This window comes from Luteococcus sp. H91, from assembly GCF_038433135.1.
GTDB lineage: Bacteria > Actinomycetota > Actinomycetes > Propionibacteriales > Propionibacteriaceae > Luteococcus.
In genome coordinates this window covers 1-56,289 of sequence record NZ_JBCDMV010000015.1, presented here as the reverse complement: position 1 = coordinate 56,289, position 56,289 = coordinate 1, and the positions used below count along the sequence as shown (strand labels likewise).

Below are 56,289 nucleotides of genomic sequence, written 5' to 3'. Positions count from 1 at the left end.
GATAGCCGTCCAGCAACCAGCCATTGCTGGCGTCCGGCTCCAGCAGCCGCTTGGCCACGACAGCGGTGGTGATCACGTCGGGCACGAATTCACCAGCGCCGATCAACTGGTCCACCCGCTGGCCCAGTGGCGTCCTGGCCGCGATGTTGGCGCGGAAGATCGCCCCAGTGGAGATGGCCGGAATGCGGTAGTGATTGGCAATCAGCTTGGCCTGGGTGCCCTTGCCGGCGCCGGGGGCGCCCATGATCAGCATTCTCACTTCAGGAATCCTTCGTAGTTGCGTTGCTGGAGCTGGCTCTCGATCTGCTTCACCGTGTCAAGAGCCACACCCACGATGATGAGGATGGAGGTTCCGCCGAAGGGGAAGTTCTGCGCCGCCCCGAGCGTCATGAACGCGATGGTGGGGATCAGCGAAATCAGGGCCAGGTACAGCGAGCCCGGCGCGGTCAGGCGCGAGAGCACGTAGGCCAGGTAGTCCTCCGTCGGCTTGCCCGCGCGGATGCCCGGGATGAAACCGCCGTACTTCTTCATGTTGTCACTGATCTCGACTGGGTCGAAGGTGATCGCGACGTAGAAATAGGTGAAGCCGATGATCAACAGGAAGAAGACCGCGTTGTAGATCGGCTGGTGGTTGCCGCCGCTGCCGGTGAAATTGGCATTGATCCAGCGCGCCGCCGGGGTGTCCTTCTGGAAGGTGGCGTACAACACCGGAAGGTAGAGCATGGAGGAGGCGAAGATCACCGGGATGACGCCGGCCTGGTTCACCTTCAGCGGGATGTAGGTGGTGGTGCCACCGAACAGTCGCTTGCCGACCATCCGCTTGGCGTACTGCACCGGAATGCGACGCTGGGCCTGCTCGACGAAGATGATGCCGGCCATCACCAGCAGGCCGATGGCGATCACCAGGCCGAAGACCAGCCAGGCGTTCGCGCCGGTGCGGGAAGTCTTGATGGACCACAGCGAGGCCGGGAACTGGGCGGCGATCTGGGTGAAGATCATGATCGACATGCCATTGCCGATGCCCCGGTCGGTGACCAGCTCGCCCATCCACATGATGATCGAGGTGCCGGCGGTCATCACCAGGATCATCACCACGATCGGGAAGATCCCCTCGTCGTAGATGATCCCCTCGCAACCGGGGAAGAGCTGCCCGTTGCGGGCCATGGTGACGAAGGCGGTGGCATTGAGCACCGCCAGCACCAGCGTCAGGTAGCGGGTGTACTGGGTGATCTTCTGCTGTCCGGAGGCGCCCTCCTTCTTCAGCGACTCCAAGCGCGGGATCACCACCGTCAACAGCTGCAGGATGATCGAGCTGGTGATGTAGGGCATGATGCCCAGCGCGAAGATCGACAATTGCAGCAGGGCGCCGCCGGAGAACAGGTTGATGATCGAGTACAGGCCGCCGCTGGCACCGGACTCGGCCAAGGTGCGGCACTCGTCGATCCGTACCACGTTCACATTCGGCGTCGGCACCGTGGAGCCCAACCGGAACACGGCCAGGATGAACAGGGTGAACAGGATCTTCTTGCGAAGGTCCGGCGACCTGAACGCGTTACCAAAGGCTGAAAGCATGAAGGAGAACTCTCTTTGATCGTTCTTCGTGGGGCACGGGTACCGTCACGAGCTCGGGGCGCCGCCCACGCACGGAGGGCAGCCGCGCCAGCCTATCAAGCAGACGTTCATTCCCAACATTCGACGGACTCCCCGGCGTGCAAAGGGCGTCCCCCAGGCACGACACGGCTTGATAACGGTTTTGTGACAGCCAGTGAACCACCATTCCCATCAGCCGCCCGGGCGTGTACTTTTTGGGCCACCTGCTCGTCCGGCTCCCATCCACCGGCAACGGCGCCACGGAATCGGCGGGCAACACTTCCACCTTCGGGGTAATCCCCTCAAACCAGGAGGCACAGATGCGAGTCTCTCGCTCCCTCGCCCTCGCCGTGACGTCCGTCGCTCTCGTGGCCAGCGGCTGCGGCGGCAATTCGGCGGGCGACAAGTCCACCGGCACCGACGCCCCCAAGGATGGCGGTTCCATCATCGTGCGTGGATGCACGCCCGAGAATCCTCTGATCGGTTCCAACACCACCGAGGTCTGCGGCGGCAATGTGCTGGACGCCGTCACCGCCAAGCTGGTTCGCTACAACAGCGACACGGCTGCCCCGGAAATGGATCTGGCCGAATCGATCGAAACCACGGACAACAAGGTTTTCACCGTGAAGTTGAAGCCGGGACGAAAGTTCAGTGACGGTAGCGCGGTCAAGGCGTCCAACTTCGTCGATGCCTGGAACTACGCCGCCTATGCCCCCAATGGCCAGCAGAATGGCTACTTCTTGGAGCCGGTGGCCGGCTTCGCCGATCTGCAGTGCCCCGACGAGCAGTGCAAGACCAAGCCCAAGACCGACAAGCTGAGCGGGTTGAAGGTGGTGGATGAGACCAGCTTCACCATCACCACCACGGAGCCGGTCTCCAACCTGCCGGTCCGGCTGGGCTATACGGCCTTCGTGCCCCAGCCCGACGCCTTCTTCACCGACCCGAAGTCTGCTGAGTTCGGCAAGATGCCGGTGGGCGCCGGTGCTTTCAAGATCACCAGCAACACCGCCACCGAGATCGTCCTGGAGAAGAATCCGGAATACACCGGTGACTACAAGGCCCACGTGGACAAGGTGACCTACCGGATCTACAACGACGCGGCCGCGGCCTACACCGAGCTCCAGGCCGATCAGCTGGACTTCACCGACATCATCCCGTCCGACCAGCTGGCCGGCGACCAGTGGAAGACCCAGCTGGGCGAGGATCGCACCACCGTTCGTGAGTCGGGTGTGCACCAGACCCTCACCTTCACCCCCGGCGACGAACAGCTCAAGAACGTCGAGATGCGCAAGGCCATCAGCCAGGCAATCGACCGCAAGACCATCACCGAAAAGGTCTTCAACGGTACCCGCCAGCCTGCGACCGGCTGGGTCTCCCCCGTCGTCGACGGCTTCAAGGACGGCGCCTGCGGCGATGTCTGCACCTTTGACAAGGACGCCGCCAAGAAGGCCTATGACGCTGCGGGTGGCTACAAGGGGGTCTTCCAGATCTCGGTGAACGGCGATGGCGGCCACAAGCTGTGGGCCGATGCCGTCTGCAACCAGCTCAAGGAGAACCTGGGCCTCAACTGCCAGGTCAACACCACTCCGGACTTCAAGACCCTGCGCACCCAGATCAAGGCGGGCGAGCTGAAGGGCACCCACCGCAGTGGCTGGAAGATGGACTACCCGTCGATCGAGAACTTCCTGACCCCGCTGTACACCAAGAACGCGGCCTCGAACGACGCGAAGTACGACAACCCGGACTTCGACAAGAAGCTGGTGGAAGCGGCCGCGGCCAAGACGCCGGAGGAGGCCAACAAGCTCTACCAGGAGGCCGAGGCGATGCTCGCCAAGGATCTGCCGGTGATCCCGCTGTGGAGCGCAGCCACCCCGGCCGCGTGGTCGACCAAGGTGACGAATGTGAAGGTGACCCCCTTCGGCACGCTGGACATGAGCGCCATCAGCGTCAAGTGACCCCAGTCGTCCTGTGATTCGCTGACCCCCACTGCAATGCGGTGGTGCCCGGGACCATCCGGGGCACCACCGCATCGCGTGGGACCAAAGGAGTTCCATGATCAAGTACGTCCTGCGGCGCCTGATCCAGATGATCCCGGTGATCCTGGGCGCCACCTTCCTGCTCTACCTCCTGGTCTTCGCGCTTCCCGGGGAGCCCTGGGAAGGACGCTGTGGTGAGCGTGACTGCACCCCCGCCTACATCGAGGCCTTCAAGTCCGAATACAACCTGGACAAGCCGCTGCTGATGCAGTACCTGCTCTACCTGGGCAAGTTGGTGCAGGGCGATCTGGGCGTGAACTTCTACCACAACACCGTTGCCTCGGAACTGGCGGTCCGCTACCCCACCACCGTGAAACTGGCCCTGATCGCGCTCGCCTTCGAGGCCGTCGTCGGGATTGCCGCCGGTGTGCTGGCGGGCATTCGCAAGGGCCGCTTCATCGACAACCTGGTCACCGTCTCCACCCTGGTGGTCATCTCCATCCCCGTCTTCGTGATCGGTGGCATGTCCCAGTTCGCCGTGCTCAAGGCCGGGTTGAACAAGACCATCCCCGTCACCGCGAGCCAGGGCACGCTACAACAGCTGATCCTGCCCGGTCTGGTCCTGGGCTCCCTGTCGGTGGCCTACGTGGCCCGGCTGACCCGCACCAATCTGGTGGAGAACCTGCGGGCGGACTACGTCCGCACCGCCAAGGCCAAGGGACTGAGCGTCTCGCGCACCATTCGCGTGCACGCCCTGCGCAACTCCCTGATTCCGGTGATCACCTTCATGGGCTACGACTTCGGGGCGCTGATGGGTGGGGCGATCGTCACGGAACGGATCTTCAACATCAACGGAATTGGCGGCTTCATCTTTCGTTCCATCAACCAGCGCGACGGCATCTCCGTCGTCGGCGCGGTCACCTGTCTGGTACTGGTCTACCTGCTGATGAACCTGATCGTGGACGTCCTGTACAGCGTGCTCGACCCGAGGATCTCCCATGACTGACCCGATGAATGTCCCCAATCCCGGCTCGGTTGGCACGGACGTCGACCTGTCCGCCCAGCCCAGCGCCGATGCGGGTCAGGAGAAGCCGCATTCCCTGTGGACCGACGCCTGGTTGGAGATGAAGCACAATCCGCTCTTCTGGGTCTCGGTGGTGCTGATCGTCCTGCTGGTCACGATGGCCCTGGTGCCCCAGCTGTTCACCCGGATAGACCCGTACAAGTGCCAGCTGCAGATCTCCCGGGAGGCCCCCAGCGCGGCCCACTGGTTCGGCACCGACCTGCAGGGCTGCGATGTCTACTCGCGCACCATCTACGGTGCCCGCTCCTCCATCCTGGTGGGTCTGTTCACCACCATTGGAACCACCCTGCTTGGCGGGCTGGTGGGCATCATCGCCGGCTATGCCGGGGGCTGGGTTGACACGCTGCTCTCCCGCATCGGCGAGGTCTTCTTCGCCATTCCGCTGCTGCTGGGCGGCATCGTGATCCTGTACTCCTTCCCGTCCACCTCCGAAACCCCCTATCTGGTGGTGGTGGCCAAGGTGGTCGCCGCGCTGGTCGTGCTCGGCTGGCCCAGCATCGCTCGGCTGATGCGCTCGTCGGTACTGCAGGTCAAACCGAACGAATATGTCCAGGCGGCCCGGGCACTGGGCGCCAGCCCCTGGCGGATCATCACCTCCCACATCCTGCCCAATGCCATGGCCGCCGTGATGGTGGTCGCCACCATCAACCTGGGCAGCTACATCGCCGTCGAGGCCACCCTGAGCTTCCTGGGCATCGGGTTGCGCCCCCCGGTGATCAGCTGGGGCATCGCGATCAGCGAGGCTTCCGGCCTGGGCTACATCCAGTCCGCGCCCTGGATGTTGGCCTTCCCGTCCATCTTCCTGTCGCTGACCGTGCTGGCATTCATCATGCTTGGTGAGGTCATCCGCGACGCCCTCGACCCGAAGCTGCGGTGACCCGTGACCTCCACAACGAAGAAGCAGACCAGCATCGGCGTCGACCGGATCGGTTTCGACTGGGATGCCCCCCTCCTGCGGGTCAACGACCTGCAGGTCGAATTCCGGATGCGTCAGGGTGTGGCGCACGCCATCAATGGCGTCACCTTCAACCTCGACCAGGGGGAGACGCTCGCCATCCTGGGGGAATCCGGTTCCGGCAAGTCCGTCACGGCCCAGGCCGTGCTGGGCATCATCGACAGCCCGCCCGGCTACGTGACCGGCGGCGAGGTGGTCTACCGCGGGGTGGACCTGCTGCAGCTGCCCGAGAAGCAGCGCCAGTGCACCCGCGGCCCGTTGTTGTCGATGATCTTCCAGGATGCGCTCAGCTCCCTCAACCCGGTCTTCCCGGTGGGCTGGCAGATTGCCGAGATGTTCCGGATCCATCGGGGCCTCAACAAGTCCGACGCCCAGGACAAGGCCATCCAGCTGATGGAAAGGGTGCAGATCCCGGCCGCCCGGGAACGAGTCAAGGCCTATCCGCACCAGTTCAGTGGTGGCATGCGCCAGCGGATCATGATCGCAATGGCCATCGCCCTGGAACCCGAGGTGCTGATCGCCGACGAGCCCACCACAGCCCTGGACGTCACGGTACAGGCCCAGATCATGGACCTGTTGAAGGAGTTGCAGGACGAGTCCGGCATGGGGCTGATCCTGATCACCCATGACCTCGGTGTGGTGGCCGACGTCGCCGACCGAATCAATGTGATGTATGCCGGTCGGATGGTGGAGACCGCTGACGTGGCTGACACCTATGCCCGCCCGGCCCACCCCTACACCCGTGGCCTGATCGACTCGATCCCCCGGCTGGACCAGAAGGGACAGACCCTGCGCGCCATTGGCGGCCTGCCGCCCAATCTGCTGGCGATCCCGGCTGGTTGTGCCTTCCACCCGAGGTGCCCGCGCGCCACGGATCGGTGCCGCACCGGCCAGGCGCCGGCCCTGCTGCCCGTGGCCGATCCCGCCGCCTCCCCCGATCGCGCCAGCGCCTGCCACTACGCCCAGGAGGTCTTCCATGGCTGACCCGGTCAGCTCCCCCATCCTGTCCGCTCGCGGCTTGAAGAAGCACTACCCGATCAAGGGCGGCATCATCCGGCACACCGTCGGGAGCGTCAAGGCCGTCGACGGCGTCGACCTCGATCTGTACCCCGGCGAGACGCTGGGCATCGTCGGTGAATCCGGCTGCGGCAAGTCCACCTTGGGCCGCCTGCTGATGCGGCTGGAGGAACCCACCGAGGGCACCCTCACCTTCCAGGGTGAGAATGTGCACGCCAAGTCCGGATCGGCGATGCGTCGGCTGCGCCGCGACATCCAGATCGTCTTCCAGGATCCCTACACGTCGCTCAACCCGCGGATGACCGTCGGCGACATCATCGGCGAACCCTTCGAGATCCACCCCGACGCCGTCGGCAAGAAGGGCCGACGCCAGCGGGTGCAGGAATTGTTGGAGCAGGTGGGTCTCAACCCGGAGCACATCAACCGCTACCCGCACCAGTTCAGCGGCGGCCAGCGCCAGCGGATCGGGATTGCGCGCGGCATTGCGCTGAACCCCAAGGTGCTGATCTGCGACGAGCCGGTCAGTGCCCTGGACGTATCCGTGCAGGCCCAGGTGGTCAACCTGCTGGAGAAGCTGCAGAGCGAACTCGGCCTGGCCTATGTCTTCATCGCGCATGACCTCGCGGTGGTACGGCACATCTCCGACCGGGTGGGCGTGATGTACCTGGGCAAGATGGTGGAGATCGGCGACGACCAGCAGATCTACGAACGCCCGACCCATCCCTACACCCAGGCGTTGCTGTCGGCCGTGCCGCTACCCGACCCGACGCTGCGCGGCAAGCGCGACCAGATCGTGCTCACCGGTGACGTGCCCAGTCCCGCCAATCCCCCGTCTGGTTGCCGCTTCCACACCCGCTGCTGGAAGGCGACGGAGAAGTGCTGCGCCGAGGAACCGCAGCTCGTGCCCGCTTCCGAGGGCGCTGGTGAACACCCGTCGGCCTGCCACTACCCGGAGCTGCGCAAGGTGGTGCCGGCCTGACGGTTGTCTGGAGGCCTCGACAGGCTCGGCCATCGCGGTCACGTCAGTGCCCGACCCAACCACGATCCCCGAGCCTGTCGAGGGGCCCTTTCGTGGCGCCACCCTACTCCACCAACGGCCACCATCCGCCCTCAAGCCCGAACACGCAGAAACGGGGCGGCACCACCGAAGTGGTACCGCCCCGCTTGTGTCAGGCGTGGATCACAGCTCCGTAGCGGAGCCACCAGCCTTCTCGATCTTCTCCTTGGCCGAGCCGGTGAACGCGTCGGCGCTCACCTGCACGGCAACCTGGATGTCGCCATTGCCCAGCACCTTCACCAGGCGGCCCTTGCGGACGGCGCCCTTGGCCACCAGGTCGTCGACGCTCACGGCGCCGCCTTCCGGGAACAGCTCGGCGATGGTGCCAACGTTGACAACCTGGTACTCGGTGCGGAACGGGTTCTTGAAGCCCTTGACCTTCGGCAGACGCATGTGCATCGGCATCTGGCCACCCTCGAAGTTCTCGGGGACGTTCTTCCGCGCGCCGGTACCCTTGGTACCGCGACCAGCAGTCTTGCCCTTGGAGCCCTCACCACGACCAACGCGGGTCTTGGCGGTCTTGGCGCCGGGGGCAGGACGCAGGTGATGAACCTTCAACGCCATGTCACTCAACCTCTTCCACAGCAACCAGGTGCTGCACGGTCTTGACCATTCCACGAATCTCGGGACGGTCCTCCTTCACGACGACATCGCCGATCCGCTTGAGGCCCAGCGTACGCAGGGTCTCGCGCTGGTTCTGCTTGCCACCGATGCTGGACTTCTTCTGGGTCACCTTCAGGCGTGCCATCAGTTGGTCACCCCTTCCTTGCGAGCCTTCAGCAGCGCGGCCGGGGCAACGTCCTCGACGGACTTGCCGCGACGCTTCGCGATCTGCTCCGGCTCCTCAAGCATCTGCAGCGCCTCAACGGTGGCGTGCACCACGTTGATGGCGTTGGGCGAGCCCAGGGACTTGGCGAGCACATCGTGCACACCGGCGCACTCCAGCACGGCGCGAGCCGAACCACCGGCGATGACACCGGTACCGGGCGAAGCCGGACGCAGCATCACGACGCCAGCGGCCTTCTCGCCCTGGACGGGGTGCGGAATGGTCCGCTGGATCAGCGGCACCTTGAAGAAATGCTTCTTGGCCTCCTCGACACCCTTGGCGATCGCCGCGGGCACCTCCTTGGCCTTTCCGTAGCCGACGCCCACGGTGCCCTCGCCGTCGCCCACCACAACCAGTGCGGTGAAGCTGAACCGGCGGCCACCCTGGACCACCTTGGCGACGCGGTTGATCGCAACCACGCGCTCCAGGTACTGCGACTTCTCTTCGGTCTGCTTGGCGTTGCCTCGACGGTCCTCACGACCCCGACGCTCGCCGCCTCCGGCACCGCCACCGCGGCGCTGAGTTTCACTCATCGTCTTTTGCCTTTCAGTCGTGATCAGAACCCGAGGCCAGCCTCGCGCGCGGCGTCAGCCAGCGCAGCGATGCGACCGTGGTACTTGTTTCCGGCGCGGTCAAAGACCACGTTCTCGACGCCAGCGGCCTTCGCGCGCTCGGCGATCAGCTCGCCGACCTTCGCAGCCTTGGCAGACTTGTCGCCGCTGGCACCACGAACGGCAGCCTCCATGGTCGAGGCCGACGCCAGGGTGTGACCCTGCACGTCGTCGATGACCTGGACGCCGATGTGGCGGGCGGAACGGGTGACGACCATGCGCGGACGCTCGGCCGAACCGTGGATCTTCTTGCGGCCACGAGCCTGACGACGCAGACGCGACGCAGTCTTCGGAGCCAGTCCCTTGCGGACTCCCAGAGAGATACCCATGGTCACTTACCAGCCTTTCCGACCTTGCGGCGAACCTGCTCGCCGGCGTAACGCACACCCTTGCCCTTGTAGGGCTCGGGCTTGCGGAGCTTGCGGATGTTGGCCGCAACCTCGCCCACAACCTGCTTGTCGATGCCCTGGACGCTGAACGCGGTGGGCTTCTCGACGGCGAAGGTGATGCCCTCGGGGGCGTCAATGATCACCGGGTGGGAGAAGCCGAGCGCGAACTCGAGCTGCTTGGGACCCTTGGCCATGACGCGGTAGCCGACGCCAACGATCTCCAGCTTCTTCTCGTAGCCCTCGGTGACACCGATGACCATGTTGTTCACCAGGGTCCGGGTCAGGCCGTGCAGGGACCGGCTCTCGCGCTCGTCGTCAGGACGAACCACCTCGAGCTGGCCTTCTTCATTCTTCGAAATCTTGATGGGCTCAGGAACGACGTGGGTCAGGGTGCCCTTGGGACCCTTCACCTCGACATTCTGGCCGTCGAGCTTGACCTCAACACCGGACGGGACGGTGATCGGGAGCTTGCCAATGCGTGACATTCAAATTCTCCTTATCAGTCTCGTCGGGTCACCAGACGTAGGCGAGCACTTCGCCGCCCACGGACTTCTCGTGTGCCTGGCTGTCAGTCAGCAGGCCCTGCGAGGTGGAGATGATGGCGATGCCCATCCCACCCAGCACCTTCGGCAGCGCAGTCGACTTGGCGTAGACGCGCAGGCCGGGCTTGCTGATGCGGCGCAGGCCAGCGATGGAACGCTTGCGGTCGTCGCCGTACTTCAGGGTGATCTTCAGGGTCTTGCCGACCTCGCCCTCGGCGGGCTCGGCAACCTCGAAGTCGGTGATGTAGCCCTCCTGCTTGAGGATCTCGGCGATGCCCACCTTGATCTTCGAATGCGGCATGGAGGTCGAGTCGTGGAACGCCTGATTGGCGTTGCGCAGACGAGTCAGCATGTCTGCGATCGGATCAGTCATTGTCATGGCTGTTTGCACTTCTTTCTCGCGACGGTTTCAGGCCCGGGTACACCCAGACATGACCTTTCGCGCTTTGTCCTGACCGGCGGCCAGGAAGTTTGTGGTGCCGGCGCCCACCACAGCGGTGAGCGCCTGCATGGTGCGCCGACGGCGGGGTCTCCCCCGCCGCCGGCGACAGGCTCAGTGAGTCCGTGAGCTCACCAGGACGACTTGGTCACGCCGGGCAGCTCGCCCTTGTGAGCCATCTCGCGCAGGCACACGCGGCACAGACCGAACTTGCGGTAGACCGACTTCGGCCGGCCGCACTTCTGGCAGCGGGTGTAGGCGCGGACGCCGAACTTGGGGGTACGCGACTGCTTGACCTTCAGGGCTGTCTTGGCCATGGTTCAGCGCCTCACTTCTTCTTCTTGTAGTACGCCGGGCCGCGACGCACCTTCTTGGCCTTGGGATCGTCAACTTCCTTGAACGGGAAGCCGAGGTGCTTCAGCAGCGCCTTGCCCTCCTCGTTGTTGGAGGCCGACGTCACGAAGGTGATGTCCATACCGCGGACGCGATCGATCTTGTCCTGGTCGATCTCCAGGAACATGACCTGCTCGTTCAGACCGAAGGTGTAGTTGCCCAGGCCGTCGAACTGGTTGCCGTTGAGGCCGCGGAAGTCGCGGATTCGGGGCAGGGCCAGGGTCAGCAGCCGGTCGGCGAATTCCCACATCCGGTCACCACGCAGCGTGACGTGGCAGCCGATGGGCTGGCCCTCACGCAGCTTGAACTGGGCGATGGACTTGCGGGCCTTGGTCACCTGCGGCTTCTGGCCGGTGATGGCGGTCAGGTCCTTGATGGCGCCATCCATGACCTTGGAGTCATTGGCGGCGTCACCGACACCCATGTTCACCACGATCTTGACCAGACCGGGGATCTGCATGGGGTTGGCGAAGCTGAACTCGCTCTGCAGCGCGGGGACGATCTCCTCGCGGTACCTCTGCTTCAGGCGAGGCAGTTCGCGGGCCACGTTCTTGTTCTCGGCGGTCTCGGTCACGACCTGCTCGGTGCTCTCGACGCTCATCAGATCTCCTCCCCGGTCTTACGGGCGATGCGCACGCTGCGCTGGGCGGCGTACTCAGAGCCGTCGGGACGACGCTTCATCACGTCGACGCGCTTGTGGCCCACGCGGGTCACCTGAGCGTCCTTGCCCGAGCCGATGACCAGCTGGACGTTGGAGACGTGGATCGGCGCCTCGGAGGCGATGATGCCGCCCTTGGTCTGCTGACCGGACTGGGTGGCCTGGTCGCGACGGTGGCGCTTGATGATGTTGACACCTTCGACGGTCACGCGCTGGCGCTCGACGTCGACGGCGATGATCTCGCCGATGGTGCCCTTGTCCTTGCCGGCGATGACCTTGACGCGGTCACCCTTCTTGACGTTCAGGGACTTCATGTCAGATCACCTCCGGGGCGAGCGAGACGATGCGCATGAACTTCTTCTCGCGCAGCTCGCGGGCAACCGGGCCGAAGATGCGGGTGCCGCGGGGCTCCCCGTCGTTCTTCAGGATGACGGCCGCATTCTCATCGAACTTAATGTAGGAGCCGTCGGCGCGACGGTTCTCCTTCACGGTGCGGACGATGACGGCCTTGACGACCTCGCCCTTCTTCACGTTGCCACCGGGGATGGCGTCCTTGACGCTGCACACGATGGTGTCGCCGAGACCGGCGTAACGGCGCTTGGATCCACCGAGAACACGGATGCACAAGAGTTCCTTGGCACCAGTGTTGTCGGCGACCTTCAGCCGCGACTCCTGCTGGATCATTTGTTCTCCTCTGCCCCACCGGTTCCCGCGAAAGGGCCTTGAGAGGCTTGAATGTGTAACCCACCTGGATTTGGCCAGCTGGGGTGGACAACCCCGAACCCGAAGGTCCGCAGGCATTGGGCCGTGAAGGGCACGCGAGAGCGCGACCCAGCTCAGGCCAACTTGTCAAGCATAAGGGAAACACGCCCCCGGGAGCCAATCGGCCCCGGAGGCGTGCTGGTGGTGCTCCTACCCGCTTGCTTCAGCGCTCGGGAACAGGTGCCGGGCCGGGCTTGCTGGCTGAGATCTCACTCGCGGTCATCCAGCGGGAACCGTCCCAGATCGACGTGCCACGCAACAGCAGGTACCGCCCAGTTGCGTTCACCGGTACCTGCTGACTGGACAGCTGGGCGGCGAAGGTGCCAGCAGCGGTGGGCTTGGCGGGTAGGTTGGCAGGGTCGATCGGCTGGTCGGACAGATAGATCTCATAGTCCTTGACCCAGCCCTGACCGGTCGTCTGGTCCTGGCGGCCCTGATAGGACAGCTGACAGACCGGTTGGCTGCTCCCCAGATCCAGCTGGATCCAGTGTGGCAACGCGGGCGAGGTGGTGGACCAGTCGCTGTGCCACTTGGTCTCCGGCTTGCCATCGGTGGCATTGATCGCTCGGCCATCCTCCCGGCCGGTCTCCTCCGAGGATGCACCCACCACGGTCGGCTGGATCCGTTCCGTGGAGCAGGGGGTCCCCGTCAGCGTTGCCGTCAGCTCCCGGCTGAAGTCCTGACCCGCAACCGTCACCGTCAGGGGCGTCGGCCCGGCGGCCCGCAGGTTGCGCGCCTCCAGCGTGAAGGTGTGGGAGGCACCAGGCGCCAGGGTCACCGTCTGCTCCGGCAGGCCAACCTGCCAGCCCTCGGCCTCGGCCCGGCTGACCCGCACCCCGGCGACGGGACGGGGCAGCGGGTTGGTCACGGTGACCGTGACCTTCGTCGACGCGGTGTAGGGAACCGCCTCTGCCGGGGCCGTCATCTCGGTCTGCAGCATTGCCTCGCGCCAGAACATCAGGGCGGCCTGTCCGCCGCCCAGGCGCAGGGTCACCTTGCCGTCGCGGACGGGCACCCGGCTGATCTTGCCGGTCTCGGGGTCAACGCGCATCAGGTCGCCGGCCTGCGGATCCACGTCCAGGGTGATCTCTTGGGCGGTCTGCCAGAACTGCCCGTCGTCGATCCGCGGGAAGTAGCTGGTATTGGGCCGCTTGGCATGGCTGGTCAGGCCGTTGACCACCATGAAGGGCCGCGGCGAACGGCTGCCGAAACGCTGCTGCAGCACCTTCTGGTCCAGACCGGGCAGCGGCTTGAAGTAGCCCAGCACCACGTCACCCGGCAGCCCATTGTTCTGGGTGCCCACATTGCGTGCGCTCACCCCCTTGATCCCATGGTTGCCATTGGCAGCGGAGGAGGCCTTGAAGCTGTCCATCCGCCAGCCCTTGGGGGTCCGATGGGTCAGCGGCGCGCCGGCCGCCCCGGACTGACCCGGCTGCACCGCTACCCAGTCGTTGACCATCGGGGTGAGGTACTGCCCATAGGTGCGGATCTGACGGAAGAGCGCGGCATATTCATGCCATTCACGCAGCGGTTCGCCGTCGGGCCCGACCATGTTGGAGCCGTCATAGCGGTTGAGGTCCAGCCTGAAGAGTCCGAACCACTTGGCGCCGGAGGCGAGGGAGAGGTTGGTGACGATGGCGCGCTGCGACTGGGAGTAGTCCGAGTCGAAGGCGTCCAGGTACTGGCCCCACAGGATCGGCTGGGAACCGTCACCGGTCAGACCCTTGGTGGCGGCCTCCCGGTAGGACTGCCACATCAGGCCGCCCAGCAGGTCGTTGACGGTGTTGGCGGCATTCGGGCCGTGCGAACCGAAGGTCTTGCCGCCACCCCAGTAGTAGTTGTCCCAGCTCAGCAGGTCCGGCTTGGCCTGCTGCACATAGCTCTGGGCATTCTTCGCCCAGCTCGCCGTGGTGAACTGGTTGGAGTGCACCAGGGCCGTCGGGTATTGCTTCTTGGAGAACTCGAACCACTTGGTGAAGGCCGCCACCTCGGACTCGCTGTAGCCACCCTCGTCGCCCAGCTGCACCTCCACCAGGCGCTGCAGGTAGGGCTTCATCGACGGGTGGATGAAGTCGGCGGGCTCCCCCGCCTCGGCCAGCTTGCTCCAGTTGTCCCCCCGCGGGGCGCGGGCAATGCCCCACTGCGCCTGCGGGTTGCGACGCATGAACTCGGTCGCATTGTGCAGACCATCGGGATCCGGGCCGACGTCGAGGCCGTAGAAGATCGCCGCCGGGCGGGCCAGGGAGTCATACTCGGCATTGTTCGGGGTCATCGCGGCGCGCTGGTCATTCGGCGTCCAGGTCGAGACCGTGATGTTGTTGCGAATCGCCAGCTCATTGGCCCGGTTCACGCCCAGCGAACCGGTGGCGGGCTGCACCGGCTGCTGCTTGGTGAAGCGTTCCTTGCGCGGCTTGGCCCCGCGGGCAAGCCCCCAGACCTGCAGCTCGCGCACCCCGAAGGAGTCGACCACCTGCTGCCGGCCGGCTCCGAGGCTGATCCGGACGTACTTGGCCTGGACGGGATTGTTCCAGTCCCAGTAGTAGCGCCCGGCATTCGGGTCATGCGACGCGATCCGGGAGTCCTCCCGCAGGGTGGCCTTCTCGGCCACCGTGCGCCAGGTACGGCCATCGACCGAAGTCTGGATGGTCAGGTAATTGCCCGGCAGGTCATTGACCCACATCTTCTCGGCCGTCACATTGAGGAAACCGGTGACCTTGCTGATCCAACGCTTCTCGGGAAGGGTCAGCACCAACTCGCTGACCCCCTCCTCGCCGGGCTTGCCCGCCTTGTTCTGCTCCGGACGCCAGTAGCTCTCCCGCTGTCCGTCCACCGCGGCCTCGGCCGGGTGGTCCGCGGCCTGCAGCGCTGCGCTGGCCCTGACCCCCTTCACGGCCTCCCGGCCGCGGAAGTCCGTGGGCCGCCGCACGATGCTCACCCGGTACTGCTCGCTGGCACCCCCGCTGGTGACCACGATCGGCACGCGGTTGATGCCCAGGGCAACCGGAACCCGGGCGCAGCCATTCTCGTCGGCCTGCTGGCCCGCGATGGTCACCTCGCCCCGGATCACCTTCGGGCAGATCAACAGCGATTCCGTGCTCGCATAGGTGGCAACGGCGTAGTCATGCACCTGCGGGTGGAAGGGACGGTGCAGCCCGCCCACCTTGTCGATGACGATGTCTCCCAGCTGGGGCGGATCCACCGCCCTGGCCATGGTCTGGCTGTTGGTTCCGATCCCGGCCCCTGCCGCCAAGGCGAGGGCCATGGGCAGCACAGCCGCCCGTCCGGATTTGCGCATGGTTCACCTTCACGAGGCTCAGGCGGACCCCGCTGTCCGCCGACTGCGCCGAACCTAACCCTTGGCCAGCACGCGAGACAACCAATCGATCACACCAATTGTTCATTTACCACACAAATCCGAATCCCTTTCAGGCAATGAAAAGAGGGCCCGTCCGCATTGGACGGGCCCTCCTTCACAGGACTCAGTGACAGGTCACTTGGCCTTCTCGACGATCTCGAGCAGGCGCCAGCGCTTGGTCGCCGACAGCGGTCGGGTCTCCATGATGCGCACGCGGTCGCCCGCGCCGGCCTCGTTGTTCTCGTCGTGCGCCTTGAGGCGCTCGCTCTTGGTCATGACCTTGCCGTAGAGGGGGTGCTTGACGCGATCCTCCACGAGCACGGTGATGGTCTTGTCCATCTTGTCCGAGACCACGACACCCTCGCGAACCTTGCGGTCATTGCGGGCCTCGGTCTCGACCTTGGTGTTCTCGCTCATTGTCAGGCCTTCTTCTCAGGGTCGTCGACGATGCCCAGGTTGCGCTCCTGGAGCACGGTGTAGATCCGAGCGATGTCCTTGCGGACCTCGCGCAGACGGCCGTGGTTCTCCAGCTGGCCAGTGGCGGCCTGGAAGCGCAGCGTGAACAGCTCTTCCTTCAGCTCGAGGACCTTGGCATTCAGATCGTCACGGCTGAGGCCGCGCAGATCGGCGGCGGTGGTGGTCTTCGCCATCAGTTTTCACCTGCTTCGCGCTTGATGAAGCGAGCCTTGAAGGGCAGCTTGTGGATTGCCAGGCGCATGGCCTCGCGAGCGGTTTCCTCATCAACACCGGAGAGCTCGAAGAGCACACGGCCGGGCTTGATGTTGGCCACCCAGAACTCGGGCGAACCCTTGCCGGAACCCATGCGGGACTCGGCGGGGTGCTTGGTCAGCGGGCGGTCGGGGTAGACATTGATCCACACCTTGCCACCACGCTTGATGTGGCGGGTCATGGCGATACGAGCGGCCTCGATCTGACGGTTGGTCAGGTAGGAGGACTCGAGCGCCTGGATGCCGTACTCACCGAAGGCGAGCTTGGTTCCACCCTTGGCAGCACCGGTCCGCTTGGGGTGGTGCTGCTTGCGGTACTTCACACGACGAGGAATCAGCATGCTCAGGCTCCTGCGTTCTCGGTAGCCGGGGCCTGGGTCTCAGCCTTGGGGGCCTCGGCGTTGTTGTCATTGCGCGCCTCGTCGGCGCGACGGCGTCCACCGCGCTCCGGACGATCGCCACGGCCACCGCGCTCGGGGCGACGACCGCCACGACGGTTGGCGCCGGGGGCGGCGGCACGGGCGGCCTTCTGGGCAGCACGCTCGGCGCGGGTGCCGGTCACGTCGCCCTTGTAGATCCACACCTTGACGCCGATCCGGCCGAAGGTGGTGCGGGCCTCGTAGAAGCCGTAGTCGATGTCCGCCCGCAGGGTGTGCAGCGGCACGCGGCCGTCGCGGTAACCCTCGGAGCGGCTCATCTCGGCGCCGCCGAGACGGCCGGAGCACTTGATGCGGATGCCCTGGGCACCGGAACGCATCGCGGTCTGCTGCGCCTTGCGCATCGCGCGGCGGAAGGCCACGCGGGCCCCCAGCTGCTCGGCGACACCCTGGGCGACCAGCTGGGCATCGATCTCGGGGTTCTTGACCTCGAGGATGTTCAGCTGGATCTGCTTTCCGGTCAGCTTCTCCAGTGCACCGCGGACGCGCTCCGCCTCGGCGCCATTGCGGCCGATGACGATGCCCGGACGAGCGGCATACAGGAAGATGGTCACGCGCTCGGAACGACGCTCGATCTCGATCGAGGAGATGCCGGCCCGCTCAAGGTTCTTCAGCAGGTACTGGCGGATCTTGACGTCTTCACCAACGAAGGCCGCGTACTGCTTCTCGGCGTACCAACGGGTCTTGTGATCGGTGGTGATGCCGAGGCGGAAGCCATGCGGGTTGATCTTCTGGCCCATGCTCAGGCTCCCTTCTTGCTCTCAGTTGCGGTCTTGTTGCTGTTGGGCTCGACAACCACGGTGATGTGGCTGGCGCGCTTGAGGATGCGGCTCGCGGAACCCTTGGCGCGGGGGCGAATGCGACGCATGGTCACGCCCTCGTCCACGAAGATCTGCGAGATGTACAGGTCGTCGGCACGCAGGTTCTCGGCGTTCTCCGCATTGGCGACGGCCGAGGCCAGCACCTTGTAGACGGGATCACTGGCAGCCTGCGGGGCGTACTTCAGCGTGACGAGGGCCTCGGTGGTGGCCATGCCACGCACCAGGTCTGCGACACGACGAACCTTGGTCGGGCTCATCCGGACGTGACGCGCAATCGCGTACGAGCCAGGACGATCCCCGAGCAGGGCAGCGCGACGGCTGGGCCGGCTTTCGTTGTTGCTCATTGTTTGATCTGTTCCTTGTCTCGCCCGCTCAGCGGCGGCGCGCCTTCTTGTCGTCCTTGACGTGACCCTTGAAGGTACGCGTCGGAGCGAACTCACCCAGCTTGTGGCCGATCATCGACTCGGTCACGAAGACCGGGACATGCTTGCGGCCGTCGTGGACGGCGATGGTGTGACCCAGCATGTCGGGCACGATCATCGAACGGCGCGACCAGGTCTTGATGACATTCTTGGTGCCCTTCTCGTTCTGAGCATCGACCTTCTTGGTCAGGTGCTCGTCCACGAAGGGACCCTTCTTCAAACTACGAGGCATTGTTCAAGCTCCCAATCAGCGCTTCTTGCCGGACTTGCGGCGACGAATGATGAGGCGGCTGCTCGCCTTGTTCTTGTCGCGGGTGCGACCCTCAGGCTTGCCCCAGGGCGACACCGGGTGACGACCACCCGAGGTACGGCCCTCGCCACCACCGTGCGGGTGGTCGATCGGGTTCATGACCACACCACGCACGGTCGGGCGGACGCCCTTCCAGCGGCTGCGGCCAGCCTTGCCCCAGTTGATGTTGGACTGCTCGGCATTGCCGACAGCACCAACGGTGGCGCGGCAACGCACGTCCACCATGCGCATTTCGCCCGAGGGCATGCGCAGTGTGGCGTACTTGCCCTCGCGAGCGACCAGCTGGATCGCCGCGCCGGCCGAACGGCCGAGCTTGGCGCCGCCACCGGGACGCATCTCCACCGCGTGCACCGTGGTGCCGACGGGGATGTGACGCAGCGGCAGGTTGTTGCCGGGCTTGATGTCGGCGCCTTCACCGGCGCTGACCGTCGCACCTTGGGCCAGGCCCTGGGGAGCGATGATGTAACGCTTCTCACCATCGGCGTAGTGCAGCAGCGCGATCCGGGCGGTGCGGTTCGGGTCGTACTCGATGTGAGCGACCTTGGCCGGCACGCCGTCCTTGTCATAGCGCTTGAAGTCGATGATGCGGTAGGCCTGCTTGTGGCCACCACCGATGTGACGGGTGGTGATGCGACCGGAGTTGTTGCGGCCACCGGTCTTCGGCTTGGGGGCCAGCAGCGACTTCTCCGGCGTGGAACGAGTCAGTTCGACGAAGTCGGCGACGCTGGAGCCGCGACGGCCCGGCGTAGTCGGCTTGTACTTACGGATACCCATGAGGTCTCAGTTTCCTTGTCTCAGCGAACGTCCGGTCAGGCGACCGGACCTCCAAAGATGTCGATGCGCTGGCCTTCGGCCACGGTCACGATCGCGCGCTTGGTGTCGGGACGCTTGCCCATCCCGAAGCGGGTGCGGCGCGTCTTGCCCTTGCGGTTGATGGTGTTCACGCTGGTGACCTTGACATCGAAGACGGCCTCGACGGCAATCTTGATCTCGGTCTTGTTGGCATGCGGGGCGACGATGAACGTGTACTTGTTCTCGTCCAGCAGGCCGTAGCTCTTCTCGCTCACGACGGGCGCGAGCAGGATGTCGCGGTGGTCGCGGATCTTCAAGGGCTGGGTCACTTCTCGGTCTCCTCTGCAGCGGCCTCGGACTCGGTGGCCACGGCCTTGACGCTCTTGCCCTTGGCGGGGCCAGCGGTGTAGGTGGCGAGGGCAGCCTTGGTGAAGACCACGCCGTCGTTGACCAGGACGTCGTAGGCGTTGAGCTGGTCAACGGCCAGGACGTGCACGGTCGGGACATTGCGCAGGCTCAGCCAGGCGATCTCCTCGGTGCGATCCAGCACCACGAGCAGCTTGCTGGCGTCGCCGACGGCGGCCAGGGCCTTGAGGGCGCTCTTGGTGGAGGGCTTCTCGCCGGCCACGATCTGGTCCAGCACGAAGACCTGACCATCGCGAGCGCGGTCGCTCAGGGCACCCTTGATCGCGGCGGCGATCATCTTCTTGGGGGTGCGCTGCGCGTAGTCGCGCGGCTGGGGGCCGTGCACGGTGCCGCCACCGACCCAGATGGGCGAACGACGCGAGCCGTGACGGGCGCGACCGGTGCCCTTCTGGCGCCAGGGCTTGATGCCACCGCCGCGGACGTCGCCGCGGGTCTTGGTGGCGTGGGTGCCCTGGCGGGCAGCGGCCTGCTGGGCCACGACAACCTGGTGGATCAGCGGGATGTTGGTCTGCACGTCGAAGATCTCGGCGGGGAGATCAGCGGTGCCGGCCTTCTTGCCGTCGACGCCCAGGACGTCGACCTTCAGCGACTCGCTCATGCGACATCACCCTTCTTGGCAGCGCTACGGACGACGACCAGCGAGCCCTTGTTGCCCGGGATCGCACCGCGAACCAGGATGAGGCCGCGCTCGGCGTCGACAGCGTGGATTTTCAGGTTCTGCACGGTCACCTTGTCGACACCCATCCGACCGGCCATCCGCATGCCCTTGAACACGCGACCGGGGGTCGAGCAGCCGCCGATGGAACCGGGCGAACGGTGCTTGCGGTGCACACCGTGGGTGGCGCGCAGGCCCTTGAAGCCGTGGCGCTTCATGACACCAGCGGTGCCCTTGCCCTTGCTCACGCCGGTGACGTCGACGATGTCGGCGGCGGCGAAGGCCTCGGCAGTGATCTCCTGGCCCAGCGTGTACTCGGAGGCATCCGAGGTGCGCAGTTCGACCAGGTGCTTGCGCGGGGTCACGCCGGCCTTCTCGAAGTGGCCAGCGGCGGGCTTGGTGACCTTCTTGGCCTTCAGGGCGCCGAAGCCGAGCTGGACGGCGTTGTAGCCGTCGACCTCGGGGGTGCGCACCTGGGTGACCACACAGGGGCCAGCCTGGATCACGGTCACGGGCACGACCTTGTTGTTGTCGTCCCAGAGCTGGGTCATGCCGAGCTTGGTGCCCAGCAGGCCCTTCACCTTGCGTTCGTTGTTCATGTTCACGGACCTCACGGGAGCTTGATCTCGATGTCCACACCGGCCGGAAGGTCGAGACGCATCAGCGAGTCAACCGTCTTCGGGGTGGGGTCGAGAATGTCGATGAGCCGCTTGTGGGTACGCATCTCGAAGTGCTCGCGGCTGTCCTTGTACTTGTGGGGCGAACGGATCACACAGAACACGTTCTTCTCGGTCGGCAGCGGCACCGGGCCGGCAACCTTGGCACCCGTACGGGTCACCGTGTCGACGATCTTGCGCGCCGACGAGTCGATGACCTCGTGGTCATAGGCACGGAGCCTGATGCGGATCTTTTGTCCCGCCACAGTTGTTCCTTCTACTCGTCCAAGCTTTGTCCGGAGGTTTCCGGCTTCGCGGCCGATGACCCGGCGGGTCTCGGCATGCTCCTCATCGGTTGGTGGTTCGGCATTCTCGTCCGGGACGAGACCCTCTGCCACCGACCCCCGCGGTCGGGTGTGTCGCAACTGTCACAGGCACTCACAAACGCTCTATTTTCGTTGTGCGGTGCTCTCCTCAGTTCCGTTCACACGGCGACTGCCCAGGATCGGTGCGACTGCCAGCCGGCGATCCCTTGCGGGGTCATCCGGGGCGGCAACACGCGCCAACTCCATCGGAGCAACTTGACGATTCTGTCATGTCCGGGCCGTTCACACCAAATCGGGCGGCACAACCCGTAGGAATCCGACGCGCGGGCTGGCAAGCTGTGCTTCATTGAGGCCCGGGACCGCCCGCAAGCCCACCACGACGAAGGAGTTGTGATGGACGTCGAACTGGCAGAGGTACGTGACTTCCTTGCCGCGCACGAGCCCTTCTCCAGCCTACCCGCGACGGTGCTGGAGCAACTCCCCAGCCGGCTCCAGCTGCGCTACCACCGGCGCGGCACCGAGCTGATGACCCAGGGGCAGCCCAACAACCAGCTGCACATCCTGCGTAGCGGCGCGGTGGACATCGTCGACGCCAGCGGAGCCCTGGTGGAGCGTACCGAACCCGGCGGCAGCTTCGGAGCGTCCTCGCTCCTGTCCAAGCAGGGCTCGCGCTACACCATCAGCACCATTGAGGACAGTCTGGTGCTGGTGATGGGGGCGGAGGTCTTTGCCCATCTGGTGGCCAACTACCCCACCGTGCGGGTCTTCTACGAGCAGCAGGGCCAGGTGCGGCTGCGCCACGCCGTCTCCGTGAAGCAGGCGGCAGACGAACGCTCCGCCGCGTGGCTGCGCAGCACGGTGGCCGAGATCGGGGCGAAGGAGCTGGTCACCTCCGGCAGCGACGTGAGCATCCAGCAGGCCGCCCAGCTGATGACCCTGCATCGGGTCTCGGCCCTGCCGGTGGTGGACCAGGCAGGCTCGTTGACCGGCATCGTCACCGACCGCGACCTGCGTTCCAAGGTGGTGGCCCACGGCATCGACGTCGGCCAACCGCTGGCCAGCGTGATGACCACCAGCCCGGTGCGGATCTCCCCCGAAACCCAGGCCTTCGAGGCACTGCTGGAGATGACCAGTCGGGGCGTGCACCACCTGCCCATCGTCGAGGACGGGAAGCTGGTGGGCATGGTGACCGCCGGGGACCTGGTGCGCCTGCAGCAGGCCGATCCGGTTTTCCTGGTGGGCGACATCTCCCGGCAGCAGGACGTCGCCTCCCTGGCGCTGCTCGGCAAGCGGGTGCCGGAGCTGGTCACGCAGCTGCTGAAGCAGGACGCCTCCGCACACGACATCACCCGGCTGCTGACCACCGTCGCCGACGCGATGACCCGCCGGCTGATCGCGTTGACCACGGCCGAACTGGGGCCGGCCCCCGGTGCCTGGGCCTGGGTGACGCTTGGCTCCCAGGCCCGACGCGAGCTGAGCATCAGCTCCGACCAGGACCATGCGCTGGTGATCTCCGACGACGTGGCCCTGGGCGAGGCCGCGCAGCACTGGTTCGCCAGCCTGGCCGATCGGGTCACCGCGGGGCTCGCCGAGTGTGGCTACCGGCTGTGCGACGGTCAGGTGATGGCCGCCAACCCGCAGTGGCGGCTCACCGTCAGCCAGTGGAAGCGACAGTTCTCCCAGTGGGTCACCGAACCGCACCCGGAGGCGGTGCTGCACAGCCAGATCTTCTTCGACGCCCGCACCGTGCACGGTGATCCGACGCTGCTCGCCGAGGTCCGGGCCGACACGCTGTCCATCACCCCCCAGGCGCAGCGCTTCCTCGGCCAGCTCGCGGCGCAGGCCGTCGAGCGGCAACCACCGGTCGGCTTCTTCCGTGGCCGGGTGCTGGCGCTGCGCGGCGAGGAGACCGAGACCTTCGACCTGAAGGCCAATGGCGTGCACGCCATCATCGAGCTGGCCCGGGTGCACGCCCTGGCCCACGGCCTGGACGACGTGGGCACGCTGGACCGGCTGCACAGCGTCGCCAAGCTGAGCAACAGCAGCACGCTGGAGGATCTGGCCGACGCCTTCGAGTTCATCACCCACGTCCGCCTGGCCCACCAGAGCGCCCAGACCGCCGACGGCCGAAGCCCGGACAACCTGGTCCGGGCCGGGGAACTGTCCACCTTTGACCGTCGTCACCTGAAGGATGCCTTCACGCTGATCCGGCAGGCCCAGGAGGGCCTGCAGTACAGCTACCAGACCCACCTGATGAACTGAGGCGGCCATGGCCCTGTTTGGACGAAAGACCTCACCGGAGAAGCTCTCCGCCTCGCTCCCCGAGGGGCCGCTGCGGGACTTCGCGGCCGTCGCTCCCCCGGCCTCATCCACCCCGGCCAGCGCATTGCGGCTGCTGGCGGTCGACATCGAGACCACCGGGTTGGAGCCGACCACCGATCGGCTGCTCAGCATCGGCTTCGTCCCGGTGGACGGCCCCGCGATCACCCTGGCGGGGGCCGGGCACCTGGTGATCCGATCCGACGCACAGGTGGGCCAGAGCGCCACCATCCACCGGATCACCGACGACCAGCTGGCCGGCGGGGTGGAGCTGGCCGATGCCCTGACCGAGCTGCTCACCGCCCTGCGGGGTCGGGTACTGCTGGCCCACCACGCGGTGATCGAGACCGGTTTCCTGGCCCGCGCCATGCAGCAGGTCTGGGGCGCCAGCGTGCCGATCGGCACCGTGGACACCATGCAATTGCAGTACCGGCTGCTCACCAAGGGGTTCGATGACGAGCCACCGCCCGGCGCGCTGCGCCTGTGGGGAGCGCGCGACCAGTACGGCCTGCCCCGCTACCGGGCGCACGAGGCACTGACCGACGCCCTGGCCTGTGCCGAGCTCTACCTGGCCCAGGTCGGTGAGCTCGGCTGGGAGACCCCGCTGAAGAAGCTGCAGTAGTCAGGAAATGGCCTCGACAGGCTCGGCCGCCGTGGCCACGTCGAGCGCGAACGCAACCACAGCCCCGAGCCCGACGGGCCACCACGTTCCCCGAGCCTGTCGAGGGGTGACAATCAGAGGGTCGCGCGGAAGGCCTTCAGCCGTCGGATCGACGAATTGTGCCGCAGCAGCTCCATCGACTCGAACAGCGGCGGGCTGACATTGCTGCCGGTGATGCCGACCCGCACCGGGGCGAAGGCGAACTTCGGCTTGATCCCCAGCTCGTCCACCAGCTTGGCCCGCAGCGCGGCCTGGATGGTCTCGGCGTCGAAGGGCTCCAGCCCCTCCAGCACGGAGATCGCGGCGTCCAGCACCCGCGGCGCGTCATCGGTGAGCTTGGCCACCACCGCGTCGGGGGCACTGATCGAGGCATCCTCGGCAAAGAGGAAGGCCAGCTTCTCCTGCGCCTCGCTCAGCATGGTCAGCCGCTCCTGGATCAGCGGAGTGGCACCCACCAGCAACTCGCGCGCCTTGTCGTCCAGCTCCGGCTGGTCGTGCTCGGCCCAGTAGCGCTCGATCCGGGCGGCAAGGTCAGCCGCGGGCATGGTGCGGATGTAGTGGGCATTGAGCCAGTTCAGCTTGTCCATGTCGAAGATCGGCCCGGCGGGATTGATCTTGGACCAGTCGAAGGCGGCGACGAAATCGTCGAAGCTCTGCACCTCTTCCCCGTCGCGGACCGGCGGGTAGCCGAGCAGCATCAGGAAGTTCAACAGTGCCTCGGGCAGGTAGCCCTGCTCCCGGAACCAGGTCAACCGGGCGGCCGGGTTCTTCCGCTTGCTGATCTTGGAGCGATCGGTATTTCGGATCAGCGGCATGTGGGCGAAGCGCGGGGCCGGAAGGCCCAACCACCGGTACAGCAGCAGGTGCTTCGGGGTGGAGCTGATCCACTCCTGGCCGCGCACCACGTGGGTGATCCCCATCAGGTGATCGTCGACGACGACGGCCAGGTGGTAGGTGGGGAAGCCGTCGGTCTTCAAGATCACCTGGTCGTCGGGGCGCGGTGCGGAGGTGGGGCCGTTGATCAGGTCGTCGAAGGTCAGCTCGACGTCGTCGGGAATGAGCATCCGCACGACGGGGGTCTCCTGGAAGCCGGGCAGCTGCGCACGCTCTTCCTTGCTCTTGCCCAGGCAGAGCCGGTCGTAGCCGATCACATCCCGCTTCTCCGCCTGTTGCTGCTCGCGCATCTCCTTCAGCCGCTCCGAGCTGCACCAGCAGTAGTAGGCATGGCCGTCGGCGATCAACTGCTCGACGAAGGGCCGATAGGTCTCCAGTCGCTCCGACTGCCGGTAGGGGCCGAAGTCACCGCCCTGCTGTGGCCCCTCGTCGGGACCAAGACCGAGCCATTCGAGGGTGTCGTAGATCTGCTGCTCCGAGCCGGGCACCAGCCTGGCCTGGTCGGTGTCCTCGATCCGCAGCACGAAGGCGCCGGCGGTGCGCCGGGCCCAGGCCTTGTCGAACAGGGCCATGTAGGCGGTTCCGACGTGCGGATCACCCGTCGGGGACGGGGCGACGCGCAGCCGCGCGGGCGACAGGTCGGCGGTGGTGGGGACGGAGTTCAGCGCTTCAGTCATGATGGCGCCAGCCTATCGTGAGCGCCCGCCGCCACCGGCAGGGCGACGCGTCGCGGGTGCATGCTAGTTTTGCCGCCATGAATGCCCCTGATCCCGTGGTTGCCGCCAATGATTTCATCCGCGATGCCGTGCGTCGTGACAATGAGCAGGGGACCTACGGCCAGCGTGTGCAGACCCGCTTCCCCCCCGAGCCGAATGGCTACCTGCACATCGGCCATGCCAAGGCGATCGTGCAGAACTTCTCCGTCGCCCAGGAATTCGGCGGGGTGTGCAATCTGCGGCTGGACGACACCAACCCGGGCACCGAGGAGACGGAGTACGTCGACTCGATCAAGGACGACATCTCCTGGCTGGGCTACACCCCCGGCATCACGGTGCACGCCAGCGACTACTTCGAGCAGCTCTACGCCTGGGCCGAGCACCTGGTGGAGCAGGGCCTGGCCTATGTCGACGACCAGGATGGCGAGACGATCAGCGCCCAGAAGGGTGGCTTCGGCGTGCCCGGCACCAATTCCCCCTTCCGGGATCGTCCGGCCGCCGAAAGCCTGGACCTGCTGCGCCGGATGCGCGACGGGGAGTTCCCCGACGGCTCGCGATGCCTGCGGGCGAAGATCGACATGGCCTCGGAGAACATGTGGCTGCGCGACCCGGTGATGTACCGGATCCGGCACGCCGAGCACCACAACACCGGCAACACCTGGTGCATCTACCCCACCTATGACTGGGCGCACGGCCAGAGCGATGCCATCGAGGGGGTCACACATTCCCTGTGCAGCCTGGAGTTCGACGCCCACCGCCCGCTCTACGACTGGTTCCTGGAGCACCTGCCGTTGCCTGGCGACAAGCCGCGCCAGATGGAATTCGCCCGGCTGGAGCTGACCCACATCATCACCTCCAAGCGTCGGCTGAAGAAGCTGGTGGACGAGGGCATCGTCGACGGCTGGGACGACGCCCGGATGCCGACGCTGCGTGGAATGCGCCGCCGCGGCTACCCCGCAGCCGCCATCCGCAATTTCATGACCGCGATCGGAACCACCCGCAACAATTCGGTGAAGGCGATCGAGGAGTTCGAGTCCTTCGTGCGCCGCGAGCTCAACCTGACGGCGCAGCGGCGGATGGCGGTGCTGCGCCCGCTGAAGTTGACCCTGACCAATTGGCCCACCGACGCCAACGGCGAGCCGGTGGTGGAGTACTTCGAGGTGACCAACAACCCGGAGCGCGCCGAGGACGGGCTGCGCCGGATGCCCTTCAGCGGCACCCTGTACATTGAGCAGGACGACTTTGCCGAGGTGCCCCCGCCGAAGTACTTCCGGCTGACGCTGGATCGGGAGGTGCGGCTTCGCGGCGCCTACTTCGTCAAGGCGCACGACATCGTCAAGGACGCCGACGGCAATGTGGTGGAGGTGCTGGCCACCTACGATCCCGCCACCCGCGGCGGCGACGCCCCGGACGGCCGCAAGGTGAAGTCGACCATGCACTGGGTCTCCGCGGCACACGCGGTGGATGCGACGGTGGCCCTCTACGAGCGGCTGTTCACCGCCCGGATCCCCGGCGAGGCCACCGGCGAGGCGCTGGATGACCTGAACCCCGAATCCCGCACGCTGCTGACCGGCTGCAAGGTGGAGCAGGCCCTGGCCGAGGCCCAGCCCGGTGAAGTGGTGCAGTTCGAGCGCACCGGCTACTTCGCCTGCGATCCCGACCAGCCGATGCTCTTCCACCGCACCGTGGGTCTGCGCGACGAGTGGGCGGCCCTGCAGAAGCGCAAGTAACCCGCCGCGGGAGGACAGGGCACGGAGTGCTCCTTCCGACCGCGGCATCCGCCCGCGCCCAACCCTCGGTCACCCAGCGCCCGCCCGAGCTAGAAGATCCCGAGCACCCTTCCCACCCACCACAGCGCAAACAGGGTCGCCGCGATCATCGCCAGGATTGCCACCAGCACCATCGCGCTGGCGGCCGCCAGATAGGCCACGCTGTTGCGTTCCACCCGTTTGGGGTCGGCGACGGCGCGTTCCAGCAGCCGCAGGTTCTTCCGGTTGGAGCGAAAGCCGATGTCGGCCAGGTCCCCCACCAGCGGGATCTGCCCCAGCAGCGCGTCCAGTCCGCAATTGGCGACCATCCGGGCCAGCACCGGCAGCGGCACCTGGGCGCGGACGGCGTCCACCAGGATCAGGCTGGCCATCGCAGTGGTGGCCGCATCACCGACGCCGGGGACCAGCCCGAGCAGCGCGTCGGCGCCGATGGTGATGTTGGTGCCGGGAATGGTCACCAGGTCGTCCAGCGTACGCGCCAGACTGCGGGAGGTGCCGACGTCGGGTCGCGCGGCCCGCCCGGCGCGGGGATGTGGGGTGCTCACGGGACAACGGTAGCCGTGCAGCCAAGAGCGGAATGCGCGGTCGGCGGCGCGGAAGTGCCGGTGGCTCCCATTAGGCTCATCGGCATGAAGCCCACCTCCACCTACCGGCTGCAGATCACCCCCGACTTCCGGCTGCAGGATGCCGCCGCGCTGGTCGACTACCTGGACGAGCTCGGCGTCGGCGCGCTCTACCTCTCCCCCATCCTGACCTCGACCACCGGCTCCGGCCACGGCTACGACGTCACCGACCCGACCACGATCGACCCGCAGCGGGGCGGTGAGGAGGGCTGGCGGGAGCTGGTCACGGCCACCCGCGCCAAGGGGCTGGGGATCGTGGTGGACATCGTGCCGAACCACCTGGGCATCGCGCATGCCTGGGAGAATCCCGCCTGGTGGAGTGTGCTGGAGCACGGGCAGGAGTCGCCATACGCGTCGTGGTTCGACGTGGACTGGGCCGCCGGCCCGATCGCCGTCCCCGTGCTGGGCGGGGCTGACGACGTCGAGCACCTCAGCCTGAACGACGACGCCACCGAGCTGAGCTTCTACGAGCATCGTTTCCCCGTCGCGCCCGGGACCGCCCAGCCGGGTGATTCGCCTCGTCAGGTGCATGATCGCCAGCACTACCGGCTGGTTCCGGGTGTCGAGGGCAATGAATTGTTGACCTATCGACGCTTCTTCGCCGTGGCCACGCTGGCCGGGGTGCGGATCGAGGATCCAGAGGTCTTGCGGGCCACCCACGAGCGGGTCTTCCGGATGGTCGCCGAGGACGGCATCGAGGGGCTGCGGGTGGACCACCCGGACGGTTTGGTGGACCCGAAGGAGTACTTCGAGCGGTTGGCCGAAGCCTGTCCCGAGGCGTGGATCGTGGCGGAGAAGATCCTGGAGCACGGCGAGCCGATGCCCGACTGGCCGGTCGCGGGCACCACCGGCTACGACGCGATGACCGAGGTCAACCAGGTCTTCGTCGATCCGTCGGCGGAGGACTTCTTCACCACCGACTACCAGCGACGCACGGGCGACGAGCTGGACGTGGAGCAGCACGTGCTGGCCGGGAAGACCTGGATGGCGAAGGAGATGTTCGGGGCGGAGACCCGACGGCTGATCTCCCTGCTGGATCTGGGCGGCGTCTCGCCGGAGCGCATCGCGGAGGGCCTGCACCAGCTCGCCGCCCGGATGGAGGTCTACCGCACCTACCTGCCCGACGACGATGCCGCCCTGACGGCCGCACTGGCCAATACCCGGCACGACGTGACCGCTCTGGCGCCGGTGCTGGACGTGCTGGAACCCCAGCTGCTCGACGTCAACCTGGAGGCGGCGCGCCGCTTCCAGCAGTTCACCGGTGCGGTGATGGCCAAGGGCGTGGAGGACACGGCCTGGTACCGGGCCAATCGCTTCGTCGCCCTCAACGAGGTGGGTGGGCATCCGTCGAGCTTCGGCATCGAACCGCGCGACTTCCACCGGGCGATGGATCGCCGGGAGCGGGAACTGCCGGAGTCGATGACCTCGCTGGCCACCCATGACACCAAGCGCGGCGAGGATGTCCGTGCTCGGCTGGCCGCCCTCTCCGAGCTCCGCGAGCCCTGGACCGCCTTCCTGGACGCCTTCACCGAGCACACCAGCATCCCGGAACCGACCTTCGCGCACCTGCTGGCGCAGACGCTGGCCGGGACGGGCCCGATCGAGACCCGGCAACGGCTGCACGACTATGCGGTCAAAGCGATGCGCGAGGCCGGGCTGGCGACCAGCTGGATGGCTCCCGACGAGGACTTCGAGGGCGCGGTCCATGCCGCGGTCGAGACCAGCTACGACCACCCGGCCATTCGCGGCTCGTGGGACGAGCTGACCGCCGCCCTGGACGCGCCGGCCCGCAGCAACAGCCTGGCCCAGAAGTTGGTGCAGCTGACCATGCCCGGCATTCCCGACGTCTACCAGGGCACGGAAGTCTGGGACGACTCCCTGGTGGACCCGGACAACCGGCGGCCGGTGGACTACCCCGGGCTGCGTGACCTGCTGACCCGGCGCCCGGCCGACGCCCAGGATCCGGCGGCGAAGCAGGCCGTGGTTCGCACCGTGCTCCGCCTTCGCCGGGAACGTCCGGAACTGTTCGCCGGCTACCGCCCGGTGGTGGCCAGCGGGATGGCCGCCCAGCACCTGCTGGGCTTCGAACGCAGCGGCCTGCTGACCCTGGCAACCCGGCTTCCGCTGCGGCTGGAGCAGGAGGGTGGTTGGCAGGACAGCACGCTGGCACTCGACGGCAGCTGGGTTGACCAGGTGACTGGCGTGACCCACCAGGGGGCGACCCGCCTGTCCGAGGTCTTCGCCCGCTTCCCGGTGGCCCTGCTGGTCCGCGCCTGAGCCCTGTCAGCCAGCGGCGTAATCGGCTGGTTCTTGGGCCCTGGCCCACCCCTTTGGGTCTAGCGTGAGAGTCATGCGCCCGAGGTGGGGCGTCCCCACAGGAAGAGGAGTCATGGGACTTTTTGACAGTATCAAGGACAAGCTGGGCCTGGACAAGGACGAGGCGCAGCCTCAGGCAGAGGTGACCCCCGAGGAGCAGGCCCGGTTCGACAGCGAGCAGGCCGGCAATGAGGCCACCGCGGCCGCCGCCCAGGCAGAGCTGGACGCCAAGGAGAAGGCCGATGCCGAGGCCCGCGCCAAGGCCGAGGCCGATGAGAAGGCCAAGTCGGATTCCGCCGCAGCTGCCGATGCCAAGGCCGCCTCGGATGCCAAGGCGAAGGCCGACGCCGATGCCAAGGCCGCCTCGGATGCCAAGGCGAAGGCCGACGCCGATGCCAAGGCCGCCTCGGACGCGAAGGCGAAGGCCGAGGCCGAGGCGAAGGCCAAGCAGCAGGCCGAGGCCAAGGCAGCGGAGCAGCGCAAGGAGCAGCAGGCTCCGGCGCACGCCCCCGCCGCCCCGGCAGTGAAGCCCAAGCGCACCTACACGGTCAAGCCCGGTGACAACCTGAGCGAGATCGGCGCCAAGTTCGGCGTCGACTACATGGACATCGCGCGCGCCAACGGGGTGAAGAACCCTGACCTGATCTACCCCGGCCAGGTCTTCACCATCCCGGAGTGACCTGCGGATCAGCCAGGAGCACAGGAGGGCCACACACCACCCGGTGTGTGGCCCTTTTCCCTTTGCCCGATGGGCTTCGAACAAGCACAAATGATGGGGCCCCGATCCTTGCGGATCGGGGCCCCACCGTTTGAATCAGGCTGTCACCTGACCATGATCAGTGACCTGGGGTCACTTGAGGATCTTGGTCACGCGGCCGGCGCCGACGGTGCGGCCACCCTCGCGGATGGCGAACTTCAGGCCGTCCTCCATGGCGACGGGCTTGTTCAGGTGAACGGTCATGTCGGTGTTGTCACCGGGCATCACCATTTCGGTGCCCTCGGGCAGCTGAACGACGCCAGTCACGTCCGTGGTGCGGAAGTAGAACTGGGGGCTGTAGTTCGAGAAGAACGGCTTGTGACGGCCACCCTCCTCCTTGGTCAGCACGTAGACGGAACCCTCGAAGTCGGTGTGAGGGGTGGTCGAGCCGGGCTTGATGACACACATGCCACGCTCGACGTCTTCCTTCTTGGTGCCGCGGAGCAGCAGGCCGACGTTCTCGCCAGCGCGACCCTCGTCGAGGATCTTGCGGAACATCTCGACACCGGTGACGGTGCTGGACTGCTTCTCCTCGCGGATGCCGATGATGTCGACGGTCTCGCCGGTCTTGACGATGCCACGCTCGATACGACCGGTGATGACGGTGCCACGACCGGTGATCGTGAAGACGTCCTCAACGGGCATCAGGAAGGGCTTGTCGGTCTCACGCTCGGGCTGCGGGATGTACTCGTCGACGGCGTTCATCAGCTCGACGATGCTCTCGCCCCACTTGGCGTCGCCCTGCAGGGCCTGGAAGGCCGAGACGCGCACGACGGGGCAGTCGTCGCCATCGAACTCCTGGGAGGACAGCAGCTCGCGGACCTCCATCTCGACGAGCTCGATGAGCTCCTCGTCGTCCACCATGTCGCACTTGTTCAGCGCGACGACGATGGCGGGCACGCCGACCTGACGGGCGAGCAGCACGTGCTCGTGGGTCTGCGGCATGGGGCCGTCGGTGGCGGCGACCACGAGGATGGCGCCGTCCATCTGGGCAGCACCGGTGATCATGTTCTTGACGTAGTCGGCGTGGCCGGGGCAGTCAACGTGCGCGTAGTGGCGCTTCTCGGTCTGGTACTCGATGTGAGCGATCGAGATGGTGATGCCACGCTGGCGCTCTTCGGGAGCCTTGTCGATGTTCTCGAAAGCGAAGGTCTCGTTGAGATCCGGGTACGTGTCGTGGAGCACCTTGGAGATCGCCGCGGTGAGGGTGGTCTTGCCGTGGTCGATGTGTCCGATGGTGCCGATGTTGCAGTGCGGCTTAGTCCGCTCGAACTTGGCCTTTGCCACTGAGGGCTCCTTCTGGATTGCCGCCACGCTCTCCGCGGGGCGTACTGGGTGTAACCACAGCGGGGAGATCCCGCTGTGTGTCCTGATTTACTAGGCTCGGTTCCCCGTCCAGCAAGCTGGGCAAGGGTACCGTCCAAGTTTTGTGCACCCGAGCTTCATAGTCAAACTGATTCCCGGGTGCTGGCCCGGCCGGGCGGAGGATCACTCCCCTACCCGGCCGGACCGAAACCACTCACTCGCCGCCGCGGGCCTTCGCGACGATCTCGTCGGCGACATTCTTCGGGGTCTCGCCGTAGGAGTCGAACTCCATCGAGTACGAGGCCTGACCCGAGGTCTTGGACCGCAGGTCACCGACGTAGCCGAACATCTCGCTCAGCGGAACCAGGGCGCGAACCACGCGGTTGCCGTGCAGCTCGTCCATGCTCTGGATGTGGCCACGACGGGCGTTCAGGTCGCCGATCACGGTGCCCAGGTAGTCCTCCGGGGTGGTCACCTCGACGGCCATCATCGGCTCCAGGATGGCCGGGTCGGCCTTGCGAGCGGCCTCCTTGAAGACCATCGAGCCGGCGATCTTGAACGCCATCTCCGAGGAGTCGACGTCGTGGTAGGCGCCGTCGGTCAGGGTGACGCGGATGTCCTCCACCGGGTAACCGGCCAGCACGCCGAACTGCATGGCGTCCTTGATGCCGGCGTCGACGGCCGGGATGTATTCCTTGGGAATGCGACCACCGGTGACGGCGTTGACGAACTCGTAGCCCGAGCCCGGCTCCAGCGGCTCCAGGTCCACGATCACCTTGGCGTACTGGCCCGAACCACCCGACTGCTTCTTGTGGGTGTAGTCGACCTTCTGCACCGGACGGCGCAGGGTCTCGCGGTAGGCCACCTGCGGCTTGCCGATGTTGGCCTCGACCTTGAACTCGCGCTTCATCCGGTCGATCAGCACCTCGAGGTGCAGCTCGCCCATGCCGGCGATGATGGTCTGACCGGTCTCATCGTCGGTGTGGACGCGGAAGGTCGGATCCTCCTCGGCCAGACGCTGGATGGCGACACCCAGCTTCTCCTGGTCCGACTTGGTCTTGGGCTCGATCGCCTGCTCGATGACGGGGTTCGGGAACTCCATCGACTCGAGGATGATCGGGTTGCCCGCGTCGCACAGGGTCTCACCAGTGGTGGTGTCCTTCAGGCCCATGACGGCGCAGATCATGCCGGCGCCGATCGAGTCGATCTCCTGACGCTTGTTGGCGTGCATCTGGTAGATCTTGCCGATCCGCTCCTTCTTGCCCTTGGTGGCATTGAGCACCTGGGTGCCCGCCTGCAGGACGCCGGAGTAGACCCGGATGAAGGTGAGCTTGCCCAGGTGGGGATCGGCGGCGATCTTGAAGGCCAGGATCGACAGCGGGTCGTCATTGCTGGGGTGACGCTCCAGCACGGCCGACTCGTCGCCGGGCTTGAAGCCCTCGATGGCCGGCACGTCCAGCGGGGACGGCAGGTAGTCGACGACGGCGTCCAGCAGGGGCTGCACGCCCTTGTTCTTGAAGGAGGTGCCACACACGACCGCGTTGAACTTGTTCTCCAGCACACCCTTGCGGATGCCCGCCTTGAGCTGCTCGACGGTGGGCTCCTCACCCTCCAGGAACATCATCATCAGCTCGTCGTCGGCCTCGGCGACAACCTCGAGCAGCTCGGCGCGAGCCGCCTTGGCCTTCTCCAGCATGTCGGCCGGGATCTCCTCGACCTCGTACATCTCGCCCATCGAGGTCTCGCCGCGGTAGGTCTTGGCATTCATCTCGACCAGGTCGACGACGCCCAGGAAGTCCTGCTCGGCGCCGATCGGCAGCTGGATGATGGCCGGGGTGGCCATCAAACGCTCACGGATGGTCTTGACGCAGTGGTCGAAGCTCGCACCGGTGCGGTCCAGCTTGTTGATGTAGCAGATGCGCGGCACGCCGTACTTGGTGGCCTGACGCCACACGGTCTGGCTCTGCGGCTCGACGCCGGCCACACCGTCGAAGACGGCGACGGCACCGTCGAGCACGCGCAGCGAGCGCTCCACCTCGACGGTGAAGTCCACGTGGCCGGGGGTGTCGATGATGTTGATCTGGGTGTCGTGCCAGAAGCACGTGGTGGCAGCGGAGGTGATCGTGATGCCACGCTCCTGCTCCTGCTCCATCCAGTCCATGGTGGCGGCGCCGTCGTGCACCTCACCGATCTTGTGGGTGATGCCCGTGTAGAACAGGATGCGCTCGGTAGTGGTGGTCTTGCCGGCGTCGATGTGGGCCATGATGCCGATGTTGCGGACCTTGGCCAGGTCAGTCTTCAAGTCGATGGCCACAGGGCTTCAACCTCAAATCTTTGAATGGGTTTGAACAGGTTTGGACGTGCAACACGTCCGGGAGAGGATTCTACCCGTCCCGGACGTGATGAATGCCCCAGCACCGGGTGACCGGAGCTGGGGCGAAAGATCACCAGCGGTAATGGGCGAATGCCTTGTTGGCCTCGGCCATCTTGTGGGTGTCCTCACGCTTCTTGACCGAGGCGCCCAGACCATTGGAGGCGTCCAGGATCTCGTTCATGAGGCGCTCGGCCATGGTCTTCTCACGACGAGCGCGAGAGAAACCGACCAGCCAACGCATGCTCAGGGTGGTGGCGCGAGCGGGCTTGACCTCGATCGGCACCTGGTAGGTGGCGCCGCCGACGCGACGCGACTTGACCTCGAGCGAGGGCTTGATGTTGTCCAGCGCGCGCTTCAGCGTCTGCACGGGATCGACACCGGTCTTCTCGCGGGTGCCCTCCAGCGCGGTGTAGACGATGTCCTGAGCGGTGGTCTTCTTGCCGTCCAGCAGGATCTTGCTGACCAGCTGGGAGACCAGCGGCGACCCGTAGACCGGATCGATGATGACGGGGCGCTTGGGCGCCGGACCCTTGCGAGGCATTACTTCTCCTTCTTCGCGCCGTAGCGGCTGCGAGCCTGCTTGCGACCCTTGACACCCTGGGTGTCGAGCGAGCCACGGATGATCTTGTAGCGAACGCCGGGCAGGTCCTTCACACGACCGCCGCGCACGAGCACCATCGAGTGCTCCTGCAGGTTGTGACCCACGCCGGGGATGTAGGCGGTCACCTCGATCCCGGAGGAGAGGCGAACACGGGCCACCTTGCGAAGCGCCGAGTTCGGCTTCTTCGGGGTGGTGGTGTACACGCGAGTGCACACGCCACGACGCTGGGGCGAACCCTTGAGCGCGGGGGTCTTGTTCTTGCTGACCTTGTCAGTGCGGCCCTTGCGGACCAGCTGCTGGATTGTAGGCACCGGCTGGTATCTCTTTCGTTGTCTGGATGGTCTAACCCTGGCTTGCAGCTCCCGCGCGTCAGTTGTGGACCACCGTTATCCCCAGCTGGTGCAGTTGTCTGCAGTGCGAACTCCGCACCGTTGCCGTCCACCTCGCAACGTTTAGGAGGACGACCCCACTGCCAGGGCACGCACAAAGGCCCGATCTGATCGAGCACAGGTCACAAATTTACTCGACGTGTGCCCCGGGGTCAAAACGGGGCCCCGTCCGGCCCGCTGGCTACGGGCTCCATCCTCAGCTCAGATCCGTGACCACCCGTGCCACCAACTTGGCGCGGACGTCGTCGGCCAGCAGGTCACCCGCCCGGAGCACCTGTTCGGCCAATTCCGGGCGGATGGTCCGTGCCCAGAAGACGTCGCGGATGGTGACCCCATGGGTGGGGACGTCCACGCGTCGCGCCACCGCCCCGGGCTCGATCCGCCCGGGCCGCAGCACCCGCAGGTAACTGCCGGCACCGCCCGCCGCGGTGAACTCCTTGATCCATCCCGGGCGATCGGCCACCCGTTGGAAGGTGCGGCAGGGAATGCGGGGCACGCTGACCTGCAGCAGCACGTCGCCGATCGCCCAGCACTCCCCCACGATCGACGCGTTGAGGTCCCAGCCCGCGGTGGTCAGGTTCTCCCCCATCCAGCCCGGCGCCAGTCCACGGACCAAGCGGGAGCTCCACAGGGCCAGATCCTCGACGCCCACCGCGTAGACCGCCTTGTCGCTACCGCCATGGTGCTTGCGGTCACCGACGAAGTCACCCTCGACGCCCGAGGAGCGCGGGCCGTCCGGGCTGCGCGGGCCCGGGTCGCTCACGGCGATCACGTCCACCGGTCGTTTGTCGTGCCCCGTCGGCCTGCCGTAGCCGCCCAGGTCATCGCAAGGGGCGCCGACATTGACCGAGACGATCCGCATGACTTTCAGCCTAGCGGGCCCCGCGACCGGCTCGGGATCGTGCTGGCATGGCCGTGAATGCCACTGGGGCGCCTTCCCGAAGGAAGACGCCCCAGTGGGTGTCACGGTGAGACTCAGCGCATGTCGCCGAAGTCCAGGTCCTCCAGCGGAACCGCCGCGCCCGTGCCCGACCCGAAGTCGTAGTCGAACGGGTCGTAGCTCATGGTGAAGGCAGTGGCCTTCGCCTCCGCGGTGGGCTCCACCCGGATGTTGCGGTAGCGCTCCAGACCGGTGCCGGCCGGGATCAGCTTGCCCAGGATCACGTTCTCCTTCAGGCCCACCAGCGAATCCGACTTGCCGTGGATGGCGGCGTCGGTCAGCACCTTGGTGGTCTCCTGGAAGGAGGCCGCGGACAGCCAGGACTCGGTGGCCAGCGACGCCTTGGTGATACCCATCAGCACCGGACGACCCTCGGCGGGCTTGCCGCCTTCGGCCAGCGCCGTGCGGTTCTGGCTCTCGTAGGTCGGGCGGTCGACGAGCTCGCCGGGCATCATCTTGGTGTCGCCGGAGTCGATCACGGTCACCCGACGCAGCATCTGCCGGATGATGATCTCGATGTGCTTGTCGTGGATCGGGGCGCCCTGGGTGCCGTACACCCGCTGGACCTCCTCCACCAGGTGCTCCTGCACCTTGCGCACACCGCGAACCCGCAGCACGTCCTGGGGATCCAGGGTGCCGGCCGTCAGCTGCTCGCCGGCCTCGACGTGGTCGCCGTCCTTGATCGAGTGCTTGACGCCATTGGCGTCCTCGAACTCCAGACGGGCACGACGCGGCACCGGGTACTCCAGGTCTTCCTGGCCGTCGTCGCGCTTGATCACCAGCTTGCGCGAGCGGTCACCCTCCTCGATCGTGACCCGACCCGCGGCCTCGGCCATCGGGGCCTTGCCCTTGGGCTGGCGGGCCTCGAAGAGCTCGACCACTCGGGGCAGACCCTGGGTGATGTCGTCGCCGGCCACACCACCGGTGTGGAAGGTACGCATCGTCAGCTGGGTACCGGGCTCACCAATCGACTGGGCGGCGACGATACCGACGGCCTCGCCCACGTCGACCAGCTTGCCGGTGGCCAGCGAACGGCCGTAGCACATGGCACAGGTGCCGGTGGCGGCCTCACAGGTCAGCACCGAACGCACCTTGGCGGTGGAGATGCCGGCCTCAACCATGGCCTTGATCTCCTCGTCGCCCAGGTCGGTGCCCGCGGGCACCACCACGTTGCCCTTGTCGTCGACGGAGTCGACGGCCAGGGTGCGGGCGTAGACGGCGGTCTCGACATTGCCCAGGATCCGCAGCACGCCGGCCTCGTCAACCTCCGCGATCGGCTTGGTCAGGCCGCGCTCGGTCTGGCAGTCCTCCTCGCGGATGATCACGTCCTGGCTGACGTCCACCAGACGACGGGTCAGGTAACCCGAGTCGGCGGTACGCAGCGCGGTGTCGGCCTGGCCCTTACGACCACCGTGGGTGGAGATGAAGTACTCCAGGACCGACAGGCCCTCACGGAAGTTGGACTTGATCGGTCGGGCGATGATCTCGCCCTTCGGGTTGGCCACCAGGCCACGCATGGCCGCGATCTGACGCATCTGCGTCATGTTTCCTCGGGCACCGGAGTGCACCATCATGAAGATCGGGTTGGTGGCGGTGAAGTTCTTCTCCATCGCACTGGTCAGCTCGGCGGTCGCGTCGGTCCAGATCTGGATCAGTTCCTGACGACGCTCGTCCTCGGTCACGGCGCCACGCTCGTACAGCTTGTCAATCTTGGCGGCCTTGGCGTCGTAGCCGGCGATGATCTCCGGCTTGTTCGGCGGCGTCTGCACGTCGCCGATGGAGACGGTCACGCCGGAACGGGTGGCCCAGTGGAAGCCCAGGTCCTTCAGGTTGTCCAGGGTCTGGCCAACCTGCACCTTCGGGTAGCGCTCCGCCAGGTCGTTCACGATGGCGCCCAGCTGCTTCTTGCCGACGGTCTCGTTGATGAACGGGTAGTCGGCCGGCAGCGCCTCGTTGAAGATGGCACGGCCCAGCGTGGTCTCCAGAATCGCGGTGCCGTCGGGACGGACCTCGGCGCCCTCGGGGGCGACGATGTCCTTCAGCCGCAGCTTGATCTTGGCGCCGACCAGCAGCTCCTTGCGATCGAAGGCCATCAGGGCCTCGGCCAGCGAGGAGAAGGCCTTGCCGGTGCCCGCACCCTCACGCTCCTGGGTGAGGAAGTACATGCCGATGATCATGTCCTGGGTCGGCAGGGTGACGGGACGACCGTCGGCCGGCTTCAGGATGTTGTTCGTCGACAGCATCAGGATGCGCGCCTCGGCCTGGGCCTCGGCGGACAGCGGCAGGTGGACGGCCATCTGGTCGCCGTCGAAGTCGGCGTTGAAGGCGGTGCAGACCAGCGGGTGCAGCTGGATGGCCTTGCCCTCGATCAGCTGGGGCTCGAAGGCCTGGATGCCCAGACGGTGCAGGGTTGGTGCCCGGTTCAGCAGCACCGGGTGCTCCTTGATGACCTCTTCGAGGACATCCCACACCTGGGGGCGCTGACGCTCCACCATCCGCTTGGCGCTCTTGATGTTCTGGGCGTAGTTCAGGTCGTCCAGCCGCTTCATCACGAAGGGCTTGAACAGCTCCAGCGCCATCGCCTTGGGCAGGCCGCACTGGTGCAGCTTGAGCTGCGGGCCCACCACGATGACCGAACGGCCCGAGTAGTCCACGCGCTTGCCCAGCAGGTTCTGGCGGAAGCGGCCCTGCTTGCCCTTCAGCATGTCGCTGATGGACTTCAGCGGACGGTTGCCCGGCCCGGTGACGGGGCGGCCACGACGACCGTTGTCGAACAGCGAGTCCACTGCCTCCTGCAGCATCCGCTTCTCGTTGTTCACGATGATCTCGGGCGCACCGAGATCCAGCAGGCGCTTCAGACGGTTGTTGCGGTTGATCACGCGACGGTACAGGTCGTTCAGGTCGGAGGTCGCGAAACGGCCACCGTCCAGCTGCACCATCGGACGCAGGTCCGGCGGGATGACCGGGACGGCGTCCAGCACCATGCCGGCCGGCGAGTTCTTGCCGTCCAGGAAGGCGGAGACCACCTTCAGCCGCTTCAGGGCGCGGGTCTTGCGCTGGCCCTTGCCGGTCTGGATGGTGTTCTTGAGGTTCTCGGCCTCGGCGGTCAGGTCGAAGGTGGCCAGGCGACGCTTGATCGCCTCGGCGCCCATGAAGCCCTCGAAGTACTTGCCGAAGCGGGTCTTCATCTCCCGGTAGAGGATCTCGTCGCCCTCCAGGTCCTGAACCTTCAGGCCCTTGAAGCGGGTCCAGACGGCATCCAGCCGGTCCAGCTCGCGCTGGCTGCGGTCGCGGAGCTGCTTGAGCTCCTTCTCCGCGCCGTCGCGCACCTTCTTCTTGATGTCGGCCTTGGCGCCCTCGCTCTCGAGCTGCTCCATGTCAGCCTCGAGCTTGGCCATCCGCGCCTCGATGTCGGCGTCGCGGCGCTGCTCCAGCCGCTTGCGCTCGGTCTCCACCTTCGCCTCCAGCGACGGCAGGTCCCGGTGACGGGCATCCTCGTCGACGGAGGTGATCATGTAGGCCGCGAAGTAGATGACCTTCTCCAGGTCCTTCGGAGCGATGTCCAGCAGGTAGCCCAGCCGGGACGGGACGCCCTTGAAGTACCAGATGTGGGTCACGGGGGCGGCCAGCTCGATGTGGCCCATCCGCTCGCGGCGCACATTGGAGCGGGTGACCTCGACGCCACAACGCTCGCAGATGATGCCCTTGAAGCGCACCCGCTTGTACTTGCCACAGTTGCACTCCCAGTCCCGGGTGGGGCCGAAGATCTTCTCGCAGAAGAGGCCGTCGCGCTCGGGCTTCAGGGTGCGGTAGTTGATGGTTTCCGGCTTCTTGACCTCGCCGTGCGACCACTCGCGGATCTGGTCGGCTACAGCCAGGCCAATCCGGAGTTCGTCGTAGAAGTTCACGTCCAGCACGTTGGTTCTCTTTCTCCTGTTGGTTCAGGAAACTTCAAATGTCTGAGTACTTGTCTTGACTGAGTCACCCGGGGGCCGGCCGTCGGGCCGGCCCTTCCGGATGTGGGCGCGCGGTGCGCGCCCGTGGCACTCAGACTTCGTCGACGACGGCGAACGAGTCGCTGCCGGGACGACGGGAGAGGTCGATGCCGAATTCCTCGGCGGAGCGGTAGTCGTCCTCGCTGTCGCGAAGCTCCACCACGGTGCCGTCACTGGAGAGGACCTCCACGTTCAGGCACAGCGACTTCATCTCCTTGACCAGAACCTTGAAGGATTCCGGGATGCCGGGCTCGGGGATGTTCTCGCCCTTGACGATGGCCTCGTAGACCTTCACGCGGCCGGGGACGTCGTCGGACTTGATGGTCAGCAGCTCCTGCAGGGCCCAGGCGGCGCCGTACGCCTCCATGGCCCACACCTCCATCTCACCGAAGCGCTGGCCACCGAACTGCGCCTTGCCGCCCAGCGGCTGCTGGGTGATCATCGAGTACGGGCCGGTGGAACGGGCGTGGATCTTGTCGTCCACCAGGTGGTGCAGCTTCAGCATGTACATATAGCCGACGCCGACCTTCTCCGGGTACGGCTCGCCGGAGCGGCCGTCGAACAGGCGGGCCTTGCCGTCGCGGTCAACCAGGTGGTCACCGTCGCGGGTCGGGATGCCGTTCTCCAGCAGACCGGAGATCTCGTCCTCGTTGGCGCCGTCGAAGACCGGGGTGGCCAGTCGGGAGTTGCCGTCGACGTGGCCCAGGCCAACCTCGCGCAGCCGCTCCGCCCATTCGCCGTCGATGCCCTCGATGTCCCAACCGGTCTTGGCGATCCAGCCCAGGTGGTTCTCCAGCACCTGACCGACATTCATTCGCGACGGAACACCCATCGGGTTCAGCACGATGTCGACCGGGGTGCCATCCTCCAGGAAGGGCATGTCCTCGACGGGCAGGATCTTGGAGATGACGCCCTTGTTGCCGTGGCGGCCGGCGAGCTTGTCACCATTGGAGATCTTGCGCTTCTGGGCGACGTAGACCCGCACCAGCTGGTTGACGCCGGGCGGCAGCTCGTCGCCCTCATCGCGGTCGAAGACGCGCACGCCGATGACCACACCGGTCTCGCCGTGCGGCACCTTCATCGAGGTGTCGCGCACCTCGCGGGCCTTCTCACCGAAGATTGCGCGCAGCAGGCGCTCCTCCGGGGTGAGCTCGGTCTCGCCCTTCGGGGTGACCTTGCCGACCAGGATGTCGCCGGTGCCGACCTCGGCACCGATCCGGATGATGCCGCGCTCGTCCAGGTTGGCCAGCATCTCCTCGGAGACATTCGGGATGTCCCGAGTGATCTCCTCCGGGCCGAGCTTGGTGTCACGGGCATCGACCTCATGCTCCTCGATGTGGATCGAGGTGAGGACGTCGTCCTGGACGAGGCGCTGCGACAGGATGATCGCGTCCTCGTAGTTGTGACCTTCCCAGCTCATGAAGGCGACCAACAGGTTGCGGCCCAGGGCCATCTCGCCACCGTCGGTGCAGGGGCCGTCGGCCAGCGGGGTGCCGACCTCGACGCGCTGCCCCTGGGTGACCAGCGGGCGCTGGTTGATGCAGGTGCCCGCGTTGGAACGCTTGAACTTCTGCAACTGGTAGGTCTGGTAGGTGCCGTCGTCGCAGGCGACGTCGATCAGGTCGGCCGAGACCGCCATCACCACGCCGGCCTTGGCGGCGACGGTGACGTCGCCGACGTCGATCGCCGAGCGGTACTCCATGCCGGTGCCGACGAAGGGGGCCTCATTGCGCAGCAACGGAACCGCCTGGCGCTGCATGTTGGCACCCATCAGGGCGCGGGATGCGTCGTCGTGCTCCAGGAAGGGGATCAGGGCCGTGGCCACCGACACCATCTGGCGCGGGGAGACGTCCATGTACTCGACGTCGTCGCGCGGGACGGTGTCCACGTCGCCGTGCTTGATCCGAACCAGCACGCGCTCCTCGGCGAAGCGACCGTTCTCGTCGATCTCGGCATTGGCCTGCGCGATGACGTAACGGTCCTCCTCGTCCGCGGTGAGGTAGTCGATCTGATCGGTGACCGAGCCGTCGACGACCTTGCGGTACGGCGTCTCGATGAAGCCAAAGGCATTCACCCGGGCGAAGGAGGCCAGCGAGCCGATCAGGCCGATGTTCGGGCCTTCCGGGGTCTCGATGGGGCACATGCGGCCGTAGTGCGACGGGTGGACGTCACGAACCTCCATGCCGGCGCGGTCACGGGACAGACCGCCGGGGCCCAGCGCGGACAGACGACGCTTGTGCGTCAGGCCGGCCAGCGGGTTGTTCTGGTCCATGAACTGCGACAGCTGGGAGGTGCCGAAGAATTCCTTCAGCGCCGCGGTCACCGGGCGGATGTTGATCAGGGTCTGCGGTGTGATCGCCTCGATGTCCTGAGTGGTCATCCGATCCCGGACAACCCGCTCCATCCGGCCCAGACCGGTGCGCAGCTGGTTCTGGATCAGTTCGCCAACGGTGCGCAGACGACGATTGCCGAAGTGGTCGATGTCGTCCTCTTCGACGATGATCTGGGCGCCGTCGCGCTCGATCTCGGTCTTGCCCTCGTGCAGGGCGACGACATAGTGGATGGCCGCGACGATGTCGTCGACGGTCAGCACCTGCTGGTCGAAGGGCATGCCCAGGCCCAGCTTCTTGTTGATCTTGTAACGACCAACCTTCGCCAGGTCGTAGCGCTTCGGGTTGAAGTAGTAGTTCTTCAGCAGCGCCTCGGCGGCATCACGGGCCGGCGGCTCGCCCGGACGCAGCTTGCGGTAGATGTCCAGCAGCGCCTCGTCCTGGGTGGACACATGGTCCTTCTCCAGGGTCTGACGGATCGACTCGTACTCGCTGAACTCCTCCAGGATGCGCTCATCGGTCCAGCCGAGAGCCTTGAGGAGCACGGTGACGTTCTGCTTGCGCTTGCGGTCGAGCCGGACACCCACCATGTCCCGCTTGTCCACCTCGAACTCCAGCCAGGCGCCACGCGACGGGATGATCTTGCAGGTGAAGATGTCCTTGTCGGAGGTCTTGTCCGGGGTCTGCTCGAAGTAGACGCCCGGGGAGCGGACCAGCTGGGAGACGACGACACGCTCGGTGCCGTTGATGATGAAGGTGCCCTTGTCGGTCATCAGCGGGAAGTCGCCGATGAAGACGGTCTGGCTCTTGATCTCGCCCGTGTCATTGTTCATGAACTCGGCGGTGACGAAGAGCGGTGCCGCGTAGGTCACGTCGCGGTCCTTGCACTCCTCCACGGAGTACTTGGGGCTCTCGAACCGGTGGTCGCGGAAGCTGAGCGACATCGTCTCGGAGAAGTCCTCGATCGGGGAGATCTCCTCGAAGATCTCCTCCAGTCCGGACTTGGTGTTCACATCGGTACGTCCCGCAGCGAGAGCCTCGTCGACGCTGGTGCGCCAGGCTTCATTGCCGATCAGCCAGTCAAAGGACTTGGTCTGGAGGTCGAGCAGGTTCGGGACTTCGAGCGGTTCATGGATCTTCGCGAAGGAAATTCGTCCGCTGGTGGAGACGACATTCAGGTTCTTCGACGCAGTGCGCGAGGCGGCCAAGATATTGGTCCTTCCAAGAACTCGGAAAGGGTTCTTTGCATGCAGAACGACCCGAGTCAAGTCACGGGTCGACGGTTTGGCGATGGGGCAAAAGGACACACTACGCTAAACGTCTGTCAATGGCAACACGCGCACAGCGGTGCTTCGGGTTGCCGATCCAGCCAGCGGCGCGACCCTGCGCCACGTCCCCTCCGAGTCCAGTCGAGTCTAGCCCTTCCCGGTGCGCCCGCAAAGGCGCGGGCCCCCTAAGTTGCGAACCGGCCCGACCCACCACCATCCGGGCGACCCGTCGGCGGGCGCCCGCCCCCAGGTCGGCGCAGCTGGCCAGAAAAGAAGCCAGGGCGACCGGTTTCCCGGTCGCCCTGGCGACGATTCAGCGCTCCCCCGAAGGGGAAGGGGTCACTTGACGGTGACGGTGGCGCCGGCAGCCTCGAGCTGCTCCTTGGCCTTGGCGGCAGCCTCCTTGCCGACCTTCTCCAGGACGGCCTTGGGGGCGCCCTCAACGAGGTCCTTGGCCTCCTTCAGGCCGAGGCTGGTCAGAGCGCGAACCTCCTTGATGACCTGGATCTTCTTGTCGCCAGCCGACTCGAGGATGACGTCGACCTCGTCGGAGGCCTCCTCGGCGGCGTCGTCACCACCGGCAGCGCCACCGGCCGCGGGAGCGGCGGCGACGGCAACCGGGGCAGCGGCGGTGACGCCGAAGGCGTCCTCGAACTGCTTGACGAACTCGCTGAGCTCGATCAGGGTCATCTCCTTGAAAGCGTCAAGGAGCTCTTCAGTGCTGAGCTTGGCCATGATGGTCCTTTCGTATTTCTGTCTGATGCAGCGTCAGTTGGCCGCGTCGGTGTTGTCAGCAGCCGGGGCTGCATCTGCCGCATCAGCGGCGGGTGCCTCCGAGCTGGGCTCGGCGGCTTCCTGGTCAGCCGCGGGCGCCGAACCGGCGCCAGCGATGATCGAGGGGTCGGCCTGCGCCTTGGTCTCCAGCGCACCCAGGGCGCGAGCGGCCTGGGAGAGCGGAGCGGCAAACAGGTAGACGGCCTGCTGCAGGGTGCCCTGCATGGCGCCTGCGAGCTTCGCGAGGAGGACCTCACGCGACTCGAGATCGGCAAGCTTCTTCACCTCGTCGGCGTCCAGGACCTTTCCGTCCATGACACCGCCCTTGATGACCAGGAGGGGGTTTGCCTTTGCGAAGTCGCGCAGACCCTTCGCAACGGTGGCAACGTCACCGTTGATGAAGGCGATAGCGGTGGGGCCGGTGAGCTGCTCATCGAGCCCCTCAATGCCAGCTTCCTTGGCCGCGATCGTGGTCAGGGTGTTCTTCGCAACGGCGTAGCTGGCGTCTCCACCAAGCGACCTGCGCAGTTCCTTCAGGTTGCTCACGGTGAGTCCGCGGTACTCGGTCAGCACGGCTGCATCGGCGTTCTCGAAGCTCTGCTTCAGCTCGTCGACCGCAGCTGCCTTGTCTGGCCTAGCCATTGGGTCTCCTTCCCACTTCCTGTTGTTCGCGAACCTCCCCGTGACAGAGAGATCCGCCTGTGCCTCAAACCGTCGACACACGACGAGTGCCCGGTGCCAGGGCAACAAAAAAGCCCCGGCGCACAAGTGGCGCGGGGCAACTTCCGAAACCGACATCTTCATGTCGGGCTCGGGAATCGTACTGCGTTCACCTGCGCGGGCGTCCATCGCGATTGCTCGGATGGACTTTCATCACTACCAGCGGTCTTCGGCCCTGCCACTCTAGACCCAGATCGACGCCGCAACCAAATCGGGGCGACTGCGAGGCAGCGGACGGCCACCCGTCGGGCAACGACCCGGCGCCCGGCCACCTGCCCACCATCGTCGGACCCTCAGCTTTGAGCGGCTGACATCCCGGCGTCGGGCGAGTTGTGAACGTCCCCACCTGGGGTTGACTGTGACTTATCTCACTTGCCAGTTTCCGCGCCCCGCGAACATGCTTGCCAGCGATGGGTTGTCCATATCGGTGGACATCCGTGGACACCCCGGAACGTTCCTTAATGAACCCTGAGAGTTGGCGAAGAACGTTCAGGCCCGTAGTGTTCCACTGTCACCCCGATCGGGGACGAGCAGAACACCGCGAAAGACGCCCGGCACCGTGCCATCACCGGCGCCGACACCTATTCAAGGGGAAACACCTGATGACCACGCTCCGCAAGACTGCCCTGACCGCTGCCGCCACCGCTGCGGTCGGTTTCAGCACCTTTGCTGTGTCGGCGCCGGCCGAGGCCGCCAGCTGCACCACGACCGGCTACAACGTGCGCTGCTCCATGCAGAACGCCCGCAAGGTCACCAAGCGTCTTGGCTATGGCGCCCAGGGCAGCCAGGTTCGCTACCTGCAGCTGTCGTTGAACCAGGTCGGCTACAAGGTCAAGGTGACCGGCTACTGGGGCAGCCAGACCAATGCCCAGCTGCGCAACTACCAGGCCTCCCGGGGTCTGAAGCGCGCCAGCGTGGCCAACAGCAGCACCATGAACGCCCTGCGCAAGGGCGCCGGCAAGAAGGTGAGCACCCGTCGCAGCGTCACCAGCAGCGTCGGCAGCTCCGCCAAGGGTGCTCGCGCGGTCTCCTTCGCCTACGCCCAGATCGGAAAGCCCTACCGTTACGGCGCCACCGGCCCCTCCTCCTACGACTGCTCCGGCCTGACCGGTGCCGCCTGGCGCTCGGCCGGCAAGAGCGTCCCGCGCACCAGCTACGGCCAGCTCGGCGGCCTCAAGCGGGTCAGCAAGTCCAGCCTGCGCCCCGGCGACATCGTCGGCTTCTACGGCGGCGGCCACGTCGGCCTGTACATCGGCAATGGCAAGGTCATCCACGCTCCCCGCACCGGCCAGAACGTGAAGATCGCGTCGCTGAACTCGATGTCCTTCGCGGGCGCCGTTCGCCCGGCCTGACCGACCCACGGATCACCCTGGGACCGGCACTCTGGTCCCGCCACGATGCCCCCGGCTCCCCACAGGAGCCGGGGGCATCGTGTTGCACCCAGGTGCCGGTGACACCGACCGGGCCACGCCGTCTGCACGAGTGGGGGCTGGCGCGCCCACACCACACGTGGTTACCGGCTCCCCCGCGGGCCAGGCGCAGCCGGCGCGGGGACCAGCGCGACGGCCTGCCCGGCAGCACCGTGGCACACGCAGAACTCCCCGCCGCCCAGAGGGCGACGGGGAGTTCGGTGATCAGGGGATGAATCAGGCCTGCTCGGCCGGCTTCACCTTGGTGGGGTCGATCTGGACGCCGGGGCCCATGGTCGAGGAGATGGTGATCTTCTTCAGGTAACGGCCCTTGGACGCGTTCGGCTTCAGACGCAGGATCTCGTCCAGCACGGCGAAGTAGTTGTCCACCAGCTGCTTGGCGTCGAAGGAGGCCTTGCCCACCAGCAGGTGCAGGTTGGCGTGCCGGTCGACGCGGAACTCGATCTTGCCGCCCTTGATGTCGCTGACGGCCTTGGCGACGTCCATGGTGACGGTGCCGGTCTTCGGGTTGGGCATCAGGCCACGGGGACCGAGCACGCGGCCCAGGCGGCCGACCTTGCCCATCAGGTCCGGGGTGGCGACGACGGCGTCGAAGTCGAGGTAGCCGCCAGCCACCTTCTCGATCAGCTCGTCGGAGCCAACCTCGTCCGCGCCGGCGGCCTTGGCGGCCTCGGCATTGGCGCCATTGGCGAAGACAAGGACCCTTGCCGTCTTGCCGGTGCCGTGCGGGAGGTTGACCGTGCCACGGACCATCTGGTCCGCCTTACGGGGGTCGACACCGAGTCGCATGGCGACGTCGATGGTCTCGTCGAACTTGGCCGAGGCGCTGTTCTTGACGAGCTCGATCGCCTGCTCGGCGGAGTAGAGCTCGTTCTCGTCACGCTTCTCGGCTGCGGCCGTGTAGGCCTTGCTGCGCTTCATTGATCTGGTTCCTTTGTTTGTCTGCAGTCAGCCTCGTGGGCTGATCCACCAGGTGCTGGTCCGGACCGCGCGGGCCCTCCCAGCGGGGAGCGTCACCCAGCAGGTGCTGGGCGTCGAATCACTCGACGGTGACGCCCATCGAACGGGCGGTGCCGGCCACGATCTTCATGGCGGCCTCGACGTCGTTCGCGTTCAGGTCGGGGAGCTTGGTGGTCGCGATCTCGCGCACCTGGTCGGCGGTGAGCTTGCCCACCTTGTCCTTGTGCGGCACCGCGGAGCCCTTGCTCAGACCGGCAGCCTTCTTGATCAGCTCGGCGGCCGGCGGGGTCTTCGTGATGAAGGTGAAAGTGCGGTCCTCGTAGATGGTGATCTCGACGGGGACGATGTTGCCACGCTGGTTTTCCGTCTTGGCGTTGTACGCCTTGCAGAACTCCATGATGTTGACGCCGTGCGGGCCGAGGGCGGTACCGACCGGCGGTGCGGGAGTGGCTGCACCCGCCTGCAGGGCGACCTTGACGAGCGCCGCTACCTTCTTCTTGGGAGGCATGTTGGGTCCTTTTTCTTGGCTGGGCCACGCGGGATGCGTGGCCACTGGTCTTGCAGGTGACCGAGCTGGCGGCTCGGCCGACGTGAACTAGATCTTGGCGATCTGCGGGAAGGTCAGGTCGACCGGGGTCTCGCGACCCAGGATCTCGACCAGGGCCTTGAGCCGCTGGCTGTTCACGTTGATCTCGGTGATGGTGGCGTGGACGCCCGCGAACGGGCCGTCGGTCACCTGGACGGAGTCGCCGACCGCGAAGTCGACGACCTCCACCTTCTTGCGGGTCCGCGGGGTCGGGGCGGTCTGCTCGGACGCGACGCGCGCCATCACGGACGGCGTCAGCATCTTCTCGACCTCCTCCAGGCTCAGCGGAACGGGATTCTGGGCCTGACCGACGAAGCCGGTCACGGACGGGGTGTGGCGCACGGTGGACCAGGACTCATCGGTCATGTCCATCCGGACCAGCACGTAACCGGGCAGGACGGTTCGGGTCACGGTCTTGCGGGCGCCATTGCGGATCTCGACGGCCTGCTCGGTGGGCACGATCGTCTCGAAGATGTAGTCCTCCATGTTCAGCGTCTGCACGCGAGCATCGAGGTTCTGCTTCACCCGGTTCTCCATGCCGGAGTAGGTGTGCACCACGTACCACTCACCGAACTTGGTGCGCAGTTCCTGGCGCAGCTCCTCCAGCGCGGCCTCAAGGGCGGCGTCGGCATCCTCATCGGGCTCGGCCGCCTCGTCGCCGTCCTGGCCCTCGGCGGCCTCGTCGGCATCGTCGCCGAAGTTCAAATCGATCTTGTCGGCCTCGTCGGCCAGGTCCTCACCGAAGTCGAGATTCAGCTCGGTTTCGGGCGCCTCAGCCTCGTCGGCGTCGTCGAACTGCCCCAGGTCGATCTCGACCTCGGGAGTCTGCTCGGCCGACTCGTCGAATTCAGGGTGATTGGTCACGTGATTCTCCGTAGATAGAACTGGGGTCACTTGCCGAGGAACTTCAACAGCACCCACCCGAAGGCAGGGTCGAGAAGCCCGACGTAGGCAACGATGAACAGGACGAACAGCAGAACCACCACGAAGTACTGGCTGAGCTGGGAGCTGGTGGGCCAGATGACCTTGCGCAACTCGTCGACCGACTGGCCCACGAAGCCAGCCGGCGTAGTGCGCTTTACGGCCACCCCGGCGGCGGCAGAGCTCTTGGCCTGGGTCTTGCGAACCGGGGCACGCCGGGCGGCCACGGCAGTTTCCTGCGACTCAGCCTGTTCGGCGGGCTGCTTGGCCTGGCTCTTGCGAACCGGCTTCGGCATGTTGGCCCGGGGAGCCTGGGCCGGGGTCTCGGTCTCGGCGGGCTGCTCGGGCTGCGGCTGGACATCGCGCTTGCGGCGGACCGGACGCGACGACCGGGCGCGCGCGGCAACGGCCTCAGCGGCCGCCAACTGCTCGGGATCGTCGATCACCATGTCCTGCGGATCGGCGTGATCCGGGGTGCTGTCCTCGACGTCTTCGCCGGAGAGTTCCTCGGCCTCGTCATCCACGATCTCACCTGCGGGAAGATCCCGCGCCGGGCGAGAGAGCTGGTCACCCGCGGGATCCTGATCGAACGATTGCTGATCCGACTCGTTCTCGGCGTCGTCAAAAGACTTCCGCGTCTGGTCGTCGGCCACAGTGTTCCTTCGTTCGCGCCTCTCGGCTTGTGTCGGTGGCCCTGAATCGGGCCGGACGTTCTGCCCCGTGGGGATTGACTGGTCGGCAGGTTGAACCTGCTTCGCAGGGCAAGAGGGACTTGAACCCCCAACCTGCGGTTTTGGAGACCGCTGCTCTGCCAATTGAGCTATTGCCCTTCGATGACACCCGCGGGTGCCACCAAGATGAAAAGTGTAGTTGCTTTGTCGCCAAGAGTCGAACCGGGCTATGCAACCCCTTTCCTCAAGACCGTCGCAGACCCTTCCAGGCCGACGACGTGACCAGACGAACAGCATACGGCAGATCGTCAACCAGGTATCGCCGCGCCATCCGTCGCGGCTCCAGACCCATCCTGTGCAGCCACTCCGCGCCGATCTGCTGCAGCGCAGGATGCGCCCGGGGGGTGTGCCCTGCTGCCATGTCCAGGGCGCCACCGCAGCCCATGAACCAGGTCTGCGGCAGATCCTCCAAGAGCCGCAACGCAACCCGCTCCTGCCTCGGGAAGCCCAGCGCGACAAAGACCAGGTCGGGCTGCACCGCCTTCATGCGCTCCACCAGGCCGGTCATGTATTGCTGGTCGTGTTCGAAGCCCTTGGGCGGGCAGTCGGTCCCCACCAACTGCAGGCCCGGGAAGGAGCTGACGAACCGCTCCCCCGCTCGTTCGGCAACGCCGGGGCCCGCTCCCAGCAGGAAGACCTTGCGGCCGCGCCGGGCGGCCTCCTCGGAGAAGTGCCAGACCAGATCCGCACCGGTCACGCGCTCCGGCAGTGGCGTGCCCTGCAGGCGACTGGCCCAGACCAGGGGCATGCCGTCCGGCACGATCATGGTGGCGCGAGTCCTGAGGTCCGAGGCCTCCGTCCGTCCGAGCCGCAACATGATGTCCACATTCGCGGTGAGCAACAAGCCACCACGGCCTCGGTCCAGCTGATCCATCACGACCTCGACGGTCCGACGCCAGTCGATCGCATGGATCCGCACACCGTCGAGCTCAATGGTGGGCAGTGCCGGGCCCAAAAGTCGGTGCATCACAATTCTCCCCCGAGACGTTGACCGGCCCGGGTTCCCGATGCCGATGCCCTCGAGGCTACGTGACCAGATGGGCGAGTTCGGACGGACGAGCGACCAAATCCGCTGGGATCACCCACCCGGTCACCCGACATCACCCGGGAATGGCGGGGCGACCCAGCTCGCGGGCGAGGGCGGTGAATTGCGCTCACAGAGCGCAGCCCACCAGCACTGGTTCGGGCACCAGGACCACGCCGAAACGCTCGGCGACGCCGTCGCGGACCACCCTGGCGAGCTCCAGCAAGTCCTCAGCCTTCGCCCCGCCCCGGTTGGTGAGCGCGAGCGTGTGCTTGGTCGACAGGCTGGCCTGGTCGGAGACGGAGAAGCCCTTGGCATAGCCGGCGTGGTCGATCAGCCACGCGGCCGACGACTTGACCCGGCCGGAGCCGGCATCGAAGCGCGGGGCCTCGGCCGGGAGCGCGTCTGCTTGGGCCTGCTCCAGGATCGGATTGGTGAAGAAACTGCCGGCACTCCAGGTGTCGTGATCGGCCGGATCGCTGACCATTCCCTTGCCTGAGCGCAGCGCCAGCACCACCTCGCGCACCTGGCGGGTCTCGGCCCGCTTGCCCACCTCGACGCCCAGCCGATTGGCGAGCTCCTGGTAGCGGATCGGGGCAGACAAGTTCCCCAGGTCCAGCTGGAACATCACCTCGAGCACCACATAGCGACCGGTTGGTCCGCCGTCGGGCATCCGGGTCTGCTTGAAGATCGAGTCACGGTAGGCAAAGCCGCATTCGGAATTGGTGAAGGTGCGGTACTCCCCCGTCACCCGGTCCAGGGTCCGAACGCGGTAGACGGTCTGCGAGACGTCACTGCCATAGGCGCCGACATTCTGGATCGGGGTGGAGCCGACCAGGCCGGGGATCCCGGACAGGGTCTCGATGCCGTACCAGTCCTGTTCGATGGTGAAGGCGACGAAGTCATCCCAGACCTCCCCGGCGGCGACGGTCACGACGGCACCGCCGCAGCCCGCCACGTCGGCGCTGATGCCGCGGGTGGCAACCTTGACCACCGTGCCGGCGAAGCCCTCGTCGGCCACCAGCAGGTTGGAGCCGCCGGAGAGCACCAACAGGGGTTCTGCCGCCTGGTCGGCCTCGCGCACCGCGGCCACCAGTTCCGCCTCGGTGGTGGCGACCACCAGCTTGTGGGCCGGTCCTCCCACCCGGAAGGTGGTGTGCTCGGCGAGTTCCAGCGAGTCGGATCCCAGATCCCGCGGCGTCGCCTCACCGTCCACATGCCACATGTCGCAGGCATTGTCGTCGTTCTGCCCATACTGCGCCGGATCGCCCAGATCAATCAGACCGGGATTGTCGTTCGTCACAACGCCACCTCCACCTTGACCGCTCCCAACACCTTGTCCTGTTCGCAGGTGGCCTCCAGGGCCACCGTCGCGATGCCGTCCTCGACGGCGGTCACCCGGCCCCCGAAGCACACCGGCAGCCCCTCGTCGTCGTCCGGCACCTGGATCGGCCGGGTGAAGCGGACGAAGTAACTCCGGACCCGGGCCGGATCCTCACACCAGTCGGTCACCACCCGCAGGGCCGTGCCCATCGTCCACATGCCGTGGGCGACGACGCCGGGCAGGCCGATCGCCTGGGCGTGCCGGTCGGAGAAGTGGATCGGGTTCAGGTCCGTCGATGCCCCGCTGTAGCGCACGATCCGTTCCCGGGTGATGTGCACCTGCAGCTCGGGCAGCAGGTCCCCGACCGCGACCGTGGTGGGATCGAAGCTCATGGCTGGCCCCCTTCCGGGCGAGTGTGCAGCAATTGGCTGGCCGCCGTGCAGACCCGTTCCCCGTCGACGGTGCGCAGGGCCACGCTGATGCCGATCATGTCGGCAGTGCCTCGGTTGCGCACCTTGTCGATGCTCAGCTGGGCAACGATGTCGTCGCCCTCGCGCAGCGGCCGCACCCAGTCGAAGCGCTGGTCGGCGTGCATGGTGCGCATCAGCGCCAGCCCCAGTTCCTCATCATTGAACAAGGCATCCCAGGCCTGCGCCCCCAACACCATGGCGAAGGTGGGCGGGGCGATCGGGGATTCGCCGGCATAGGCCGGGTTCTCGTCGCCTCCCTCGCACCCTCCCAGGGCCGCGGCGAATTCCGCGATCTTGGCGCGGCTGATCCGATAGGGGGCGGTGGGCGGGTAACTGCGCCCGACGTGCTCAGGGGTGATCGGCATGTGCCCAAGGCTACCGGTGGGCACCGTCGGACGGTGTTTCCCCACACGTCGCCCGTGGTTCACCGGACGTTGAGAGGGTGTCGCCAATCTGCCGCGCCGAGGATGACGCGGCCCCTCACCAGAACCAAGGAGAACCCCATCGTGTCCACCAGCACACGTCGTGGCCTGCGAGCCGGGATCGGCATGGTCGCCGCCACCAGTCTGACCTGCGGCCTGGTCGCCGCCGTCCCCTCCGCCGAGGCCAGCGGTCCGGAGCCGCAGGCCCGGCCCACCAGCGGCACCTTCGAGCGTCTGGCCACCTTCCCCGCCTACCTCAATGCCAGCAAGTCCGAGCCCGCCGTCGCGGAGATCTCCACCGTGACGCCCGACGGCCGCACCGTCGTCTACACCGACTCGGCGGGCAAGCGGATCGGCTTCGTGGACATCCGCAAGGCCTCGCGCCCCAAGGCCCGTGGAACCGTGGCCGTCGGCGGGGAGCCGACCAGCGTCTACGCCACCGGCAACAAGATCCTGGTCTGTGTGGACCGCAGCGACGGTGACTTCGCCCATCCCAAGGGCGCCCTGCTGGTGTTCGACGCCAAGAGCCGCAAGCTGCTGCGCACCGTTGACCTGGGCGGCCAGCCGGACTCGATCGACGTCTCCCCCGACGGAAAATGGGCCACCATCGCGATCGAGAACCAGCGCGACGAGGAGGCCACCCCGAAGGGTCTGGAGGAGGGCGACATCCCCCAGGCACCGGCCGGCAACCTGTCGTCGATCCGGATTGACGGCCCGGTGATCAAGTGGCAGGTCAAGCGCACCAACCTGACCGGGCTGCGCGGCATGGCCGCTCCCAGCGATCCGGAACCCGAATACGTCAAGATCAGCCCCAACGGTCGCTACGCAGCGTTGACGCTGCAGGAGAACAACCAGATCGCGATCATCGACTACCGCCGCCAGCGGGTGGTCAAGACCTTCAGCGCCGGTACTGCGACCGTGAAGGGCGTCGACGTGAAGAAGGACGGGGTGATCAACCCGACGGGCACCATCACCGCGCCGCGCGAGCCGGATTCGATCGGCTGGATCGACAATCGGCACGTCGCCACCGCCAATGAGGGTGACTGGAAGGGTGGGACCCGCGGTTGGACCGTCTTCGACTCGCGCACCGGCAAGGTCACCTGGGATGCGGGCAACAGTCTGGAGAAGCAGGTGATCGCCAACGGCAACTGGCCGGAGAGCCGCGCGGAGAAGAAGGGCGTCGAGCCGGAGGGGCTGGCGGTGGCCACCTTCCGCGGACGGCGCTATGCCTTCGTCGGCTCGGAGCGCGCCAATGTGGTGGCCGTCTACGACGTGAGCAACCCGGCCCGGCCCAGGTACCTGCAGATGTTGCCCTCGACCAATGGCCCGGAGGGGCTGCTGCCCATCCCGTCGCGCAACCTGCTGGTGGTCTCCAGTGAGGTGGATGAGGCGGAGAACAATGTGCGCGCCAGTGTGCAGCTCTACCAGTTCACCCGCGCCACGGCGGCCAGCCGAGCCGCGAAACTGCGTCGCTACCCGCAGATCACGGCCACCCGCGGGATCGGTTGGGGCGCGCTCGGGGCGCTGGCGTCGGATCCTCGCAAGCCGGGCAAGCTGTGGAGCGCCACCGACGCCGCCTATGCCAACACCCGGATCCTGACGATCGACGCCACCCTTACCCCGGCCAGGATCACCGGCGCCACCCCGGTGACCAAGGACGGCAAGCAGGCCAGCTATGACGTCGAGGGACTGTGGCGAAAGCGCGACGGCAAGGGCTTCTGGCTGGGCGTCGAGGGCGAGACCGGCGACCAGAACAAGCTTGTGGAGACCGATGCCAAGGGCCGGGTGCTGCGTGAGGTGTCCCTGCCCGCCGGTTACGCCGCCAAGCTGGGCAAGCAGGGCATTGAGGGTGTCTCCGGCAGCACCAATGGCAAGGTGCTCTACGTCGCCTTCCAGCGCGAGGCAAAGGGTGAGGGCGTCGCCCGGATCGGCCGCTACGACATCGCCAAGAAGCGGTGGAGCTTCTACGGCTACCGGCTGGACACCACCACGACCAAGGGCGACTGGCTGGGGCTGAGCGAGGTGACCACGGTCAACGGTGACACCCTGGCCGTGATCGAGCGGGACAAGCTGAACGGCCCCGACGCCAAGGTGAAGCGGATCTACACGGTCAAGCTCACCAGCAAGGGCGTGTCCGACGGCAAGAAGCTGCCGGTGCTGCGCAAGCGACTGGCCGTCGACGTGCTGCCCACGCTGCGCGCCGGCAATGGCTGGACCCAGGAGAAGCTGGAAGGGATGACGATCGACCGGCGCGGCAACCTCTACGTGATCACCGACAACGACGGGGTGAAGGACGCCACCGGCGAGACGGTCTTTGCGAACCTGGGACGCAAGATCCGTCGCTGACCAGCCGGCGCCGGGTGACGCTGCCCGGCGACGATTCGTGACACAGCAGGGGGGGGGGGGGGGGGGGAGAAAAACCCCCCCCACCCCCCCCCCCCCG

General features: G+C 66.4%; 55 protein-coding genes and 1 tRNA gene (1 of these 56 only partly in view). 12 read left to right on the top strand and 44 right to left on the bottom strand.

All coding sequences use genetic code 11. The features are described from left to right. Positions 1–259, bottom strand: partial view of an adenylate kinase gene (locus AAEX57_RS09115; RefSeq protein ID WP_342092025.1) — the start only. Its footprint begins 317 nt before the window's first position; only the first 259 of its 576 coding nucleotides appear in the window; the start codon lies at positions 257–259; its stop codon lies off the left edge, out of view. Further along, entirely contained in the window at positions 256–1,572 is a 1,317-nt protein-coding gene (gene secY, locus AAEX57_RS09110; RefSeq protein ID WP_342092024.1) for a preprotein translocase subunit SecY, read from the bottom strand. The genes AAEX57_RS09115 and secY overlap by 4 nt, the downstream gene beginning before the upstream one ends. A gap of 338 nt (positions 1,573–1,910) precedes the next feature. Between secY and AAEX57_RS09105 the strand changes: the two genes are divergently transcribed. The 5 genes from AAEX57_RS09105 to AAEX57_RS09085 all read left to right on the top strand — a co-directional run bounded on the left by AAEX57_RS09105 (position 1,911) and on the right by AAEX57_RS09085 (position 7,601). Beyond that, complete coding sequence (locus tag AAEX57_RS09105; RefSeq protein WP_342092023.1) at positions 1,911–3,545, top strand: peptide ABC transporter substrate-binding protein; 1,635 nt, start codon at positions 1,911–1,913, stop codon at positions 3,543–3,545. 97 nt (positions 3,546–3,642) lie between these two features. Continuing rightward, positions 3,643–4,572, top strand: coding sequence for an ABC transporter permease (locus AAEX57_RS09100; RefSeq protein WP_342092022.1), 930 nt, complete (start codon positions 3,643–3,645; stop codon positions 4,570–4,572). Continuing rightward, entirely contained in the window at positions 4,565–5,527 is a 963-nt protein-coding gene (locus AAEX57_RS09095) for an ABC transporter permease (protein ID WP_342092021.1), read from the top strand. The genes AAEX57_RS09100 and AAEX57_RS09095 overlap by 8 nt, the downstream gene beginning before the upstream one ends. Before the next feature lie 108 nt (positions 5,528–5,635). Continuing rightward, positions 5,636–6,589 (top strand): ABC transporter ATP-binding protein, encoded by a 954-nt coding sequence (locus AAEX57_RS09090; protein WP_342092042.1) that lies wholly within the window; start codon positions 5,636–5,638, stop codon positions 6,587–6,589. Continuing rightward, positions 6,582–7,601: an ABC transporter ATP-binding protein gene (locus tag AAEX57_RS09085; protein ID WP_342092020.1), complete on the top strand. Its 1,020-nt coding sequence runs from the start codon at positions 6,582–6,584 to the stop codon at positions 7,599–7,601. Before AAEX57_RS09090 ends, AAEX57_RS09085 begins: the two co-directional genes overlap by 8 nt. A 201-nt stretch (positions 7,602–7,802) precedes the next feature. On the opposite strand, the gene rplO is transcribed toward AAEX57_RS09085, so the two are convergent. From rplO to rpsJ, 22 genes are all read right to left on the bottom strand, one after another. Beyond that, positions 7,803–8,243, bottom strand: coding sequence for a 50S ribosomal protein L15 (rplO, locus tag AAEX57_RS09080; protein ID WP_342092019.1), 441 nt, complete (start codon positions 8,241–8,243; stop codon positions 7,803–7,805). Position 8,244: 1 nt separating this feature from the next. Next, on the bottom strand, positions 8,245–8,427 hold the full coding sequence (gene rpmD / locus AAEX57_RS09075; RefSeq protein WP_342092018.1) for a 50S ribosomal protein L30: 183 nt from the start codon (positions 8,425–8,427) through the stop codon (positions 8,245–8,247). Continuing rightward, positions 8,427–9,038, bottom strand: coding sequence for a 30S ribosomal protein S5 (gene rpsE / locus AAEX57_RS09070; protein ID WP_342092017.1), 612 nt, complete (start codon positions 9,036–9,038; stop codon positions 8,427–8,429). The genes rpmD and rpsE overlap by 1 nt, the downstream gene beginning before the upstream one ends. 23 nt (positions 9,039–9,061) lie before the next feature. Then, entirely contained in the window at positions 9,062–9,445 is a 384-nt protein-coding gene (gene rplR / locus AAEX57_RS09065) for a 50S ribosomal protein L18 (protein WP_342092041.1), read from the bottom strand. A gap of 2 nt (positions 9,446–9,447) precedes the next feature. Beyond that, positions 9,448–9,990: a 50S ribosomal protein L6 gene (gene rplF, locus AAEX57_RS09060; RefSeq protein ID WP_342092016.1), complete on the bottom strand. Its 543-nt coding sequence runs from the start codon at positions 9,988–9,990 to the stop codon at positions 9,448–9,450. Between the two features lie 28 nt (positions 9,991–10,018). Then, on the bottom strand, positions 10,019–10,426 hold the full coding sequence (rpsH, locus tag AAEX57_RS09055; RefSeq protein ID WP_342092015.1) for a 30S ribosomal protein S8: 408 nt from the start codon (positions 10,424–10,426) through the stop codon (positions 10,019–10,021). 191 nt (positions 10,427–10,617) lie between these two features. Beyond that, complete coding sequence (locus tag AAEX57_RS09050; RefSeq protein WP_094763878.1) at positions 10,618–10,803, bottom strand: type Z 30S ribosomal protein S14; 186 nt, start codon at positions 10,801–10,803, stop codon at positions 10,618–10,620. Positions 10,804–10,814: 11 nt separating this feature from the next. Continuing rightward, positions 10,815–11,480 (bottom strand): 50S ribosomal protein L5, encoded by a 666-nt coding sequence (gene rplE / locus AAEX57_RS09045; RefSeq protein ID WP_342092014.1) that lies wholly within the window; start codon positions 11,478–11,480, stop codon positions 10,815–10,817. Next, the gene (gene rplX / locus AAEX57_RS09040) at positions 11,480–11,851 is read right to left on the bottom strand and encodes a 50S ribosomal protein L24 (protein WP_342092013.1); all 372 of its coding nucleotides are present in this window, start codon (positions 11,849–11,851) and stop codon (positions 11,480–11,482) included. Before rplX ends, rplE begins: the two co-directional genes overlap by 1 nt. Before the next feature lies 1 nt (position 11,852). After that, the gene (gene rplN, locus AAEX57_RS09035) at positions 11,853–12,221 is read right to left on the bottom strand and encodes a 50S ribosomal protein L14 (protein ID WP_342092012.1); all 369 of its coding nucleotides are present in this window, start codon (positions 12,219–12,221) and stop codon (positions 11,853–11,855) included. Positions 12,222–12,462: 241 nt separating this feature from the next. Then, on the bottom strand, positions 12,463–15,594 hold the full coding sequence (locus AAEX57_RS09030) for a discoidin domain-containing protein (protein WP_342092011.1): 3,132 nt from the start codon (positions 15,592–15,594) through the stop codon (positions 12,463–12,465). Positions 15,595–15,789: 195 nt separating this feature from the next. After that, positions 15,790–16,071 carry a 30S ribosomal protein S17 gene (gene rpsQ / locus AAEX57_RS09025; protein ID WP_094763874.1) on the bottom strand — a complete coding sequence of 94 codons (282 nt, stop codon included), beginning with the start codon at positions 16,069–16,071 and terminating at the stop codon, positions 15,790–15,792. Between the two features lie 2 nt (positions 16,072–16,073). Beyond that, positions 16,074–16,304, bottom strand: coding sequence for a 50S ribosomal protein L29 (gene rpmC / locus AAEX57_RS09020; protein ID WP_342092010.1), 231 nt, complete (start codon positions 16,302–16,304; stop codon positions 16,074–16,076). After that, the gene (gene rplP / locus AAEX57_RS09015) at positions 16,304–16,723 is read right to left on the bottom strand and encodes a 50S ribosomal protein L16 (RefSeq protein ID WP_342092009.1); all 420 of its coding nucleotides are present in this window, start codon (positions 16,721–16,723) and stop codon (positions 16,304–16,306) included. Before rplP ends, rpmC begins: the two co-directional genes overlap by 1 nt. A 2-nt stretch (positions 16,724–16,725) precedes the next feature. After that, on the bottom strand, positions 16,726–17,559 hold the full coding sequence (gene rpsC / locus AAEX57_RS09010; protein WP_342092008.1) for a 30S ribosomal protein S3: 834 nt from the start codon (positions 17,557–17,559) through the stop codon (positions 16,726–16,728). Between the two features lie 2 nt (positions 17,560–17,561). Continuing rightward, positions 17,562–17,984 (bottom strand): 50S ribosomal protein L22, encoded by a 423-nt coding sequence (gene rplV, locus AAEX57_RS09005; RefSeq protein ID WP_342092007.1) that lies wholly within the window; start codon positions 17,982–17,984, stop codon positions 17,562–17,564. A gap of 28 nt (positions 17,985–18,012) precedes the next feature. Then, positions 18,013–18,294 carry a 30S ribosomal protein S19 gene (rpsS, locus tag AAEX57_RS09000; RefSeq protein ID WP_094763869.1) on the bottom strand — a complete coding sequence of 94 codons (282 nt, stop codon included), beginning with the start codon at positions 18,292–18,294 and terminating at the stop codon, positions 18,013–18,015. A 15-nt stretch (positions 18,295–18,309) separates the two neighbouring features. Further along, on the bottom strand, positions 18,310–19,146 hold the full coding sequence (gene rplB, locus AAEX57_RS08995; protein WP_342092006.1) for a 50S ribosomal protein L2: 837 nt from the start codon (positions 19,144–19,146) through the stop codon (positions 18,310–18,312). A gap of 35 nt (positions 19,147–19,181) precedes the next feature. Beyond that, positions 19,182–19,493, bottom strand: a complete 312-nt coding sequence (rplW, locus tag AAEX57_RS08990; protein WP_342092005.1) for a 50S ribosomal protein L23 — start codon at positions 19,491–19,493, stop codon at positions 19,182–19,184. Beyond that, positions 19,490–20,188 carry a 50S ribosomal protein L4 gene (gene rplD / locus AAEX57_RS08985; protein ID WP_342092004.1) on the bottom strand — a complete coding sequence of 233 codons (699 nt, stop codon included), beginning with the start codon at positions 20,186–20,188 and terminating at the stop codon, positions 19,490–19,492. The genes rplW and rplD overlap by 4 nt, the downstream gene beginning before the upstream one ends. Next, on the bottom strand, positions 20,185–20,844 hold the full coding sequence (gene rplC, locus AAEX57_RS08980; protein ID WP_342092003.1) for a 50S ribosomal protein L3: 660 nt from the start codon (positions 20,842–20,844) through the stop codon (positions 20,185–20,187). Before rplC ends, rplD begins: the two co-directional genes overlap by 4 nt. Before the next feature lie 11 nt (positions 20,845–20,855). Then, a complete protein-coding gene (gene rpsJ / locus AAEX57_RS08975; protein ID WP_015071250.1) occupies positions 20,856–21,167 on the bottom strand; it encodes a 30S ribosomal protein S10 in 312 nt (103 codons plus the stop codon). A 453-nt stretch (positions 21,168–21,620) separates the two neighbouring features. Between rpsJ and AAEX57_RS08970 the strand changes: the two genes are divergently transcribed. Together AAEX57_RS08970 and AAEX57_RS08965 are read left to right on the top strand one after the other, a co-directional pair. Continuing rightward, positions 21,621–23,489 carry a DUF294 nucleotidyltransferase-like domain-containing protein gene (locus AAEX57_RS08970; protein WP_342092002.1) on the top strand — a complete coding sequence of 623 codons (1,869 nt, stop codon included), beginning with the start codon at positions 21,621–21,623 and terminating at the stop codon, positions 23,487–23,489. Positions 23,490–23,496: 7 nt separating this feature from the next. Next, on the top strand, positions 23,497–24,168 hold the full coding sequence (locus AAEX57_RS08965; protein ID WP_342092001.1) for an exonuclease domain-containing protein: 672 nt from the start codon (positions 23,497–23,499) through the stop codon (positions 24,166–24,168). A 113-nt stretch (positions 24,169–24,281) separates the two neighbouring features. On the opposite strand, the gene gltX is transcribed toward AAEX57_RS08965, so the two are convergent. Beyond that, positions 24,282–25,778 (bottom strand): glutamate--tRNA ligase, encoded by a 1,497-nt coding sequence (gene gltX / locus AAEX57_RS08960; RefSeq protein ID WP_342092000.1) that lies wholly within the window; start codon positions 25,776–25,778, stop codon positions 24,282–24,284. A 77-nt stretch (positions 25,779–25,855) separates the two neighbouring features. Between gltX and AAEX57_RS08955 the strand changes: the two genes are divergently transcribed. Next, positions 25,856–27,547, top strand: a complete 1,692-nt coding sequence (locus AAEX57_RS08955) for a glutamine--tRNA ligase/YqeY domain fusion protein (protein WP_342092040.1) — start codon at positions 25,856–25,858, stop codon at positions 27,545–27,547. Positions 27,548–27,636: 89 nt separating this feature from the next. On the opposite strand, the gene AAEX57_RS08950 is transcribed toward AAEX57_RS08955, so the two are convergent. Continuing rightward, positions 27,637–28,131, bottom strand: coding sequence for a DUF4112 domain-containing protein (locus AAEX57_RS08950; protein WP_342091999.1), 495 nt, complete (start codon positions 28,129–28,131; stop codon positions 27,637–27,639). An 84-nt stretch (positions 28,132–28,215) separates the two neighbouring features. Here AAEX57_RS08950 and treY point away from each other — a divergent pair, with 84 nt between their 5' ends. Both treY and AAEX57_RS08940 read left to right on the top strand, forming a co-directional pair. Continuing rightward, positions 28,216–30,486 carry a malto-oligosyltrehalose synthase gene (treY, locus tag AAEX57_RS08945; RefSeq protein ID WP_342091998.1) on the top strand — a complete coding sequence of 757 codons (2,271 nt, stop codon included), beginning with the start codon at positions 28,216–28,218 and terminating at the stop codon, positions 30,484–30,486. A gap of 112 nt (positions 30,487–30,598) precedes the next feature. Beyond that, positions 30,599–31,204: a LysM peptidoglycan-binding domain-containing protein gene (locus AAEX57_RS08940; protein WP_342091997.1), complete on the top strand. Its 606-nt coding sequence runs from the start codon at positions 30,599–30,601 to the stop codon at positions 31,202–31,204. A gap of 171 nt (positions 31,205–31,375) precedes the next feature. On the opposite strand, the gene tuf is transcribed toward AAEX57_RS08940, so the two are convergent. The 9 genes from tuf to rplJ form a co-directional block, all read right to left on the bottom strand. Further along, positions 31,376–32,569 (bottom strand): elongation factor Tu, encoded by a 1,194-nt coding sequence (gene tuf, locus AAEX57_RS08935; protein WP_342091996.1) that lies wholly within the window; start codon positions 32,567–32,569, stop codon positions 31,376–31,378. Positions 32,570–32,801: 232 nt separating this feature from the next. Further along, positions 32,802–34,850 carry an elongation factor G gene (gene fusA / locus AAEX57_RS08930; protein WP_446721130.1) on the bottom strand — a complete coding sequence of 683 codons (2,049 nt, stop codon included), beginning with the start codon at positions 34,848–34,850 and terminating at the stop codon, positions 32,802–32,804. 181 nt (positions 34,851–35,031) lie between these two features. After that, complete coding sequence (gene rpsG / locus AAEX57_RS08925; protein ID WP_342091994.1) at positions 35,032–35,502, bottom strand: 30S ribosomal protein S7; 471 nt, start codon at positions 35,500–35,502, stop codon at positions 35,032–35,034. Then, positions 35,502–35,873 carry a 30S ribosomal protein S12 gene (rpsL, locus tag AAEX57_RS08920; RefSeq protein WP_077340453.1) on the bottom strand — a complete coding sequence of 124 codons (372 nt, stop codon included), beginning with the start codon at positions 35,871–35,873 and terminating at the stop codon, positions 35,502–35,504. The genes rpsG and rpsL overlap by 1 nt, the downstream gene beginning before the upstream one ends. Positions 35,874–36,147: 274 nt before the next feature. Next, positions 36,148–36,813, bottom strand: coding sequence for an MOSC domain-containing protein (locus AAEX57_RS08915; protein ID WP_342091993.1), 666 nt, complete (start codon positions 36,811–36,813; stop codon positions 36,148–36,150). A 113-nt stretch (positions 36,814–36,926) separates the two neighbouring features. Then, positions 36,927–40,808, bottom strand: a complete 3,882-nt coding sequence (locus AAEX57_RS08910) for a DNA-directed RNA polymerase subunit beta' (RefSeq protein ID WP_342091992.1) — start codon at positions 40,806–40,808, stop codon at positions 36,927–36,929. Positions 40,809–40,938: 130 nt separating this feature from the next. Beyond that, on the bottom strand, positions 40,939–44,424 hold the full coding sequence (gene rpoB, locus AAEX57_RS08905; RefSeq protein ID WP_342091991.1) for a DNA-directed RNA polymerase subunit beta: 3,486 nt from the start codon (positions 44,422–44,424) through the stop codon (positions 40,939–40,941). A gap of 399 nt (positions 44,425–44,823) precedes the next feature. Beyond that, positions 44,824–45,219: a 50S ribosomal protein L7/L12 gene (gene rplL / locus AAEX57_RS08900; protein ID WP_342091990.1), complete on the bottom strand. Its 396-nt coding sequence runs from the start codon at positions 45,217–45,219 to the stop codon at positions 44,824–44,826. A gap of 33 nt (positions 45,220–45,252) precedes the next feature. Continuing rightward, complete coding sequence (gene rplJ / locus AAEX57_RS08895; RefSeq protein WP_342091989.1) at positions 45,253–45,900, bottom strand: 50S ribosomal protein L10; 648 nt, start codon at positions 45,898–45,900, stop codon at positions 45,253–45,255. Positions 45,901–46,580: 680 nt separating this feature from the next. Here rplJ and AAEX57_RS08890 point away from each other — a divergent pair. Beyond that, positions 46,581–47,330, top strand: a complete 750-nt coding sequence (locus AAEX57_RS08890) for a C40 family peptidase (protein ID WP_342091988.1) — start codon at positions 46,581–46,583, stop codon at positions 47,328–47,330. A gap of 294 nt (positions 47,331–47,624) precedes the next feature. Here AAEX57_RS08890 and rplA read toward each other — a convergent pair whose 3' ends face one another. The 9 genes from rplA to AAEX57_RS08845 form a co-directional block, all read right to left on the bottom strand. Continuing rightward, positions 47,625–48,329 carry a 50S ribosomal protein L1 gene (gene rplA / locus AAEX57_RS08885; RefSeq protein ID WP_342091987.1) on the bottom strand — a complete coding sequence of 235 codons (705 nt, stop codon included), beginning with the start codon at positions 48,327–48,329 and terminating at the stop codon, positions 47,625–47,627. 118 nt (positions 48,330–48,447) lie between these two features. Further along, entirely contained in the window at positions 48,448–48,876 is a 429-nt protein-coding gene (rplK, locus tag AAEX57_RS08880) for a 50S ribosomal protein L11 (protein WP_342091986.1), read from the bottom strand. A gap of 87 nt (positions 48,877–48,963) precedes the next feature. Next, on the bottom strand, positions 48,964–49,818 hold the full coding sequence (gene nusG / locus AAEX57_RS08875) for a transcription termination/antitermination protein NusG (RefSeq protein ID WP_342091985.1): 855 nt from the start codon (positions 49,816–49,818) through the stop codon (positions 48,964–48,966). A 26-nt stretch (positions 49,819–49,844) separates the two neighbouring features. Continuing rightward, positions 49,845–50,528: a preprotein translocase subunit SecE gene (secE, locus tag AAEX57_RS08870; RefSeq protein WP_342091984.1), complete on the bottom strand. Its 684-nt coding sequence runs from the start codon at positions 50,526–50,528 to the stop codon at positions 49,845–49,847. A gap of 104 nt (positions 50,529–50,632) precedes the next feature. Next, positions 50,633–50,705: transfer RNA gene (locus tag AAEX57_RS08865), tRNA-Trp, on the bottom strand. An 85-nt stretch (positions 50,706–50,790) separates the two neighbouring features. Then, positions 50,791–51,573, bottom strand: a complete 783-nt coding sequence (locus tag AAEX57_RS08860; protein WP_342091983.1) for a WecB/TagA/CpsF family glycosyltransferase — start codon at positions 51,571–51,573, stop codon at positions 50,791–50,793. A 187-nt stretch (positions 51,574–51,760) separates the two neighbouring features. Continuing rightward, positions 51,761–52,855, bottom strand: coding sequence for a UDP-N-acetylmuramate dehydrogenase (locus AAEX57_RS08855; RefSeq protein ID WP_342092039.1), 1,095 nt, complete (start codon positions 52,853–52,855; stop codon positions 51,761–51,763). Between the two features lie 74 nt (positions 52,856–52,929). Continuing rightward, entirely contained in the window at positions 52,930–53,346 is a 417-nt protein-coding gene (locus AAEX57_RS08850; protein ID WP_342091982.1) for a MaoC/PaaZ C-terminal domain-containing protein, read from the bottom strand. Next, positions 53,343–53,789 carry an FAS1-like dehydratase domain-containing protein gene (locus tag AAEX57_RS08845; protein WP_342091981.1) on the bottom strand — a complete coding sequence of 149 codons (447 nt, stop codon included), beginning with the start codon at positions 53,787–53,789 and terminating at the stop codon, positions 53,343–53,345. The genes AAEX57_RS08850 and AAEX57_RS08845 overlap by 4 nt, the downstream gene beginning before the upstream one ends. Before the next feature lie 141 nt (positions 53,790–53,930). Between AAEX57_RS08845 and AAEX57_RS08840 the strand changes: the two genes are divergently transcribed. Next, positions 53,931–56,192 carry an esterase-like activity of phytase family protein gene (locus tag AAEX57_RS08840; protein WP_342091980.1) on the top strand — a complete coding sequence of 754 codons (2,262 nt, stop codon included), beginning with the start codon at positions 53,931–53,933 and terminating at the stop codon, positions 56,190–56,192. The last annotated feature ends 97 nt before the right edge of the window (positions 56,193–56,289 follow it).

Bases quoted from the DNA above. Each gene is read 5' to 3' on its own strand.
- AAEX57_RS09090 (WP_342092042.1), top strand. From the start codon at position 5,636: ATGCGTCAGGGTGTGGCGCACGCCATCAATGGCGTCACCTTCAACCTC.
- rplK (WP_342091986.1), bottom strand. From the start codon at position 48,876: ATGCCTCCCAAGAAGAAGGTAGCGGCGCTCGTCAAGGTCGCCCTGCAG.
- rpsG (WP_342091994.1), bottom strand. From the start codon at position 35,502: ATGCCTCGCAAGGGTCCGGCGCCCAAGCGCCCCGTCATCATCGATCCG.
- rpsC (WP_342092008.1), bottom strand. From the start codon at position 17,559: ATGGGCCAGAAGATCAACCCGCATGGCTTCCGCCTCGGCATCACCACC.
- rpsH (WP_342092015.1), bottom strand. From the start codon at position 10,426: ATGACAATGACTGATCCGATCGCAGACATGCTGACTCGTCTGCGCAAC.
- rplB (WP_342092006.1), bottom strand. From the start codon at position 19,146: ATGGGTATCCGTAAGTACAAGCCGACTACGCCGGGCCGTCGCGGCTCC.
- rpmC (WP_342092010.1), bottom strand. From the start codon at position 16,304: ATGGCGAAGACCACCACCGCCGCCGATCTGCGCGGCCTCAGCCGTGAC.
- rplR (WP_342092041.1), bottom strand. From the start codon at position 9,445: ATGGGTATCTCTCTGGGAGTCCGCAAGGGACTGGCTCCGAAGACTGCG.
- AAEX57_RS08860 (WP_342091983.1), bottom strand. From the start codon at position 51,573: ATGCACCGACTTTTGGGCCCGGCACTGCCCACCATTGAGCTCGACGGT.
- rplD (WP_342092004.1), bottom strand. From the start codon at position 20,188: ATGAGCGAGTCGCTGAAGGTCGACGTCCTGGGCGTCGACGGCAAGAAG.
- rplV (WP_342092007.1), bottom strand. From the start codon at position 17,984: ATGAGCAACAACGAAAGCCGGCCCAGCCGTCGCGCTGCCCTGCTCGGG.
- AAEX57_RS08970 (WP_342092002.1), top strand. From the start codon at position 21,621: ATGGACGTCGAACTGGCAGAGGTACGTGACTTCCTTGCCGCGCACGAG.
- rplC (WP_342092003.1), bottom strand. From the start codon at position 20,844: ATGAACAACGAACGCAAGGTGAAGGGCCTGCTGGGCACCAAGCTCGGC.
- rpsS (WP_094763869.1), bottom strand. From the start codon at position 18,294: ATGCCTCGTAGTTTGAAGAAGGGTCCCTTCGTGGACGAGCACCTGACC.
- rplP (WP_342092009.1), bottom strand. From the start codon at position 16,723: ATGCTGATTCCTCGTCGTGTGAAGTACCGCAAGCAGCACCACCCCAAG.
- gltX (WP_342092000.1), bottom strand. From the start codon at position 25,778: ATGACTGAAGCGCTGAACTCCGTCCCCACCACCGCCGACCTGTCGCCC.
- AAEX57_RS08890 (WP_342091988.1), top strand. From the start codon at position 46,581: ATGACCACGCTCCGCAAGACTGCCCTGACCGCTGCCGCCACCGCTGCG.
- secY (WP_342092024.1), bottom strand. From the start codon at position 1,572: ATGCTTTCAGCCTTTGGTAACGCGTTCAGGTCGCCGGACCTTCGCAAG.
- AAEX57_RS09095 (WP_342092021.1), top strand. From the start codon at position 4,565: ATGACTGACCCGATGAATGTCCCCAATCCCGGCTCGGTTGGCACGGAC.
- AAEX57_RS09030 (WP_342092011.1), bottom strand. From the start codon at position 15,594: ATGCGCAAATCCGGACGGGCGGCTGTGCTGCCCATGGCCCTCGCCTTG.
- AAEX57_RS08855 (WP_342092039.1), bottom strand. From the start codon at position 52,855: ATGTGGCATGTGGACGGTGAGGCGACGCCGCGGGATCTGGGATCCGAC.
- treY (WP_342091998.1), top strand. From the start codon at position 28,216: ATGAAGCCCACCTCCACCTACCGGCTGCAGATCACCCCCGACTTCCGG.
- AAEX57_RS09050 (WP_094763878.1), bottom strand. From the start codon at position 10,803: ATGGCCAAGACAGCCCTGAAGGTCAAGCAGTCGCGTACCCCCAAGTTC.
- rplJ (WP_342091989.1), bottom strand. From the start codon at position 45,900: ATGGCTAGGCCAGACAAGGCAGCTGCGGTCGACGAGCTGAAGCAGAGC.
- fusA (WP_446721130.1), bottom strand. From the start codon at position 34,850: ATGGCCCACATCGACGCCGGCAAGACCACCACTACCGAGCGCATCCTG.
- rplN (WP_342092012.1), bottom strand. From the start codon at position 12,221: ATGATCCAGCAGGAGTCGCGGCTGAAGGTCGCCGACAACACTGGTGCC.
- AAEX57_RS08940 (WP_342091997.1), top strand. From the start codon at position 30,599: ATGGGACTTTTTGACAGTATCAAGGACAAGCTGGGCCTGGACAAGGAC.
- rpsE (WP_342092017.1), bottom strand. From the start codon at position 9,038: ATGAGTGAAACTCAGCGCCGCGGTGGCGGTGCCGGAGGCGGCGAGCGT.
- rplE (WP_342092014.1), bottom strand. From the start codon at position 11,480: ATGAGCGTCGAGAGCACCGAGCAGGTCGTGACCGAGACCGCCGAGAAC.
- AAEX57_RS08915 (WP_342091993.1), bottom strand. From the start codon at position 36,813: ATGCGGATCGTCTCGGTCAATGTCGGCGCCCCTTGCGATGACCTGGGC.
- AAEX57_RS09085 (WP_342092020.1), top strand. From the start codon at position 6,582: ATGGCTGACCCGGTCAGCTCCCCCATCCTGTCCGCTCGCGGCTTGAAG.
- AAEX57_RS09100 (WP_342092022.1), top strand. From the start codon at position 3,643: ATGATCAAGTACGTCCTGCGGCGCCTGATCCAGATGATCCCGGTGATC.
- rplA (WP_342091987.1), bottom strand. From the start codon at position 48,329: ATGAAGCGCAGCAAGGCCTACACGGCCGCAGCCGAGAAGCGTGACGAG.
- AAEX57_RS08955 (WP_342092040.1), top strand. From the start codon at position 25,856: ATGAATGCCCCTGATCCCGTGGTTGCCGCCAATGATTTCATCCGCGAT.
- AAEX57_RS08965 (WP_342092001.1), top strand. From the start codon at position 23,497: ATGGCCCTGTTTGGACGAAAGACCTCACCGGAGAAGCTCTCCGCCTCG.
- AAEX57_RS09105 (WP_342092023.1), top strand. From the start codon at position 1,911: ATGCGAGTCTCTCGCTCCCTCGCCCTCGCCGTGACGTCCGTCGCTCTC.
- rplO (WP_342092019.1), bottom strand. From the start codon at position 8,243: ATGGCGTTGAAGGTTCATCACCTGCGTCCTGCCCCCGGCGCCAAGACC.
- rplX (WP_342092013.1), bottom strand. From the start codon at position 11,851: ATGAAGTCCCTGAACGTCAAGAAGGGTGACCGCGTCAAGGTCATCGCC.
- rpsQ (WP_094763874.1), bottom strand. From the start codon at position 16,071: ATGAGCGAGAACACCAAGGTCGAGACCGAGGCCCGCAATGACCGCAAG.
- rplL (WP_342091990.1), bottom strand. From the start codon at position 45,219: ATGGCCAAGCTCAGCACTGAAGAGCTCCTTGACGCTTTCAAGGAGATG.
- rplF (WP_342092016.1), bottom strand. From the start codon at position 9,990: ATGTCACGCATTGGCAAGCTCCCGATCACCGTCCCGTCCGGTGTTGAG.
- AAEX57_RS08850 (WP_342091982.1), bottom strand. From the start codon at position 53,346: ATGAGCTTCGATCCCACCACGGTCGCGGTCGGGGACCTGCTGCCCGAG.
- AAEX57_RS08845 (WP_342091981.1), bottom strand. From the start codon at position 53,789: ATGCCGATCACCCCTGAGCACGTCGGGCGCAGTTACCCGCCCACCGCC.
- rpmD (WP_342092018.1), bottom strand. From the start codon at position 8,427: ATGGCACGCCTGAAGGTGACCCAGAAGAAGTCCAGCATCGGTGGCAAG.